This window comes from Corallococcus caeni, assembly GCF_036245865.1.
In the GTDB taxonomy this organism is placed as follows: Bacteria; Myxococcota; Myxococcia; order Myxococcales; family Myxococcaceae; genus Corallococcus; species Corallococcus caeni.
Genome location: NZ_BTTW01000001.1, coordinates 740,840 through 797,097, shown reverse-complemented (window position 1 = coordinate 797,097; position 56,258 = coordinate 740,840). Strand labels below are relative to the sequence as shown.

Genomic DNA, 56,258 nt, shown 5'->3' with positions numbered 1-56,258 from the left:
ACCGCCAGCGCGCCGCCCCGCACCCGGTTGAGGAACAACACCGACGAGCGCACCGGGTGCACCAGCTTCCCCGTCGCCAACGCCAGACGCTCATCCCGGTCCTGGTGGAAGTCCACCCGCACGTCCGTGGCCCGCATCCGAGACAGCCACCACTCCACACCGGCAATCTTCCACCCCTTTGTCACCCGGGGCCGCAGCGCGTGGATGACCTCCTCCACCACGTTCTCCGGTGGCCCGAAGGCGTACCAGAACGTCGTCTGGTACGTGTGACGCAGGCGCTCGCCCTTCAGGCCCCCCACGCGGCGCGACAGCCGGCGGAAGAGGGGGAGGGGCAGGGCGGGCTCGGTGAGCTGGACGAGGGATTCCACGATGGATCCGGAGCTTTCCCCTGAACGCGAGGTGGGCGCCACCTCCTTTCACCGGTAGGCTTCGCCCCCTCATGAAGGCCCATCAGAAGATGCTCCTCGGCATTTCCGTCGGCGCGGTGGCCGGGCTCGTCTGCAACGCCGTGTTCGGGAGCGCGGACTGGCTCACCTGGACCGTCGAGCACGTCACCAACCCCCTGGGGCAGCTCTTCATCCGCCTGCTCCTGATGCTCGTCGTGCCGCTCCTGTTCTCCGCGCTCGTCGTCGGCGTGGCGGAGCTGGACCTGAAGCAGGTGGGACGGCTGGGCGCCCGCACGCTGGGCTACACCGTCGTCTTCTCCGTCATCTCCGTGCTCATCGGCCTGTTGCTCGTCAACACGCTGAGGCCCGGGGACGGCCTGAGCGACGAGGCCCGCGCCCTGGCCCGCACGGGCACGACCATCAAAGCAGCGCCGCCTCCCGGGGACACCTCCGCGGGCGCGCTCTTCATGTCCATGGTGCCCACCAACCCGGTGAAGGCCGCGGCGGACGGGGACATGATCGGCCTCATCGTCTTCTCGCTCATCTTCGGCCTGGGCCTGGCGCTCACCCCGGGCGAGCCCGCGCAGCGGCTCAAGGACGTCGTCCAGGGGCTCTACGACGTGATGATGAAGCTCATCGACGGGGTGCTGAAGCTGGCCCCCGTGGGCGTGGGCGCGTTGCTGTTCTCCATGACGGCGCGGCTGGGCTTCCACATCCTGGGACAGCTGGCGTCGTACGTGGGCGTGGTGCTGCTGGCGCTGGGCATCCACATGTTCGTCGTGTACTCGCTGTCCGTGCGCTTCCTGGGCGGACGCAACCCGGTGGAGTTCTTCCGCTCCTGCCGGCTGGCCATCGTCACCGCCTTCTCCACGTCCTCCTCCAGCGCCACGCTGCCCACCGCGCTCAAGGTCGCGGAGGAGAACCTCCAACTGCCGCGCAACGTGTCGCGCTTCGTGCTGACCGCCGGCTCCGCGATGAACCAGAACGGCACCGCGCTCTTCGAGGGCGTCACCGTCCTCTTCCTCGCGCAGGTGTACGGCGTGCAGCTGGGCCTGGGGCAGCAGGCGACCATCATGTTCATCTGCGTGCTGGCGGGCATCGGCACCGCGGGCGTGCCGGCGGGCTCCATCCCCGTCATCGCGATGATCCTCGGCATGTTCCACATCCCCGTGGAGGGGCTGGGCCTCATCCTCGGCGTGGACCGCTTCCTGGACATGTGCCGGACCGTGCTCAACGTGACAGGGGACCTGGCCGCCGCGGTGTACGTGTCGCGCGGAGAACCCCCCGACCGTCCGGTCGGTGAGGAGGCGGCGGAGTCGCCCGCGGCCTGACGTGGCGTCGCACCGGTTCCACCTTTTGACCGAAGTCCCACCGTCGTTCCCGAAGCCAAGGAGCTTCCGCCGCATGAAGATCGCCAACGGTCGCGTCGTCGCGCTCGAGTACCGCCTCCACCTGGGGGACGGGCAGGTCATCGACCAGAGCGCCCCGGGCCAGCCGCTCGCCTATCTGCACGGGCACAAGCAGATCGTCCCCGGCCTGGAGGGCGCGCTGGATGGCCTGGGGGCAGGGGAGAGCAAGCAGGTGGTGGTGAGCCCGGATCAGGGCTACGGCAACCACAACCCGGAGGGCGTGCGCACCGTCCCCCGCAGCATGCTGCCGCCGGGCTTCACGCCCCAGGTGGGCCAGACGCTGATGGCGCAGACGGAGGACGGCAACATCCCCCTGCGCATCGAGACCGTGAACCCGGACTCCGTCGTGGTGGACTTGAACCACCCGCTCGCCGGCAAGACGCTCCACTTCGACGTCACCGTGCGCGAAGTGCGTGACGCGACGCAGGAAGAACTCACGCACGGTCACGTGCACGGGCCGGGCGGCGCGCACGAGTAACGCCGCCGGACGGCACGGAGCGTTTCGTTCCTTCGGGGGGCGTGCACTATCTTGCGCCCCCCATGGCTCCTCCCGTCCCGAACCCCAGCCAGCTCCGCGTCCCCGCGCCTGACCCCGCCGCCGTTCCGGAACGGCCTGGCGCCTCCGCGGCGATGGATCCAGAGCTGTACTGGCGGGAGCACGTCTACCAGGGCGGCGCGCGGCAGCTCACCGTGCGCGCCATCATCGCCGGGATGCTCATTGGCGCGGTGATGTGCCTGTCCAACCTCTACGTCATCCTCAAGACGGGCTGGAGCCTGGGCGTCACCATCACCGCGTGCATCCTGGCCTTCGCGGTGTTCGGCACGCTGCGCTCGCTGAAGGTGCTGCGCACCGAGTTCACCGACCTGGAGAACAACGCCATGGGCTCCGTGGCGTCCGCCGCGGGCTACATGACGGGCGGCGGCAACATGGCCGCGGTGCCCGCGCTGCTGATGCTCACCGGCACGCTGCCGTCCTCGGGCTGGCTGATGGTGTGGTTCGCCGTCATCTCCGCGCTGGGCGTCTTCGCCGCCATCCCCATCAAGCGCCAGCTCATCAACATCGAAGCGCTCCCGTTCCCCACGGGCACCGCCACCGCGGAGACCATCCGCGCGCTGCACGGCCACGGAGAAGTGGCCCGCCGCAAGTCGCGCCTGCTGGGCGTGGCGGGGCTCGTGGGCGCGCTGCTGGTGCTGGTGCGCGACGCGCGCTTCTCCTGGCTGAAGAACCTGCCGGAGAAGGTGAGCCTGCCGTTCAGCATCCTCGGGCGCGAGGCGGGCAAGTGGTCCCTGTCCTTCGACTTCAGCCTGCTGCTCATCGGCGCGGGCGCGCTGGTGAACTTCCGCACCGGCTGGTCCATGTTGCTGGGTGCCATCCTCAACTACGGCTTCCTCGCACCCGCCATGGTCGCCGAGGGCGTCATCCCGGAGGTCACGTACAAGGCCATCAACAGCTGGTCGCTGTGGACGGGCTCCGCGGTGCTGGTGTCCTCCGGCCTGCTGTCGTTCGCTTTCCAGTGGAGGAGCGTGGTGCGCTCGTTCTCCGCCCTGGGCGGCCTGGTGGGGCTGAAGCCCAAGGAGGGCGCGCGGGAGGATCCGCTGGCGGACATCGAGTGTCCCCCGGCCTGGTTCCCCCTGGGCTTCGCGCTCCTGGGCCCGGTGGCCGTGTTCCTCATGGCCTACCTCTTCCAGATTCCCTGGTGGGCCGGCGTGCTCGCGCTCCCGCTGGCGGTGGTGATGGGCGTCATCGCGTCGCGCGTGACGGGGGAGACGGACACCACGCCCACCAAGGCGCTGGGCCCCGTCACCCAGCTCATCTTCGGAGGACTCGCGCCGGGCAACATCCCCGCCAACGTGATGAGCGCCAACGCCACGGGCGGCGTGGGGTTGCACTCGGCGGACCTGCTCACGGACCTCAAGTCCGGGTGGCTGCTGGGCGCGTCGCCGCGGCAGCAGTTCTTCGCGCAGCTGTTCGGCGTGGCCGCGGGCGCCATGGTGGTGGTGCCCATCTTCAAGCTGCTGGTGCCGACCGCGGACGTGCTGGGCACCGAGCAGTTCCCCGCGCCCGCCTCCATGGTGTGGGCCGGCGTGTCGAAGATGCTCGCCTCGGGCGTGTCCGCGCTGCACCCCACCGCGCGCATGGGCGCCCTGTGCGGCGCGCTCCTGGGCATCGCGCTGGTGCTGCTGGAGCGCTGGGCCCCGTCGAAGCTGAAGGCCTTCATCCCCTCCGCGTCCGGCCTGGGGCTGGCCATCGTCATCCCCGGCTCCAGCTCCATCAGCCTCTTCGTGGGCGCGGCGTTGGCGGCGTTCCTCCGGCGCGTGAAGCCGAAGCTCGCGGAGGACGCGGTGCTGCCCGTCAGCTCCGGCTTCATCGCGGGCGAAAGCCTCCTGGGCATCGCCATCGCGATGGTGAAGGCCTTCGGCTTCATGCCGAAGTAGCGGCGCCCTTCAGTCCACCTTGCTGGTGGCCCAGGACACGCCCGCGACGAAGCGGAACGTGGGCGTGTCCAACCCCGCGCCCACGCCGGGGCCGCCCATGACGTACAGGTCCAGGCTGGACAGGGCGTGGCGGCGGATGGCGATGAGCAGCTCCGCCCCCACGCGCCCGCCGTCCAGCGGGATGCCCGTGAGCACGCTCACCTCGCCGCGCGTCGTCTCCCCCTGCAGCGACGTCACAGTGGCGCCCAATCGCAGCTCATTGCCCACGACGTCGCGCGGGTCGTAGGACACGGGCCCCAGGTCCCGGCGCTTGCGCAGGAACACGCCGGCCTCGCCGCCCACCTGGAAGCCGTCGCCCACGTAGCCCAATTGCAGACGCGGCTCCCACGCGGAGTCCTCGTGCGCCAGGGCCTCGCGGCTGCCCACGGGCAGTCCCGCCGTCAGCGCCACCGCCACGTTGAGGGGGGCGCCCTTCGTCTGCCGGAGCAGCGCCGCCCGGGCGGTCAGCCACGGCGTGGCGAGGCCCCCGGAGTCCGGCCCGAAGTACTCCAGCGTCGGCTTTCCCCCCTGCGACAGGATGAAGGGCACGTCCGCCCCCACGTCCATCCACGACAGCACGCCGAGGCCCACCGTCAGGTGGGCCGTCATCTTGTTCTCGACCAGACCCGTGCCATCCCCGGGCTCCCAGCGTGTCTGGAAGTGCAGAGGCAGATGCTCGTAGTGGTAGTTCAAACTCACCCGCAGCTGCCCGGCCGCCAACGTCCGGCCCGTGGCCACCACCAACGACCCCAGGGCCGCCGGGTCCAGGTGCAGCCGTTGCAGGTCGAATACGGGCAGCGGGCTCTTGGGGCCGCTCTCCAGGGCGTGGGCGGAGAAGGGGAGGGACAGGAGGGCAGCGGCGAGGACCGAGGCCGGACGGAACACGTGACGACTCCCGAGGCGGAGGGACGCGGACTCTAGCCAGAGTCCCCCTGCCCGAAAATCATGCACGGGTGTCGCCGGATGTTGGTTGTCCCGCGAAAGTACCCGCGCGTCAGGCGTTGCCGGCCGCCAGGTCCTGCAATTCCTGCCATCGCGTATAGAGCCGGTCCACCTCGGCGGTGGTGGCCTCCAGGGCCTGGTTGACCTCCGCCACCTTGGAGCCCTGGCTGTAGACTGCGGGGTCGGCCAGCTTCGCCTCCAGCTCCGCCTTGCGCTTCTCCGCGGCCTCGATGGTGGCCTCCATGCCGTCCAGCTCGCGCTGGTCCTTGTAGGAGAGCTTCCCGGGCTTCTTCTGCGCGGGCTTCGCGGCGGCCTCCTCGCGGGGCGGGGGCTCGTCCTTCTTCGGCGCGGCGGCCTTGAGCGCGGCGGCCTGCGACTGCTCGCGCAGCCGCTTGTACATGTCGTAGTTGCCCTCGTAGCGGGTGACCTTGCCCTGGCCGTCGAAGGAGAGGATGGCGGTGGCCACCTTGTCCAGGAAGTACCGGTCGTGCGTCACCAGCAGCGTGCTGCCCGCGAAGTCCAGCAGCAGGCGCTCCAGGATGTTGAGCGTGACGATGTCCAGGTCGTTGGTGGGCTCGTCCAGCACCAGCACGTTGGCGCCCTCCAGGAACAGCCGCGCCAGCAGCAGCCGGTTGCGCTCACCGCCGGACAGCGCGCCCACCTTCATGCGCTGCATGGGCACCGGGAAGAGCAGGTCCTCCAGGTAGTCGCGCAGGGCCACCTTGCGGTCCGCCAGCTCCACGTGGTCCTCGCCGTTGGAGGCCGCGTCGTACACCGTCTGGTCCGGGTCCAGCTGCGCGCGCTGCTGGTCGTAGTAGGCGACCTTGGTGTTCTTCCCGATGACGAGCTTGCCGCTGTCCGCGGGGATCTCCCCCAGCATCACGCGCAGGAAGGTCGTCTTGCCCACGCCGTTGGGCCCCAGGAAGCCCACGCGCTCGCCGCGCTGGAGGCGGAAGTCCACGCCGTCCAGCACCTTGCGGTCGCCGAAGGACTTCTTCAGCCCCTCCGCCTCGATGACGGTGTGGCCCAGGCGGGGCGCCGCCACCACCTTCAGGTCCGCCACCTTGGGGCGCTGGAAGCCCTTCTCCGCCAGCAGCTTCTGCGCCCGCTCGATGCGCGCCTTGCTCTTGGTGCGTCGCGCCTCCGGGCCCTTGCGCAGCCACGCCACCTCCTGCGCAATCCAGCGTCCGCGCTTGTGCTCCGCCGTCTCCGCGTTCTCCTGGGCGACGAGCTTCTGCTCCACGTAGGCCGCGTAGTTGCCGGGATAGGAGATGAGCCCGCCACCGGGCTGGATCTCCACGATGCGGTCCACCAGGTCGTCCAGGAAGTAGCGGTCGTGCGTCACGAGCAGGAGCGCCCCGGGCAGCTTGTCCAGCTCGTCCTCCAGCCAGTCCACGGTGTCCGCGTCCAGGTGGTTGGTGGGCTCGTCCAGAAGCAGCAGGTCCGGGCGCGTGAGCAGGGCGCGGGCAATGGCCACGCGCTTGCGCAGGCCTCCGGACAGCTGCGCCACCGGCCGGTCCCAGTCCTTCACGCCCAGCCTGTCCAGCAGCGTCTTCGCGTGGTGCTCCGTGTCCCAGCCGCCCGCCTGTTCAATCCGGTCGCTGAGGGCGGACAGCTGCTCCAGCATCTTCGGGGTGGCGTTGGCGGGGTCCGCCTCCAGCTTCCGCGACAGCTCCGCGTGCGCCGCCAGCGCCTCCTTGAGCGGCGCCTGGGACACGGCCAGCTCGCTCTGCACGGTGGCGCCCTCGGGGAACTCCGGCTCCTGGGGCAGGTAGGTGACGCGCGCGCCCCGGCGCAGCTGCAGTTCACCCAGGTCCGGCTTCGCCGCGCCGGCCAATATCTTCATCAGCGACGACTTGCCGGAGCCGTTGACGCCGACAAGCCCCACGCGCTCGCCCTCCTCGATGGTGAAGGTGAGGCCCTCGAAGACGGTGCGGCTGCCGAAGGCGAGCTGGACGTTGGCGGCGCGGAGCAGCGTCACGGGAAGAGACCTCCTCGAAGGGGGAAAGCGAAAGGGCGCCCCCCATTGAAGCGGGGAGCGCCCTTCCTACTGCCAGAGCGGCGTCTGGGACACCCGGACTACTTGCGGGCGGCCTGCTCCGCGGCCTGCTTCTCCTTGTACTGCGCCATCAGGGCCTCCGCCTCGTTGCGGGGGACCGGCATGTACTTGGCGAACTCCATCGTGAACTCGCCCTTGCCCTGGGTGGCGGAGCGCAGGTCGGTGGAGTAGCCGAACATCGTGTTCAGCGGCACTTCCGCCACGGCCGTGACGTAGCCCTCGGCGGTGCCCGTCTCCAGGATGGTGCCGCGGCGCTGGTTCAGCTGGCCGACGACGGAACCCTGGAAGTCTTCCGGAGCCGTGACTTCGACCTTCATGATCGGCTCGAGGATGACCGGCTTGGCGGCGGCGTAGCCTTCACGGAAGCCCATGATGGCGGCCGTCTTGAACGCCATTTCGGACGAGTCCACCGCGTGGAACGCGCCGTCGTTGATGACCACGCGCAGGCCCACCACGGGGAAGCCGATGAGGCTGCCCTTCTTCACGGCCTCCTGGAAGCCCTTGTCGCACGCGGGGATGAACTCGCGCGGGATGGAGCCACCGACGATGTCGTCCACGAACTCGTACTGCTGCACGGCGTCCGAGGGCAGGGGCTCCACGTAGCCGCACACGCGCGCGAACTGACCGGAACCACCGGTCTGCTTCTTGTGCGTGTAGGCGAACTCGCCCTTCTGGGAGATGGTCTCGCGGTACGCCACCTGCGGCTTACCGGCGACCACCTCGCAGTTGTACTCGCGCTTCATGCGCTCGATGTAGATCTCCAGGTGGAGCTCGCCCATGCCGCTGATGATGGTCTGCGCGGACTCTTCGTCACGGCGCACGCGGAAGGTGGGGTCTTCCTTGTGGAAGCGGTTGAGCGCCTTGGAGAAGTTCGCCAGCGTGTCGCGGTTCTTCGGCGTCACCGCCAGCGAGATCACCGCGTCCGGCACGAACATGGACGTCATCGTGTAGTTCACGGTGCCGTCGGTGAACGTGTCGCCGGAGGCGCACTCGATGCCGAACAGCGCGACGATGTCGCCGGCCGTGGCGTCGTTGACGTCGTGCATTTCCGACGCGTGCATGCGGACGATGCGCGGAACCTTGACCTTCTTCTGGTTCACCTGGTTGATGATGAAGTCACCCTTGCTCACCTTGCCCTGGTAGATGCGCATGTAGGTGAGCTGGCCGTAGCGGCCGTCTTCCAGCTTGAACGCAAGGCCCACGAAGGGCTTGGCCGGATCCGACTCCAGGATGACCTTGGCCTCGTTGTTCTTCTGGTCGAGGGCCTCGTTGGTCGCTTCCTTGGGGTTCGGCAGGTAGCTGCACACCGCGTTCAGGAGCAGCTGCACGCCCTTGTTCTTGTACGCGGAGCCGCACATCACCGGCGTCATCTTCAGCGCGATGGTGGCGCGGCGCACGGCGGCGCGGAGCTGCGCCTCGGTGATGGAGGCCGGGTCCATGAGGAAGGCCTCGCCCAACTCGTCGTCGACGTTGGCGATGCCCTCGATCATCTCGTCACGGCGCAGCTTGGCCTCGTCCAGCATGTCCGCCGGAATGGCCTCCTCACGGATGTTCTCGCCGTTCTCGCCGTCGAAGTAGAACGCCTTCATCGACAGCAGGTCGATGAGGCCCTGGAAGCGGTCCTCGGCGCCGATGGGGTACTGGAGCTTCACCGCGTGGTGGCCCAGCTTCTCCTTCAGCTGCGCGGCGACGCGATCGTAGTTCGCGCCAGAGCGGTCCATCTTGTTGATGAACGCGATGCGCGGAACCTTGTAGCGCTTCATCTGGCGGTCCACCGTGATGGACTGCGACTGCACGCCCGACACGGAGCAGAGCACCAGGATGGCGCCATCGAGCACGCGGAGCGCACGCTCCACCTCGATGGTGAAGTCCACGTGTCCCGGGGTGTCGATGAGGTTGATGTTGTAGTCGCCCCACATCGCGTACGTGGCGGCGGACTGGATGGTGATGCCCTTCTCACGCTCCAAGTCCATCGAGTCCATGACCGCGCCCACGCCGTCCTTGCCGCGGACCTCGTGGATCTCGTGGATCTTGCCCGTGTAGAACAGGATGCGCTCGGACAGCGTCGTCTTGCCCGAGTCGATGTGGGCGGAGATACCGATGTTACGAATCTTCTCGATGGGTACGTTGGAGGCCACGATCCGGTCCTTCTTCGATTGAAAAAATTGCCTGAGGGAACAGAGCAGGCGGGGCCCTTACTTCCCACAGGACCCAGTTACCAGACAAATCCGCATGACGTTGGGCGTACATCCGCCTACGTTGCACCGCCCTGTTCCGACTGAGGTCTCATAACAATGAGCGCGAGCGAAAACTTCTCCCTGGCCCGGGCATGGCTCAAGGCCTTCAACGCCCACGACGTCACCGCGCTGGTTGCCCTGTACGCGGAGGATGCAACACACACCTCGCCCAAGATTCGCGTCCTGCACCCGGAGACGGGTGGGCGCCTGGTGGGCCGGCCGGCCCTGGAGCGGTGGTGGAGGGATGCCATCGCCCGGCTGCCGGGCCTGCGCTACGAGGAGACGGCCCTCACGGCGGACGAGGACCGGGTGTTCATGGAGTACCTGCGCCACGCGCCCAACGAGGCCCCCCTGCCGGTGGCGGAGGTGCTGGAGGTGAAGGGCGGGCGCATCGTCGCGTCGCGCGTCTACCACGGCTAAGGTGCCCGCCATGGCGAACCCTCCCAACAGCTTCGACCGGGACTTCGGATACCTGCTGCCCTTCATGGACAAGGTGGCGGCGGCCGCCTCGAGCCTGCCGGACGCGTCCGCCCGCGAGGAGCTGGTGGGGCTGATGGCGGAGGAGAAGGTCCGCTGGGAGCGCATCCGCTCGCTGCTCCAGGGCGCCCCGGGACGGGGCGGCGCCTCCACGGGGACCGCCCCCAAGCCGTCGGCCTCGAAGGCCGCGGCGCCCGCCGCCGCGCCCCCGCTGGCCCGGGTGTCCGGGGACGGGGTGAACCGGGTGGCCCGGCTGGAGTCGGGCCTCACCGTGGGCAGCCTCAAGGACTCGCGCTAGCGCGGGGGCCCTAGGCGCTGCTGACGCGGACCTGATCCAGCGCGTCGTAGGTGGCGGCCTTGTAGGCCTCCGACAGCGTCGGGTAGTTGAAGCAGGTCTCCACGAAGAGCTGCGCGGTGGCGCCGGTGAGCAGCGCGGTGAGCCCCACGTGCACCAGCTCCGAGGCCTGCTCACCCAGCACGTGCACGCCCAGCAGCTTCAGGTCGTCGCGGTGGAAGAGCAGCTTCAGCATGCCCTGCCGCTCGCCGATGATCTGCCCGCGCGGGTTGGTGTCGAAGGTGGCCCGGCCGACGACGTAGGGGATGCTGCGCGAGCGCAGGGACTCCTCCGTGTCGCCGGCCATGGACACCTCCGGGATGGTGTAGATGCCGTAGGGCAGGATGGGCGTGAGCGTGCGCTTGCCCGGGCCGAACGCGTGCTCCACGGCGATGCGGGCCTGCTCCATGGACGTGGAGGCCAGCGCGGGGAAGCCGATGACGTCCCCCACCGCGTAGATGTGCGGCACGGCCGTCTGGTACGCGAGCCCCACTTCAATCTGCCCGCGCTTGCCCTGCTTGATGCCCAGCGCCTCGATGCCCAGGCCCGCGGTGTTGGACGTGCGGCCGGAGGCGACCAGCACCTGGTCCGCCTCCAGCACCTCGCCGGTGGACAGCTTCAGGCGGATGGGCTCCTCGTGCGACTCCGGGACGTGCGCGGACTCCACCACCTGGCCCAGGCGCAGCCGCACGCCCAGCGCCTCCATGCAGTCGCGCAGCAGCTGGTTGATCTCCGCGTCCAGGAAGGACAGCAGGTCGTTCTTCACCTCCACCAGCGTCACCGGGATGCCGAGCGCGGCGAACATGCACGCGTACTCGCAGCCGATGACGCCGCCGCCCACCACCACCAGCGTGCGGGGCAGGGTGGTGATGTCCAAAATCTCATCCGAGTCGTGCACGCGCGGGTCCCCGAAGGGGTACAGCGGCGGGCGGTACGGCGTGGAGCCGGTGGCGATGAGGACGGTGCCGGCGGAGAGCTTCGCGACCTCCGCGCCGTCGCGCTTCACGACGACGGTGTGCGCGTCCTGGAAGGCGCCGGAGCCCTGGAACACGGTCACGCCGTGGCGCTGGAGGTTCTTGTGGATGCGCTCGCGCTCCATCTGCTTCACGCGGCGCTCGCGGAAGAGGAAGTCGGAGACGGTGGCTTCGTGGCGCAGCGTCGCGTCCACGCTGTAGAGACCGCGCGCCTTGAAGCCGGACAGGTGCAGCGCCGTCTCGCGCAGCGTCTTGGAGGGAAGGGTGCCGGTGTTGGCCGCGGTGCCGCCGAGCACCGGCTCCCGCTCCACCACCGCCACCCGCTTGCCCGCGAGCGAGGCCTGTACCGCGCCCCATTCTCCCGCGGGGCCAGAGCCGATGACCACCAGGTCGAAGTCCGCCATGGGCCCACCCTAACCCCACCGTGGGGAGCAGGGCACCGGGAAGTCACCGCCCCGGCCGCGTTCCTCGCGCCTTGCACGCGGGTCTGGCGCTCAGGCGTCCTCGGACTCGCTGACAGGGCCCGCGGGAGCACGGCCGGTGTAGTGCAGCTTCTCGCGGACCTCCGCGTCGGTGAGGAGCCGGAAGCCGCCCTCGGGGATGTCGGCCAGGGTGATGTCGCCCACCGCCTCCCGGTGGAGCGCGCGGGCGGGCAGCCCCACGGCGCCCAGCATGCGCTTCACCTGGTGGTGGCGGCCTTCGGTGAGCGTCACCTCCACCGTGTGCTCGTCGCGCACGCGCACCACGGCGGGGCGGGCGGGGCCGTCATCCAGAGTCATCCCCTGGCGCAGGGGCTCCACCTTCGCGTCGTCCGCGACGCTGAACACCGTGGCCACGTAGCGCTTGGGGAGGTTCGTCTCCGGGGACGTGCAGTGGGCCACCAGCTTGTCGTCGTTGGTGAAGAGCAAGAGGCCCGTGGTGTCCACGTCCAGCCGGCCCACTGCGTGCCAGGTGAAGCGGTTCAGCTCCAGGGGCAGCTGGGGCAGCAGGAGTTCGAACACCGTGCCCGTGCGGTGCTGGCGCGCGGTGGAGGTCAGCACCCCCGCGGGCTTGTGGAAGGCCAGCGCGTGCGTGGGCGCCACCTTGCGCACCGGCAGCCCGTCCACCTTGATGACGGCATCGGGCGGCACGGGGGTGAGGGGCGTGGTCGCCACGCGGCCGTTGACGCTCACGCGGCCCGCCTTGATGGCGGCCTCCGCCTCGTCCTGGGGCATGGCGCCCGCGCGGGCGAGCGCGCGGGAGAGCCAGTCCGGCTTCTCCTTGCCCTCCCAGCGGTTGGGGCGGGGCGGGGACTTGGGGGGCCGTTCGGGCTTGCGAGGCATGGGCGCGGCACCATAGCCGCGCTCGGGCGGCGGCGTGCTGGGAGTTAGCGCCGGACCGGTTCGTCCGGGTCCTCGCCCTCGGCGGAGCCCGGCGTCCTGCCTGGCTCGTCGCCGTTCGCCATGCGGTGGGGTTCCTCCTCCAGCCCGCCGTCCTCGGCCGTCTCGGGCGTGCGGCCGGGCTCCTCCAGCGCGTCCTCGTGGGGCGGCGCCTGCCGGCCAGGACCGGGCTCGGTGCCTCCCACGATCATCGACTCATAGGGCATGTGGTTCACGCGGTGCTCCTTCCCAAACGGGGCCGGTGGTTCCGGGAAAGGTAGCGACGCGTGGGCATCCCGCCGCGCGGGGGAGGGGCGTTCCCCTGCCTGCTCAGGTGTCGTCCCTGGGAGGCCCGCCCTCCTGGGGGAAGTGCTTGCGCACGGTGTGCAGCGCGGCCAGCCAGAGCCGGGCCTCATTGCGCGTGAGCCGCGAGCGACGCAGGGGCGCGACCAGGTCCCTCACCGCCGTGCGCCCGGGCTGCGCGTCCACGAGGAAGCCCCCCGTGCTCAGCAGCGCCTCCAGCGTGGCCTCCACGCGGGCCAGCTCCGCGTCCGTGGCGGCCAGGGGCAGGGGGCCCGGTGGCGGCGCGGTGTCCGCGAGATGGGCCATGCGGACCTCGTAGGCGTAGAGCAGCACCGCCTGCGCCAGGTTGATGGAGGGCTGCTCCGGCGCGGTGGGCACCGCGGACAAATCATGGCAGCGCTCCACCTCCGCGTTGGTCAGCCCGCTGCGCTCGTCCCCGAAGACGAGCGCCACCGGCCCCTGCTTCGCCCGCGCCACCAGCTCCTCGCCCACGGCCCGGGGCGACAGCCGGCGCTTGCCCTCCACCTTGCGGGAGCTGGTCCCCACCACCCAGACGCAGTCGGACACCGCCGCGTCCAGCGTGTCCGGGCGCTTCACCCCACCCAGCACGTCCTCCGCGTGCACCGCCAGCCGGTGGGCCGGGCCCAGGTCCTCCACCTCCGGCGTCACCCAGGCCCAGTCGGACAGGCCGCAGTTCTTCAGGGCGCGGGCGGCGGCGCCCAGGTTCTCCGCGTTGCGCGGGCGCATGAGGACGAATCGGACGGGCAGCACCATGGCCGCGCACCCTAAGCCCTCGGGCACGCGTCCTGTCCACCTGGATGAGAAGGTGAGAACGGTGGGGTCCCCCTGGCGGCGGCGCCAGGCCTGAACTGGTCCGACAGTCGGACCAGTTGGGACCGCACCGGGCGGGAGGGGGACACCCTTGGCGTTCCGAGGATGGGGGCTCCGTGTCGCGACAAGGGCCCCAGTTGACCGCCGAGCCGTCTCGCCTCCAGTCTGCGCGGCGAAATCCCGCGTCCCGTGCGCGTCCGGAGGCCACCCGCGAGTGTGGCTGCCCGGACACCCTGTGGGCCCGCGGACGCGCAGGGGGGAGCGCCGGCACGTGGTCGCCGGGCCGCACTTTCCGTGCGCCTCCGAGGCGTCCCACGCACGGCACGCGGCATGAAATCGGTTCCGCCGCCACCCCCTGGAGGAAACATGTCCCCGCAGTCCGCTGTCCCGCCGAAAGCCGCGCGCGCACCCCGTGCCCGCTGGCTGCTGCCGGCGTTGCTCGTGGGCGCGCTCGTCGCCGGCTGCAAGCAGGAACCCGCGAAGACGCCGCCCGCCACCCCCGCGTCCACCGCGACGCCCGCGGCCAGCACGCCGTCCCCGTCCACGCCCGCGCCGGAGCAGGCCTCGAAGCTCACGCCCGTCATCCACGAGCTGGCCAGCGAGAACGCCCTGCCCACGGGCGTCGTCATCGAGTTCGCGCTGCCGGTGCGCCCGCGCTACGAGAGCGTCGACGGCAGCGTCGTCACGGTGTCGCCGGAGGTCGGGGGCAGCCTGCGGTGGACGGGCCCCTCGTCGCTGCTCTTCACGCCGTCGACGGGCTTCGCGGCCGGCACGACGTACACCGTGTCCGTGGACGCGGTGAACACCGACGCGGGCGTCGTGAAGCCGCCGTCGGCGCGGGAGTGGCGCTACAACTTCACGACCTACGCCTTCAAGTTCGCCCAGCTCTACCCCACGCGCATGGACCTGCCGAAGGGCCGCGTGGAGGCGAACGTGGACTTCTCCGGTCCGGTGGACCTGGCCGCCGTGCGCTCCCGCACCAGCTTCCGCGTGGGCGACACCGCCATCAGCGACGTGAAGTGGAGCACCCGCGCGGACACGCGCAACTCCCTCTCCGTGGTGCTCACCCATCCGAAGCTCAAGCCCGGCGCGACGCTGCAGTTCTCCCTGCGCGAGGGACTGACGGCCGCGGGGGGCGCCTCCACCGTTCAGGCGCCCGCGGCCACGGCCAGCGTCCCGCTCAACGGCGGCAAGCGCATGGACATCACCTACGTGAACCTCCAGGAGGGGACCAACGGCTACTTCTTCGAGGTGAGCTGCCGTGACGTGGAGTCGGACGCCCCGGCGAGCCCCACCGACGAGCAGTGGGATTCGTACTACTACGACGACGACAACAAGGGCTGCTCGCTCAACGACGCGGTGGCGCTGGACGCCATCCGCTTCAAGCCGAAGGTGAAGTTCACCGTGGCCCCGTCGCGGCGCGGCTTCCGCATCTTCGGTGACTTCAAGCGCGGCCCGCACACGCTCTCCATCGCGGAGGGCACGCTGTCCGTGGGCGGCGGCACGCTCATGGGCGCATGGTCCCGCGGCTTCTCCGTCCCCGCGCGCCAGGCCCAGGTGCGCTTCAACGCCAACGGCCGCTACCTGCCGCGCAGCGCGTGGCGCAACCTGCCCCTGCAGCACCTCAACGTGGAGGAGGTGACGCTCACGGTGCGCAACGTGCCGCCGGAGAACCTCGTCTTCTGGATGGGCAGCGACTACTCGGAGACCGCCGACGAGCGGACGAGCAACGTGCTGGTGCGCAAGACGGTGCCGCTCAAGTCGACGCCGGACTCGCTGCTCACCACGTACGTCGACGTGGCGTCGCTGGTGCCCGCCAACACGCGCGGCCTGGTCGAAATCCTGGCGGAGCGCGGCGACTACAAGGCCGCCGCCCGCATCCTGCTCACCGACCTGAGCCTCGTGGCCAAGCGCGGCGGTCCCGCCGTGGGCTCCACGGACTCCGGCGAGGTGTGGGTCTGGGCCCTGGGCCTGGAGAGCACGGAGCCCCTGTCCGGCGTGGAGGTGTCGCTGGTGAAGAAGAGCGGGCAGACCGTGGCCCGCTGCACCACGCAGGGCGAGGCGGGCTGCAACCTCAAGGTGCCCGCGCCCGGCGTGGACGACAGCGCGCCGTTCGCGCTGGTGGCGCGCAAGGGCGACGAGCTGACGTACCTCAAGTACGACGAGCTGAAGACGGAGATCGCCAACTCGGACGTGCAGGGCGAGCCGTACCGCGCCGAGCAGCCCTACCGCGCCTCCGTCTGGTCCGACCGCGGCGTGTACCGCCCCGGTGACACCGCGCACGTGGCCGCGGTGCTGCGCGGCCAGGACAACCTGGCGCCGCCCGCGGGCATGCCGGTGGAGGTGCGCGTCATCGACCCGCACGAGCGGGAGATCCGCAAGGTGACGCTGAAGACGAACGCGGCGGGCCTCGTGTCGTTCGACCAGGCCTTCGCGGCGTTCCAGGACACGGGCCACTACTGGGTGCGCCTCAAGGTGGCGGACCGCGACGTGGCCTCCTACGCGGTGAACGTGGAGGAGTTCGTCCCGGAGCGCATGAAGGTGACGGCCAGCACCACCGCGCCGGGCTACGTGCAGGGCAAGGAGATCCCCGTGGGCGTGGAGGCCGCGTACCTCTTCGGCGGCTCCGCGGAGGGCAGCCCGGTGGAGATGACGTGCCGCCTGGAGTCCGTGCCCTTCAAGCCGAAGCAGAACGCCCAGTACACCTACGGCATCTGGCGCCAGGACGGCAGCGCGCCCCGGCCCGTCACGCTGGGGCAGGTGAAGGGCACGCTCGACGCGAAGGGGCAGGCGCTCCTCAACTGCCCTGCCCAGGCGGCGTCGGGTCCCATCAAGGGCGCCGCGCGGCTGTCCGCGGTGGCCAGCGTCTTCGAGTCCGGCAGCGGCCGCTCCACCATCGGCGAGGCCAACGTGCCGGTGCACCCGGAGGCCTACTACCTGGGCCTGCAGGCCAACACGCAGAAGGTGAAGGCGGCCACGCCCTTCACGGTGTCGGGCGTGGTGGTGGACTGGGACGGCCAGCTCGTCACCGACGGCAAGGCGCCGAAGACGGTGGTGCTGGAGTACCAGTTGCTCGAGGAGAACTACGGCTACTACTACGACGAGGAGTCCGGCTACGAGCGCTACCAGCGCTACCTGCGCCCGCAGCGTGAGGGCGAGGCGACGGTGAAGGTGGAGAACGGCCGCTTCACCGCCACGGTGCTGCCGGGCCGTGACGGCGCGGGCTACCTCGTGCGCGCTCGCGCGGGCAGCACCCAGACGGACCTCTCCATCGAGGGCGAGGGCCGCTACTACTGGTGGGGCGAGGGCTCGCGCGTGGACCAGACGCCGCGGCCCCAGAAGCCCACGGCGCTGGAGCTGGCGCTGCCCGCGAAGGGCAAGGTGGGCGAGGCCCTGACGGTGAAGATGAAGGCGCCCTACCGGGGCCGCGTCCTCTTCACGGTGGAGACCGACCGCGTGCTCACCACCGCGTGGAAGCAGGTGGAGCCCGGCGAGGTCACCTGGCAGTTCACGCCCAAGGAGTACGCGCCCAACGTGTACGTGAGCGCGTTCCTGGTGAAGGACCCGCACCTGGAATCCGCCCAGGCGTTCATGCCCGACCGCGCCTTCGGCGTGGGCAGCATCGCGCTGGAGCCGGTGGACTTCACGCAGGCCGTCACGGTGACGGTGCCCAAGGAGGTCAGGAGCAACGACACGCTCACCGTGGACGTCGCGGTGGAGGGCGTGGAGGGCCCCACCTTCGCCACCGTCGCGGTGGTGGACGAGGGCATCCTCTCCCTCACGCGTTTCCAGAGCCCGGATCCGTTGAAGGAGATCTTCACGCGGCGCGCGCTGGGCATCCAGACCTTCGAGACGGTGGGCTGGGCGCTCCTGGTGCCGCCCGGCGGCAACTCCAGCTCCACCGGCGGTGACGAGGGCGGCGCCGAGGGCCGCGTGCAGCCGGTGAAGCCCGTGGCCCTGTGGAGCGGCGTCGTGGAGGTGCCCGCCAACGGCAAGCTGCGCGTGCCCTTCAAGCTGCCGCAGTACCGGGGCGCGGTGCGGGTGATGGTGGTGACGGCGGGCAACAAGCGCATCGGCCGGGCCAGCGCGCAGGTGCTGGTGCGCGACCCGCTGGTGCTCCAGACGACGCTGCCGCGCTTCCTCACCCAGAACGACGAGATTCAGATTCCGGTCTTCGTCACCAACCTGTCCGGCAAGGCGCAGGACGTGAAGGTGTCACTGGCCTCGGAGGCGCTGGCGGTGCCGGGGCTCGCGATGCCGGAGGCGCTGGGCTCGCCCCTGGAGCTCAAGGGCAAGAGCGAGGGCCGCGCGCGGGTGGAGGACGGCAAGTCCCGCACCTTCGTGTTCCAGGGCCGCGCGGTGCAGTCGGTGGGCGCCGCCCGGCTGGTGGTGACGGTGGAGGGCGGTGGCTACACGTCGCGCGAGCAGCTGGACGTGCCGCTGTCCCCGGCCGGCCCCCGGGAGCGGAAGCTCCAGCAGGTGGAGCTGGCGCAGGGCACCACGGACGTGAAGGCGCTGCTCCAGGGCTGGGTGCCCACGACGGAGCGCACCACCGTCTGGGTGACCAACAACCCCTACGCGAAGTCGCTCCAGCACCTCTCGTACCTGGTGCGCTACCCGTATGGCTGCATCGAGCAGACGACGTCCTCCACGCGCCCGCTGCTGTTCGTGAGCCAGCTGGTGGAGCGCGTGGATCCGACGCTGGTCTCCACGGCGAAGGTGGAGGACATGGTGCAGGCGGGCATCAACCGGGTGCTGTCCATGCAGACGGCCTCCGGTGGCTTCGCGTACTGGCCGGGCCAGACGGAGCCCCTGGCCTGGGGCACGGCGTACGCGACGCACATGCTGCTGGACGCTCGCAAGCTGAAGTACCCGGTGCCGGAGGACCGGGTGGACAGCGCGCTCGCGTGGATGGGCGACGAGCTGACGCGCAAGGAAGGGCGCGTGAATGACGACCACTACGGCCAGCACTCGGAGGCGTACATGCACTACGTGCTCGCGGTGGCGGGCAAGGGGCGCAAGGCGCGGGCGCAGGCGATGGTGAGCGCGCTGGAGACGGCGGCGAAGAAGGCGGCGCTCAGCGGCGAGGACCAGGAGGACCTGTACATGCTCAAGGCCGCGCTGTGGCTGTCCGGAGACCGCCGCTACGAGAAGGAGCTGCGCAACCCGGACGTGTCCTCGCTCCGCGAGGAGCGCCACAACGGCTGGTCGTTCTATTCGGACCGGCGCCGGCGCGGGATGATGCTCAGCACCTTCCAGGACCTCTTCGGCACCGCGCCGGAAGGGGAGCCCCTGGCGCGCATGGTGGCGACGGCGCTGGAGGCGCGCACGTCGGAGTACTACACGACGCAGGAGCTGGTCTGGGGCATCACCGGCCTGGGCAAGCGGCTGCAGGGCAGCGCGACGACCTTCACGCCGCCCACGCTCACGGTGGCGGGCAAGGCGGTGGCGTCCGTCGCGGAGAAGGACGCGCGCGTGTCGGACCGCACGTGGGCCCTGGCCCGTGCCAGCGAGCGCGCCAGCGTGTCGCTGGACCTCAAGGACAAGGGCGCGGGCAGCGTGTACCTCCTGCTCAACAGCGAGGGTGTGCGCACCACGCCCGAGGTGAAGGTGGGCGGGCAGGGGCTGACGCTCAAGCGCACCTGGCGCTCGCTGGACGGCACCGCGCTGGACCTCAAGGCCCAGCCGGTGAAGCTGGCGGACCTCATCTACGTGGAGCTGGAGGTCACCAACACCACGGGCGAGCGCGTGCAGAACATCGCGCTGGTGGACCGGCTGCCGGCGGGCTGGGAGATTGAGAACGCCCGGCTGGGGCGCGGGGGCAGCGTGGACTGGGTGGACGCGGATTCGCTGTGGACCGCGGACTACGTGAACGTGCGCGATGACCGGATGGAAGCCTTCGGCGCGCTGCAGGCCCGCGAGACGAAGAAGCTCGTCTACGCGGTGCGTGCGGTGACGGCGGGCAGCTTCACCCTGCCGTCCGCGGAGGCCGAGGCGATGTACGACTCCTCCGTCTGGGCCCGTGAAGCCGCGGGCACGGTGCAGGTGGCGGGTCCCTGGAAGGACGACCTGCTCTAGGCCCATGCGTCGCGTGCGTCTCAATGGAAGGAAGTGGGCGGGGGTGGCGCTGGCGGGGCTCGTGCTGTTGGGCACGGGCCTGCTGGCGGCCTGGTGGGTGCCGCTGCCGGAGCGGTTGGCGGCGCCCCCCTCGGTGGTGATGGCGTACCGGGACGGGTCGCCCGCGTACGTCTTCCTCGCCCCGGACGAGCGGTGGCGCATCCCCGCGCCGAAGGACCGCATCGACCGGGCCTATGTCCGCGCCCTGGTGGCCCTGGAGGACAAGCGGTTCTTCCAGCACCCGGGCGTGGATCCGCTCGCGGCCCTGCGCGCCCTGGGGCTCAACCTGAGCCGGGGGCGGCGGGTGTCGGGGGCGTCCACGTTGACGATGCAGCTGGTGCGCGTGCTGGAGCCACGTCCCCGCACGTTCACCTCGAAGGTCATCGAATCGTTCCGCGCCGCCCAGTTGGAGGCGCGGCTGTCCAAGCAGGAGGTGCTGGAGGCGTATCTCCAGTTCGTGCCCTACGGGCGCAACGTGGAGGGCGTGGAGGCGGCGGCGCTCGCTTACTTCGGGCACACCGCGCAGCACCTGAGTCCGGCGGAGATCGCCACGCTGCTGGCGGTGCCGCAGAACCCGAACCGGCGCTTCCCGTCGCCGGAGAACCGGGACCGGCTGCGCTCGGCGCGGGACGACATCGCCCGCCGGCTGCTGGAGTCCGAGGGGCTGGTCGTGGACGGTGTGGGGGCCGACGCGGTGCTGGCGGAGGTGCGTGCGACGCCGGTGCCGGACGTGCTCACGCCCTTTCCCCGGGAAGCGCCGCACGCGGCGTCGTGGCTCAAGGCGCGGCGGCCGGGAGCGACGTGGCTGGCGACGACGCTGGACGCGGGCACGCAGCGCTTCGTGGAGCGCACGATGGGGGAGGCGGCCCGGCGGCTGGAGCGGCAGGGCATCCACAACGGCGCGGTGGTGGTGGCGGACCGGGAGTCCGGAGAGCTGCGCGCGCTGGTGGGCAACTTCGACTTCTTCGACGAGAAGCACGGCGGGCAGATCATCGGCTTCGCCACGCCGCGCTCGCCGGGCTCGGCGCTCAAGCCGCTGCTGTACGCGCTGGGGATTGATCAGGGGCTGGTGGGGCCGGAGACGCTGGTGCCAGACATCCCGGTGGCGTACGGCGGCTATCAGCCGCGCAACTTCGACGGGCGGTTCCTGGGGCTGGTCCGGATGGAGTCCGCGCTGTCGCAGTCGCTCAACCTGCCGTTCGTGCGGCTCCTGGAGCGGCTGGGCGTGGAGGGCTTCCTCGGATCACTGCGGCAGGCGGGCGTCACCAGCCTGGATCCACGGCCGGGGCACTACGGCCTGTCCGCGGCGGTGGGCGGGCTGGAGCTGACGCCGCTGGAGTTGACGGGCGTGTACCTGGCGCTGGCGGGGGATGGGCAGGCGCGGCCGCTGCGGGTGCTGGAGGAGGACGCGGCGCCCGGGAAGGCCCAGGCGCTGGTGTCACCGGGGGCGGCGTGGCTGACGCGGCAGGCGTTGGCGTTGAGGGACCGGCCGGACTTCCCGGAGCGCCGTCGGCTCACGGGGCTGCCCGCGCGCGTGCACTGGAAGACGGGGACGAGCTTCGGCAACCGGGACGCCTGGGCGGCGGGCTCCGGCCCGAAGCACACGGCGGTGGTGTGGCTGGGCAACTTCGACCACGCGTCGAGCGTGCACCTGGTCGGCGCGGAGAACGCGGCCCCGCTGCTGTTCGACATCCTGGAAGGCGTGGGGCCGCGAGGCACGGCATTGCAGGCGGAGGACGCCGCGCCGCCCAGGGACCTGGTGAGCGTGGAGGTGTGCGCGTACTCGGGGCACCTGCCCACGGACGCGTGCACGCAGCGCAAGCGGGTGGACGCGGTGCGCACGGCGGTGCCGACGACGCCGTGTCCGTACCACCACCGGGTGGAGGTGGACGTGGCGTCGGGCCTGGCGGTGGGGCCGGGCTGCCGGGACGGGCGCAAGACGGAGTCGCGCGTGTACCTCACGTGGCCGTCCAGCCTGCGCCGGTGGCTCGCGGAACAGCAGCGGCAGTTGCCCGAGCCGCCGCCCCTGGCGCCCGGCTGCGTCGCGGGAGGCGAGCGGGACACGCCGACCATCCTCTCGCCGCCAGAAGGGCTGGTGGCGCTGCTCATCCCCGGCATGAACACGGAGGAGCAGAAGATCCCGCTGGAGGCGGAGGCCGCGCACGACCGCGAGCTGACGTGGTTCGTGGACGGAGCCGTCCTGGGAACCGCGAAGGCCGCCGAGCGCCTGTGGTGGAAGCCGAGCGTGGGCACGCACGACATCCTCGTCACCGACGACCGCGGCCTCACCGCGCGGCGCACGTTGGTGGTGCGCGAGCGGCAGTAGGGTTCAGCGTTCGGCGATCCGCCGGGCCAGGGCGACGCCGCTAAGGAACGCGCCTTCCACACGCGGCCCCGCGCACCAGTCGCCACAGGCGCCCAGCCCGAGCGCTGGGTCGAACAACGCGGGCGTCTCCAGTGGCGGGGAGGGCATCGCGAAGCGCCACCGGTGCGCCACGGCCTCCACCGCGCGCACATCCCTGCCCAGCGCCTTCCCGAACGCCTCCACGAGCTTCGGCGCTATCTCCTCCGCCGTCTCCTCGAGGTGCGCCGCGCTGTACTCCGCCGACCCGTGAAGCACCCAGCGCTCCCCCTGAGCCCGCCCCGGCTTGCTCGTGTCGCGCGCCACCCACGACAGCGGCGAGTCCTCCACGAACGCGCCATCCAGCTCCACCGCCACCGTCTCCTCGAACCGCGCCATCACGGCCCAGCACGGCGACAGCCGCGCGGTCCCCGCCTGAGCCGCCAGCGCGGGCGCCCCCGCCAGCAATGGCACCGCCTGCGGCGCGGGCACCGCGGCCACCACCACGTCCGCCAATCCCAGGTCCTCGCCCGTCTCCGAGGTCAGCCGCCACGCCCGGCCGTCGCGCTCCACCCGCTCCACCCGCACCCCGAAGCGCACGTCCAACCCGTCCGCGAGCGCCTTCGCCACCGCGTTCATGCCCGGCACGCCCACGTACCGCTCGGACTCCTTCGCGGGACTCACCGCCCCACGCGTCAGCGTCCCGATGCGCCCGTGCCACTCCGCCACGACGCCCTCCGCCACCCACGCCTCCACCAGCGTCCGGAAGAGCGGATCCCTTGCCGTGAAGTACTGCGCGCCATGATCGAACGTGCCCCCGTCCGCGCTCCTCCGCGTGGACAGCCGTCCTCCCGGCCCGCGCCCCTTGTCCAGCACGCGCACGCCGAAGCCCGCGCCCGTCAGCACCCGCGCGAGCGCCAGCCCCGACATGCCCGCGCCAATCACGGCCACGCGGGGCAGGGGACCGGAACGACGCGGCAGCAGGTCATCCAGAATGCGAGAGGCGGGCATGGTCCGGGTAACTAACCCGGCCCCGCCCGCCTCGCACGCCCCGCCATCGAGCCGTGTCCGCGCGACGACTCAGCGCACCTCCCAGCCCTCCGCGCCACGGGCGTAGTGCTTGCCCGCGGGCAGCTCGCCGTAGAACAGCGCGTCCTTCACGCCCACCACCGTCTTTCCGTCGAACAGGCCCACCTCGCCGCTGGCGGGGAAGGTGATGCCCAGCGAGGCGGCGGTGAGCCGCACCGTCTGGCCCGGCGCCACCGTCGTGTTGCCCAGCACCGCGCCCGTCGGGGCCTTCACGACCGTGGGCGCGTAGTCGCCGCCCGCCAGGCTCACCCGCAGGTTCGTGGTCAGCGTCATGCCCTGGAGCGACACCGCCTGCGTGCCGTGGTTGCCCACCTCCACCCAGCCCGCGCGCGGGTCGAAAGCCTCCAGCACCAGCGTGGACTGCTGCGCCTTCAGCCGCTTCACCTCCGCCACCACGAAGTCGCGGCGCACCTTCACGAAGCGCTTCATGTACGCCTTGCCGGCGCTGAACTTCGCGTAGTCCATGTACGGGTCGGTCTTCATGGACGCGTCAATCAGCGAGTGGAGCTGGTCGATGTACGGGTCCATCACCTCCGGCGTGAAGAACTCGTCCAGCGCCTTGTCCAGCCGCGCCTCCAGCCGGGCGCGCAGCACCGGGTTCATCACCACGCGCGTGCCCAGGTTGGAGAAGACCGGCAGGTAGCCCGGGTAGCTCCCCTGCTCCAGCTTGCGCTGCTGGTACATCTTCTCCACCCAGCCATCCAGCAGCGTGAAGTTGAACAGCGGGTGCTTCATGTTGCTCGTGGAGGCGGACTGGTCCTCCACCGTGTTCGTGTACCACCAACGCGCATCCACGTTGTTCAGGTCCCAGGGCACGTAGCGCCAGCGGCCGGTGATCTGGTCGTGCATGAAGTAGCTCTCGGAGTCCTCCACGAAGTTGTTGGACATCAGCGCGTCCAGCACCATGGAGCGCACGTAGGACTCCACCTCCAGGTTCTTCTCCAGCGCGGTGACCAGCTGCGGCTCCGGCGTATGGTTGATGACGTCCAGCACCGCCCACAGCGCGTCGTCGGGCTCCTTCTCGTTCGTCTTCTTCACCCAGTCGCCCTGGTAGGGCACCTTCCACGTCTTGAACTCCGTGTCCTTCCAGCCCGTGCGGTAGATGGTCGCGTCGTCATCCGGGAACTGCCTGGCCTTGAGGAAGGCCTTGTTGACCTGCTCCACCTCCAGGAACACACCCTCGTAGTGGCCATTCACGTTGAGTCGCACGAAGGTCGCCTTCGACGCCGGCACGCGCATGGCGGCGAGCAGGTCATAGGAGATCTTCTCCGCGATCATCGACGCGTCGGCGTACTCGGCCACGAGGTTGAGCGACGTGCGGCCTTCGAACTTGTCCTTGTCCGCGAAGCTGACGTTCCAGCTCTTCTTGGCGAAGAAGCGCGCGGAGGCGCCGCGCAGCCGCACCTTCACCGGGAACGTCTTGCCGTTCGCCTGGAACGTCGCGTCCTGCTCCTCCGTCCACGGGTCCGCGTTGAACTTCTCCATCGCCTCCGGAGGGATGATCAGCGCGTACTCCGGCAGCGCGGTCTGGACCTTCGGCAGCGTGAACGGCCGCTGCTCCTCCGGCACCGGCTGCGGACCGCCATCCGTGCTCCCGCCATCCCCGGGGTCCGTCGTCCCCGCGTCCGCGGAGCCCGCGTCGGGCACTCCCGAGTCCGGCGTCCCGGCGTCCACGGAGCCCGCGTCAGGCACCCCTGCATCGGTCGTGTCGGGAACCGTGATGCCGGGATCCGTCACGGAGGGGTCATCGGGATTCGACGTGCCGCCGCCACAGGCGGCCAGCAGCATCGAGAGGCTGATCAGGAGTCGTAGGCGCATCATCGACCCGGGCTTGAGCAAGCCCCATGCCTCCCTGCCACGGCGCCGGGGGGAACCCTCCCTGCCAGGGAAGGACGGTCGTGCAGGTGTCAGCAGGGCATGCGGGCACCCCGCGGAAGGAAAACTCTTTCCCTCCCTGGAATGCTCGCCTGCCCTCACCCGGGGGCAGCGACGGAGCGCGTCGGGAGTCGTCACGTCTGCCCGCCTGCTCCCCGGGACGGCGAGGCAGGCGTCATCCCCCCCGAGGCGGCCAACCGGGCGACGGCCGCTGGACGCGGTCCTGTGCACGGACGCGACCAGCAACCCTAGCTTCCTGGGAGCAGGCTGGAGGACGGCCCGAGTCCGTCAAGGGAGTGATGATGGAGTCCTGGAACCAGACCTCGACCGATGCCGTGCGCACCCACGCGCCCTCCACGATGAACCGGCGCATCGACGCCCACGTGGAGTCGTGTGTCCGCTACATGGCGGAGCAGGCGGACCGCTCGGAGATGAGCCGGTACCTCGACAAGCTGGAGCACGAGTGGGACGTGCACCGCACCCTGGTCGTGGGCGTCCCCGTGGTGGCGCTGGCCGGTCTGCTGGTGGGTCGCAGGTCCGGCCAGGGCCTTCGCCTGCTCGGCGGCGTCACCCTGGGCCTGCTCCTCCAGCACGGCCTCACCGGCTTCGGACCCTTGTCCGTGCTCGTGCGCGCGCTGGGCGTGCGCACCCGCCGGGAGATTGATCTGGAGAAGTTCGCCATCAAGGCCCTGCGCGGGGACTTCGAGCGCATCCCCAGTGACGGAGGGCCGCTGGCTCGCGCCAACGCCGCCCTCGTCGCCGCGCAGTCCTGAAGGAGCGCGCCTCCCCACGAAGAGGGAAGCGCGCCCCTGATCCTCAGTGCACCAGGGGCGTCGTGTAACCGCCGCCCAGCGCCGGCATCAGCGCCGGCCCCGGCGTGGACGACCCCGGCCTGCGGTCGCCCTTGGTGTCGAAGAAGCCGTTGAGGCCGGCGACGCCGATGGAGAAGTTCGTCACCCAGCCTTCGTCGGGCTTGCCCGCGGCGGCGTTGATGTCGAAGGGCCGCGCGAAGTGCAGGCGCAGCAGCAGGGGCCCCAGCGACAGGTTGAAGCCGACGACGGCGTTGAGCACGCGGTGGTCCCACAGGTCCCTCGCGCCGTCGCCCACGCCACCCATGTCCACCGCGGCGATGGCCTCCAGGTCGCTGAGGAAGGCCACCCGGATGATGTCGTTGAGGGGCAACTGCGCCTCCAGCGTGGAGTAGACGAAGTGCTGGCCCAGCAGCCACCGCTCGTCGCCGAAGTTCACGCCGCGCAGGGTGTCGAAGCTGGACAGGTAGTAGGAGCGCGCGTAGCGGCCGCCCACCGTGGTGCCCGCACCCAGGCGCGCGAAGAAGTTGGTGCGGCCGTAGATGGGGAAGTACCGCTCCGCGTCCAGGCGCAGGTTGCCGTACGCCTGCCCGTCGAAGGGCTGCACGCCGGCGGTGGCCTCCAGCAGCACGGAGCTGCCCGAGAGCGGCCCCGTCGCGTAGTGGTACTTGATGCTGTCGTAGCCGATGCGCCCGCTCAGCTCCGTCTGGAAGCGGATGTGCTGGTTGTCCGCGCGCCACACGGACAGGAGATCCTGGTTCGCCTCGTTGCGCTCCGGGAACGCCAGGTAGAACTCGCTGAAGTCATCCAGGAAGTACTTCGTGCCGCCGATGCTCAGGTCGCCCTGGAGGTAGAAGAACGTGCTGAGCGGGTAGCGCAGGCTGCCCAACGCGCCGAAGTAGCGCTCCGACGAGATGAAGAACGGCCGCTGGTTCGCCGGCAGGTAGTCGAACGTCTTGTCGATGCGGAAGCGCAGCGACTGGAACAGACCGCCACCCCACGTCGCGCGCTTCTCGTCGTTGACGTACAGCAGGAGGCCGTCCGTCAACTCGAAGGAGCCGTACACCGCCAGCGTGAGGACCATCTGGTGGTCGCGCAGCCGGTCCGACGCGGACGCGAACACCTGGCCCACGAAGCCTCCGCCGCCCGCGCCCGCGAAGCCGAAGATGGGCCCCAGCTCGATGTTCTCCCGGGTGAAGGGCTTGTAGTCCAGCGCGTCGGTGAGCGGCTTGAGGGCCATGGGGGAGGGCGGATCCGCCGGCGGCTCCTTCGCGCTCTCCAGCGACAGCATGCGCGGCGGGCGCAGCAGGGACGGCTTCCGCTCACCGCTCATGTGGAAGAGCATCCACAGGCCGCCGTCGGGGCCGGGGCCCGGCTCGAAGACGCCCGTCGTCAGGTCGGTGCGCCGCACGATGCGGCCGTCCGCCAGCCGCTCGTGCAGGTCGGAGCTGCTCTTGTTGTAGGCCACGAAGAACAGGCGGCCGTCGGGCAGCGCCAGCGGATCCGCCTCGTCGCGCTCCTCGCTGGTGAGGCGCTCGGCCTGTCCCGCCGGCGCGTCCGGCTTCACGCGGAAGAGGTTGTACTTGCGGTGCGACGTCGCGTCGGACGTGTAGATGATGCCCGACGGGCCCCAGGTGAGCTGCCGCTCGGCGAAGACGTCGTCGGTGAGCTTGCGGACCTTCGCGTCCTCGCCCTGCGTCAGGTCCACCAGGTACACGTCGCGCAGGCCCGCGTCGTTGATGCCGATGAACGCGACGTAGCGCCCGTCCGGGGAGAAGGCCGGCGAGTAGATGGCCAGCACGCCCTGCTTGTCGATGCGGTACTGGCGCCGGTCACCCGTGTCCAGTTGCACGTTGAGGCCCACCTCCGTGCCGATGCCGGTGCGGACGGCCGAGCGCCTCACGAGCACGTCCGTGGCCCGCTTCTCGGAGATGTGCACGTAGTCCTGCACGTACAGCACGTCGCGCCCGGTGCGCTCCGCCACGAACGCGATCTTGTCCTTGGTCAGCGCGAAGTTGCGGCCGGACACCGGGTGCAGGGACTCCACGCCCGGCACGCCGTCGCCCGCCACCTTCACCGTCTTGCCCGGCGTGCGCGGATCCGTCAGGTACAGCCGGCTCTCGCCCGTCTCCGGCACGATGGTGCGCAGCGCCAGCACGTTGCCGTCCGGCCCGCTGGCCATCGCGGTCACGATTCCGGGCGTCTCGCCCAGCGAGTCCAGCGCGGGCGCCGTCTGCGACGAGTCCAGGTACGTCTTGAACGCGCGGCGCTTGAGCCAGTTCTCGAACCGCGCGGAGATGCGCTTCGGGTCATCCCCCGTCAGCCGCTCCAGCAGCTCCTCGAACTTGAGCGACGGCGAGTCGCGCGAGCCGCCCACCAGCCGGGGCGCCTCCTCCAAGAGCCGCTGGGTGATGCCCGCGCCGTACTCGTCCTCCAGGAACGCCACGCGCGCCTGGCCGACCTTGTAGATCCACAGGTAGCCGTACGGCCCGGGGGAGAAGAAGTCGAGGAACGCGTAGCCCTTCATCAGGTCCGGGTTCACCAGCAGGTCCCGCACCATCATCTCCGCCTCGGGGTCCAGCCCGCGCTTGGCGTAGAACTCCGCGAGGCCTTCGATGAACCACAGCGGATAGCCGCCCAGCGGATCCCCGAAGGTCTTGGCCTGCTCGGCCACGGTGCGCACCTTCTGGATGGTGAACTGGTGCGCCATCTCGTGCGTGCTGATCTCCTCGAAGAGGTGGTGGTCGCCCAGGTACGGCAGCGACAGCTTCAGGTCCTCCGTGGAGGTGACGCCCAGCGTGCCCTCGGAGACCGCGAACACGTTCGTCTGGAGGAACTCCGCGTAGCTGCTGTAGAGGATGTACGGGAACGTCTCCGTGGGGACGTACTTGAACTGATCCACCAGGTACCGGTACGCCTCCTCGATGATGGGGGCGGCCCGCTCGGCCACGTCGCGCTCGCGCTCGTAGAAGTAGAAGCGCACGCCGCCCGTCTTCGCGCCCAGGTCCTTCGCGTAGGTGTAGTTGAAGCCGCCGTCCGTTCCGCCCAGCAGCAGCGGCGCGCCGGAGAACACCGTGCCGCCATCCCCATTGGCCGCGCCCGCGAGCGTGCCCGCGTCGCCCGTCGTGCCGCCGTCCGCCAGGGCCACCACGCCCGGGGGCGGGATGCCGCCGTCGGGAAGGCCCAGGACGGCCGGCGGGGCGCCCGCGTCCGACGCGCCCATGTCCAGCGAGATGCCGTCCGTCGCGGGCATCCGATCCCCCGGGACCTGGGTGGGCACGTTGCCCGAAGGCGTGACCTCCGGCCCGCCCGGCGGAGACTGCGGATCGCCCGTCCGCGGCGACGTGGTGGGCGCGTTCGGATTGGCGCCGCCCTGCGTGCCGGGCGGCTGCCCATGCGCGGTGTTGTCGGTGGGCTTCGCCAGGCCGGTCGCGGCGGGGCCCACGAGGATGTCGATGTGCCGCCACTCGAATTCGTAGCTGTTCACGGGCGTCTTCCCCGCGCGGCGGGGAACGACGAAGACCTGGGCCAGCGCGAGCTCCGGCAGGAGCAGGGCCAGCAGCACGGCGATGACGTGCGGACGGGGGTTCAAAAAGCACCTCGGTAAGGCGAGGAGACAGGCTGTCAGGGGCCCGGAGGAAGGCTCCCTCTCCCACTGGAAACGCACAAGCGGTCGTTTTGTTTCTTTGCGTTGCGGTGGACGTCCCGGGCCATCCCCCTCTGCGCGTGCCTGGGGACTTGGCGTCGGTCGGGATCGCCCGGTATGGAGGAGGGAATGAATCGTTTCGCTCTCGTGGCCGCTACCGCGTTCCTCGCCTTCGGTTGTGGCAAGGACAGTTCCGACAACAAGGCCGAGTGTCAGGTTGAAGCCATCGACCTGGCCGGATGTGACCGGTCGACGTTGAGTGCCGTCCAGGCCGAAGGCATCTGGAACACCAACATCAACTTCGAGGACGGCTACACGGGCCCCGCCGCGATCCGCTTCTCACCCGGGGACCCGCTGCTCATCGGCCTGGGGATGACGACGAAGCAGATCACCCCGGACACGTTCTTCCTGGCCAGCGACGTGACCGGGTCGGACGGGTCGGCGGTGCGCTACGCGTTCGCGGGCTGCAAGGCCTCCGGCCCCGGCACGGTGCTGGGCGTGGCCCGCGTCTGCCGCAACGGGGAAACGGTGCGGCAGGGCACCTTCACCGCCACGCGCGTGACGCGGCGCGATGGCGAGTCCGAGTCCGACCGCGTGACGCTCGTGGGGCAGACGGCGCTGCCCCGCGGCGTGCCCTCCAGCGTGGTGACGGCGGGCGGCTACGCCTACGTGACCGCGGGAGACCAGGGCCTGTTCGTCTACGACGTGAAGGACCCCGCGCACCCCACGCTGGTGTCCGAGCAGAAGTTCCCCTCGGAGACGTACACCACCTCCCTCATCAGCGGCACGACGCTCTACCTGGGCACCTACGCCACGGGCCTGCGCATCTGCGACCTGTCCGCGAACCCCGTGGTCCCGCTCTGCGACAAGACGTTCCTCGCGGACCTGAAGGTGCGGGTGGACTCGCTGGCGAAGGACGGCAACCTGCTCTACGTCGCGTCGCCGCAGCCCAAGTCGGACGTTGTCGTGCTGGACGTGACCCAGCCGGCCGCGCCGACGCTCGTGGTGCGCTACACGGTGGAGGGCTCGTCCACTACCCTGGGCGAGTTCCCCTACGCCCTGGCCGTGCAGGACGGCCGCCTGTACGTGAGCAACTGGAGCTACGGCGTGACGGTGACGGACCTCGCGAACGTGGCGACGACGAAGGCCCCCAAGCTGCTGGGCCGCTTCGGTGGTCCGGCCACCAGCGCCCTGGCGGTGGGCAAGCTGGGTGACGCCACCGTCGTCTTCCAGGGGTCGGACGCGTGGGGCTCCTCGCTGCTCACGCTGGACGCCACGCACCCGGAGGCCATCGTGCAGCGCGGGGAGCTGGCGCTGCGTCCGGAGGCCTCCCTGGGGGGCATGGTCCTGTCCGGAACGACGCTCTACGTGGCCAACTACCAGGACGGCCTGCGCGTCTATGACGTGTCCACGCTGGGCACGCCGAAGGCCGCCGGGTACTTCAACACCTGGAGCGAATCTGACACGGGCCGGGGCCAGGGCTTCTTCGAAGGGCTCCAGGGCGTTCACGTCGCGGACGGGCTGGTGTATGGGTGGGACACGTCGCGCGGACTGCTCATCTTCCGCCACACCCCGTGACGCCAAGGCTGTTTCATGACCCTGTTGAACGGATGTGGCCGCTGCCAGACCCTGCCGGAGGCGCCTGACACTCCGGGGCGCCTCTTCCTGTGGCCGCCGCTGGGACACAGCCTGGGCAAGCTGGTGGCGCACCTGCGTGACTCGGGCGGCCGCTTCCAGCTGCGCACCGAAGCGCAGTGCGTGGTGGTGGAGATGGGGGAGGGTGGCCTGCGGCAGCTCTCCTCGCACCTGCCCAACGTGCTGACGGCGGAGGAGGTGCGGGGCACGCGCGCCCTCTTCATCGTGGGCGACGGCGAGCCGGGCATGGCGGACTTCCCGCGCGTGGACTCACTGCAGCGCCTCACCACGTTGCATCAGTCCGGGTGGCTGATGGACATGCTGGCGGAGTCGCGGCTCACCACGTTCTTCCAGCCCATCGTCCACGCGCAGGACACCTCCCGCATCTTCGCGCACGAGGGGCTGCTGCGAGGGCGCGACCGCGATGGGGCGCTGGTGCCGCCGAACCGGATGTTCGACACGGCGCGCGAAGCGGACCTGCTGTTCCAACTGGACCTGGCCGCGCGCACCACCGCCATCCGCGAGGCGGTGCGGCACCAGCTGAGCACGCACCTGTTCATCAACTTCACGCCCACGGCCATCTACGACCCGGCCTTCTGCCTGCGCTCCACGGTGGCGGCCATCCGCGAGTCGGGCATCCCGGAGTCGCACGTCGTCTTCGAGATCATCGAATCCGACCGGGCCGCGAACGCCGCGCACCTGCGCTCCATCGTGGACTTCTACCGGGCGGCGGGCTTCAAGGTGGCGCTGGACGACCTGGGGGCGGGCTATTCGTCGCTGAACCTCATCCACCAGCTCCGGCCGGAGTTCATGAAGCTGGACATGGAGCTGGTCCGGGGCGTCCACGCGGACCCCTACAAGGCGTCCATCGTGGAGAAGCTGCTGGAGATCGCCCGGCAGCTGGGCATCCAGACCGTGGCCGAGGGCATCGAGACGCCCGAGGAGCTGTCCTGGGTGCGCCGGCACGGCGTGGACTTCGTGCAGGGCTACCTCATCGCGAGGCCCGCGGACGCGCCGGCCCGCGCCACCCCACGCATCACGGATTGAGCAGGGAGTTGGACGTGCCCGAGCGCTCCAGGTTCGCGGCGCGCGCCAACTGCAGCATGTAGCCCGCGTTCTGAAGGGCGATGCGCGCGGCGTAGATGTCCCGGCGGCCGGCGGCGTCCCGCGCGAGGGCGATCTGCGCGCGGATGCGCTCGGCCTGGACCACGACAGAGCCCTGCCCATCGGTCGAGGCGCTCTGGCGCACGGCGGAGAAGTCCTGGTCGGCGATGCCCAGCGCGTTGTCCACGCCCAGCTCGCCCTGCTCCAGCGCCTGATCCGCCGCGAGCATCCACTGGCCGCCGGACTGGATGCGCGCCAGTCGCTGCTGCCGGCTGCGCTCGGTCTGGTAGGCGCGCTGTTCGTGCGTATCCACCTGGGACTGCACGGCCTGGGTGCGCTCCGTGGCGCGCGTGTCGCGGGCCTCCAGGTCCTGCTCCAGATCCGCGATGCGTTGGCGCAGGGCCTTCAGTTCCTCGTTGGCCGCGTTGGCGTTCGGGGCGGCAGCCCCTTGCGCCTGCGGCTGAGTGGACGTCGTCTGGCCCGAAGGCGTCACGGCCGAGGTTCCACCCTGAACCGGTGCCGTCGTTCCCGTCGGAGGCACGGCGGTGGAGCCTGACGGAGCGGCGGTCCCCGTACCCGAGCCACCCGTCGCGGCCTCCGGAGTGGTCGGAGCCTCGGCCCCCGGAGCGGTAGTGCCCGTCGTCCCGGCGCCACCCGCGCCACCCGTGGCGGCCTCGGGCGTAGCGGTTCCGGCACCCCCCGTGCCACCCGTAGCGGTCTCGGGGGTAGCGGTCCCGGTCCCCGTCGTCCCGGCGGCACCTGAGCCACCCGTCGCGGTGCCCGGCTCCTGCACCGTCACGCTTGATGAATCCAGCGGGGGCGCGCCCGAGCTGCCCGACGCGACATTGCCCGGAGCCGCCGAGGACGACGCGCCCGTGTCGTAGGTGCCACCGAAGCCCGGGGCGTTCGCGCTCGTGGGCCCGGCGGCCGGCGACGTCCCAGCCGCGCCCGCGCCGGTATCGGACTGTCCCGCGGTGGTTCCTCCCTCGGTCGAAGAAGTGCCCGCCGCGCCCGCGCCACCCGTGCCCGATTGGGGCTGGGATTCAGCCGTTGCCGCCGGTTCATTGGCTGCGGCCTGCTGGTCGAAGACCGTGGGAACGGGAGGAGCCACGTACTTCTGTGACTCCTGGACCGCGACCTCGCCCGAAGTGACCGGCGCGTTGCCATCGGGCAGCACCGGCGTCAGCGTGCGGTAGTTGCTCTCGGTCGGGTCCGACGGGTTCTGGACGACATAGCCCTGTGGAGGACGCGCACCGTCCAGGTCGTCCGCGGCCTGCTCGTAGGCATCCTGCAGCGCGGCGGCGGCAGGGTCCCTCACGGACGGGTCTTTCGGAGGCAACGGCTCCACCTCCACCGTCTGTCCAAGGCTCAATCCCGCGACGAGGGCAATCCAGAGGCGCATGCCGTGAACATGTCCACGCGCGAACGCTGCCACATCGCGGCCACCGCCCCTCCGCCCGCTGGCCCGCCTGGAGGGCGACGGGGGCTCAAGCCTACGAGCGCCGGGCCAACAGCTCGTCCGCCGCGCGCCGGCCCGTCTCAAGCGCCCCATGCACGGTGCCCTCATCACCGCCGACGTGCGTGGCCTCGCCCGCGAAGAAGAGCGTGCTCCCAACGGGCCTGGCGAGCGCCTCGACCGCGTCCATCGCGCCCGAGGGAATGACCGCGTAGCCCCCGCGCGTGTACGGCTCGCCCTGCCAGTCCTGCACGTGCCACGCCTCCAACTGTTCGTTCAGCTCCTGCACGGAGCGATGGAAGAGCTGGGACAGCCCCTGGAGCGCGCGCCTCAGCACCACCGTGTCGCTCGAGCCGGACAACGCCGCCGCGGAGGGGCCTCCACTCCAGCCCACCAGGTGCCGCGTGCGCCGGTGAGGCGCCAGCGTCCACCACGTGGAGAACGGGGCGGCGGGCGCATGGAAGAAGCCGAAGCGAGCGGTGGCCTCCTGCTCCCGCCAGAACGGCGTGCGGAAGCGCAGGAGGATCTTCACCAGGGCGCCCATCGCCAACCGGTTCCATGCGCGCTCGTGCGCACGCACGCGCGGCACGAAGCGCACGGCGCCAGGGGCGGGGGGCTTCGCCTGCAACACGCCCACGGGCAGCGTCACCACCACGTGCCCACCCTGGAACGTCCCGAGCGGAGTGCCCTGCCGCGTCCGGGCCCGCACGCGGACCGAGCCCGGCTTCCAGCGCACCTCCTCGGCCACCGCGTTGAGGAACAGCGTGCCCGGCTTCGCGAGCAGCTTCGCGGCCATCGCGTGCAGCACGCGGTCGTATCCCTCCAGCACGCGTGACGGCGTCGTGCCCCCGGAGGCCTCCGCGGTCCGTTCCATCCGGGAGATGGCGAGCGTGCTCGCGACGTCCGGATCCGCCGCGTAGAACCCCCGGACGTACGAGCGCGCCATCGCGCTCACGACGGGCGGCCACTGGTGGAGACGCGCCTGCTCCGCCACCCACTCCGCCATGGGACGGTCGGGTGCCTTCGCGGACCTCAAGGGCTCCTGGAACGCGAAGGACTCCTCCCCGTCGTCCAGCTTCCCCCGCCACAGGAGCGCATGCGTGTCGTTGCAAGGGCTCACTGTCAGCCCGGCCCGGCGGATGCGCCGCAGCAGCGCGGCGGGCTTGCCGTGGACGAACTCGGCCCCCAGCTCCAGGGGCACGTCCGCCACCGTGTCGCGTATCGTCGCCACGCGGCCGCCCACGCGGTCGCGCGCCTCCAGCACGATGACCCGCAGGCCCTTGCCCATCAATCGTTCGGCCGCGGCGAGCCCCGCGGCGCCCGCGCCCAGGATGATGACGTCGGCCTCGTGAACCATGCCGCTCCTGCTCCGCCCAAGCGGAGCTCCCATCACGAAAAAGACGCCCGCGGCCCACCTGAGGAACGGAGGGCCGCGCGCCGGCCGTCCCCCTCCCAGGCGGGAGGAGGACAGGGGAGGGGAGAGGCGGGACTAGTACGTCTTCGGCGAGCTGCTGGAGCCCGTGCTGGAGCCGGTGTCCGGGTTCATCGTGGAGCCGTTGCCCTTGCCCATGTCCTGGTTCTTGTCATCCATGCCCGAGCCGCCCGTGCCCTCGTTGATGGACGAGTCCGGCGACATCACGTCGGACCCCGAGCCGCCCGTGCCCTGGCTCGGCGAGATGCTGGTCGCCATGTTCTTCTCGTCCTTCACCTGGAAGCTGGCGCGGATCTCCTGGCCCTCCTTCAGGCTCTTGGCGTTCTTCAGGCTCGGGTCGGTGAACTGCGTGTTTTTGTCGATGTCCAGGGGCACCACCGCGCCGCCGGTGCTGCTGATGTAGACCTTCTTGCTCTCGCTCTTGACGACCTTGCCCGTCAGCTCGTTGGCGCCCGTCATGCTCGACGAGGACGAACCCGTCGAGTGCGCGGCGGACGACCCCGAGCCGCCCATGGCGTCCGAGCTGCCGCTGGACGAGCCTTGCATGCTGCCCGAGGACGTCGACGGCTGCTGCGAACCCTGCGTCGCGCTGTCCTGGGCAAAGGCCACGCCCGAACCCAACAGCGCCACGGACGCGAAAACCCCGATGAGCTTCTTCATGGAATCTCTCCCGGATGATGTGAGTGGGACGGGGTGTCACCTGCGCGGCCCCCCGCTGGGAAAAAGCTAGGGGTGATGGGAGCGGGGGACAGGTCGGGGGGAGAAGACCGCGTGCGTGCCCGTTCGCTCCCCGGCCCGTGGGACGTGGTCCAGACCCGACAACCGGCACTCCAGCCGCCGGGTGGGGTGCTTGAAGCCGATTCCGGATTCACCTAGCGTGCTGGGGAAAGAGCGGAGGCTGGCCGCATGGCCTGCTCCCCGCCAGGAGATCGTGACCTCGATGCCCCCGCCCGCCAGGCCCTCCGCGCCGCAGCCCCAGCCCCAGGAACTGCCTGTCCCGTCCTATCCCGCCGTCGAGACCTTCATCGAGAAGGCCTCCGCCAGCGACGTCCAGGCGCTCTTCGCGCCCGTGAAGCAGGGACTCGCCGAACTCAAGGGGCCGCGCGCGGAAGTCGGCAAGAAGGCCCAGGCTGCGATCGCGCGGTCCGAGGAGCTCCTGGCCCTGCTCGTGGACGTCCGCGAGAAGCTCGTCGCGGAGTCGAAGCAGCCCAAGGGCCGGAAATGACGGGCTTTTCGGGAGCCATGACGATTTCTCGTCACCAGCAGGCAACCGGCGGCTGGCTCTCCCGATAATCCATTGAAAGAGCCACGGGATGATCCCCGGCTCCCCTTTTGAATCAACGCTGGCACCAGCGCGGAGGCTGAAATGAGCAAGATCGACAGCGGCATGATGGGCCCGAACCTGCGCATGAACACCCAGATGACCACGGCTCGGCAGACGCCGAACACGAGCTTTGGCGCGCGCGTGCAGAACGGCCTGAACAGCACCGTCGGCGCCGTGGGCGCGGGCGTGGGCGCGGTGGCGGGCTTCGTTCCCGGTGCCGGCATCGTCTCCGCCGCGGTCTCCTCCGCGCAGACCTTCTCCGGCGCCTCCGGCTCCGGCATGGCGGGCGGCCCCTACGTCGGCGTGATGAACACCGGCTCCGGCGCGGTGCCCTCCACCAACCTGCCCGGTGCGGGCACGGGCCTGCCCTCCACGGGCGGCTCCGCCTCCACCATCGGCACCAGCGTCGGCTCCGCCTCGGGCGGCGGCAGCGTGGGCGACCAGCTCAACATGAACGGCTCGCTCAAGTCGATGATGGACGACAACGTCAAGCTGCTGAACATGCAGTCCGCCATGCAGCACGAGTCGCAGCTCTTCACGGCTGTTTCCAACGTGATGAAGTCGCGGCACGATACGACCAAGAACTCCATCGGCAACATCCGCTAGTCTTCACCGACAGCGGAATCTGACCGGTGCAAGGAAGGCGGCCCTCGACGGCCGCCTTCCGTGCTTCCGGCGACCAGAAAGGCAGCGCGACGTCCATGGCGGAGACCCCCTCGGAGATTGCCAACAGCCTCGTGCCCCTGGCGCGCCAGCCGGCCATGGTCCTGCTGGAGTCCGGCTACCTGTGGCTGGACATGGGTCACTTCGACAAGGCCAAGGAGGTCTTCGTCGGTGCCGCCGCGCTGATGCCCAAGAGCGAAGTGCCGCAGATCGGCCTGGGCGCCGTGGAGTTCGCGCAGGGCAAGCACGACAAGGCCCTGGCGGCCTACCGGGTGGCCCAGCGCCTGGCGCCCCTGTCGTCGCTGCCCCGGGCACACGCCGGGGAGGCCCTGCTGTTCATGGGCAAGGTGCCGGAGGCCCTCAAGGAACTGAAGGCCGCCATCGACCTGGAGCCGGAAAGCGACGGCGCGAAGCTGGCCCAGGCGCTCATCCAGGCGAAGGAAGCGGGGGCCCTGCCTCCGCCGAAGAAGTAGCAGGCAGGAAAAGGAGGTACGTCGATGGCTGTCGGTGGAGTCGGACGTGGGGGTGGGAAGGGCCGCGCGGGCGGCGTGAAGGGGGCGTCCGGTCCGTCGGGTGCCTCTGGCGCGTCCTTTGGCGGCAAGGTGGACCGCACGGAGTCTCTCGTTGGGCCCTCGGGTCTGGTAGGCTCCAGCAACGTCCAGGGCCCCCAGGCCACGGATCCGATCGCGGCGCAGGCACTCGCCATCGCCAAGCGGCTGAAGAACGGGGGCTTCAAGAGCAAGGAGGAGGCGACGAAGGCGCTCGTCTCAGAGGTGCTCCAGGAGAAGTTGAACATGAAGTCCGCTGCCCTCACGGGCCGCATCGCCGGGGCGCTGCAGGATGATCCCCGGCTGAACCAGGTTCTCGAGCGGCTGTGGTCCAAGGCCGAGTGAGCGCGCCGCTTGCCTCTGGGTGAAGACAGGAAGGTCATCCTGGAGAAGTACGGCCCGTACGTGCGGTCGCTCGCGGCCACCGTGCGCAAGCAGTTCAATGCCCAGCTGGAGCTGGATGAACTGCTGGCCTATGGGCAGATCGGCCTCCTGGAAGCCGCGGAGCGCTTCGATCCCAAGGTGGGTGCCAACTTCCTCACCTTCGCCCACTACCGCATCAAGGGCGCCATCTTCGACGGTCTGAGGAAGATGGGCGTCCTGCGCGGCGCCGACGCCCGCACGGCCTATCAAGGCGAGCGCGCGACGGCGTATCTGGGAAATCTGGCGGACCGCGAGCAGGGCGCAAGCAACCGCGGGGCGTCATTCGACGATGATATTGGAGACATCTCGGATGCCGTGGCGGGCCTCGCGGCGGTTTTCGCGGCGGGGGCGGAAGGGGCGGAGGCGGCGGGCTACGTGGATGAATCGCTCCCGGCGGATCAGCGCCTGGAGATGGAGCAGTTGAAGAACCGGGTGCGCTCGGCCATCGAGAAGCTTCCGGAGAAAGAGCGCAAGCTCCTGCAGGGCTATTACTTCCAGGGCCGCACGCTGGAAGAGGCAGGGGCTGAAATCGGGCAGTCGAAGAGCTGGGCGTCGCGGCTTCACGCGCGCGCCATTGACCGGCTCAAGGAACTCTTGAACGAGGAGGAGGAACTCCCTCCCCCCTCGACGGATGCAAGGAGGGTGTCACATGGCGGCTCCGATGAGCGGCATCTCCGCGGGACAGGTAGCGCAGCAAAAGCTGCAGGACCAGGGCGCGCAGCAGACGCAGAAGACGGGCGCGTCGAAGTTCGACGGAGTTCTCGCTGACAAGGCGCAGGGCGCGGGCCAGGCGGACGCCGCCCAGAACGTGAACAAGGCCCAGGCCGCGCAGGCCACCCAGAAGGTGGACTCCGTCCGCCAGGTGGAGACCGTCAACAAGGCGGAGAAGGCCAACCTGAACAAGGTGAGCGGCGCTGCCCAGCAGCCCGCCACGGCCAAGGGCGCGGAGCCCGTGGACGCGAAGGCCGAAGCCTCGAAGACGACCAAGTCGGGCGGCATGGTCTCCGACCTCGTCTCCGGCCTTGAGAAGGGCCAGGTCAGCATGGACAAGCTCATCAAGGAGGCCTCCTCCGGCAAGAACATGTCCAACGCGGAGCTGCTCGGTCTCCAGGCGTCCATGTACAAGTACTCGCAGGAGCTGGACCTCACCTCGAAGGTCGTCGAGAAGGCCACCAGCGGCCTGAAGGACGTCGTCAAGACGCAGGTCTGAAGTCCCCACCCCGCCGGGCCATGGCGGCATGCGAAGGGCGGTCCCTCCCGGGGTTCGGGAGGGGGCGCCCTTCCGCGTTTTGCAAGGGCCCTGTTAAGCTACGCGCGCCCATGACTCGCCGAACGTCCGTCTACGCCGCCCCGCTCCTCGCCCTGCTGTTCCTCACCGGCTGCTCCATCGAGCTGCAGCACGAGCTGACGGAGGCGGACGCGAATGAAATCTACGTCCTGCTCAGCAAGAACGGCATCAACGCCAAGAAGGAGAAGGCGGAGGGCGGCAACGAAGTGCGCTTCACCATCGTCGTCCCCAAGGGCGACGCCGCCCAGGCCGCGGAGCTGTTGAAGCGCAACTCGCTGCCGCGCCCGGTGGAGAAGGGCCTGTCCCACTTCGCCAAGGGCAGCATGGTGCCCACCGCCACGGAGGAGCGCGCCATGCTCCTCAAGGCCATGGCGGGTGAGGTCTCCAACGCGCTCAACCAGATCGACGGCGTGCTGGAGGCGCGCGCCATCGTGATGGTGCCGGAGAACAACGACCTGTCGCAGCCGGAGAACAAGCCGATGCCGTCGGCCTCCGTGTTCATCAAGTACCGCACCGTGGAGGGCGGCAAGCCCCCCGTCACGGTGGACGCGGTGAAGCAGTTCGTCGCCAGCTCCGTGTCGGAGCTCAAGCCGGAGGCCGTCACCGTGCTGATGACGGAGGCCATGGCCCCCACGGCGGAGACCACGGAGACCAACCGCCTCCAGGACGTGCTGGGCGTTCGCATGACGGCCGCCAGCGCGAGCACGTTCAAGATGATCCTCGGCGGCGCGTTCGCGCTCATCCTGGCGATGATGGGCGTCACCGCGTGGACCTTCATGCGCGGCGGCTCCGGTGGCGGTGCCCCCGCCGCGGCGGCGCGCCCCGCCCGTGCGCGCGGCGGCCGCACCGAGTAGTCCCGAACGTCGCTTCCCGCGGCCCTCCTGGGGCGGACCGCGGGACGTGTCCTCCAGGCCGGGGACACGTCTTCTATCTTCAGCGGGCCACCTGGGGGCCCGCGAGGTGACCGTTGGATTCCTTCTTCACCTCGCTCAGCAAGCGCCAGACCATGATGCTGCTCACCGCGGTCACCTTCGGGGGCCAGGAGAGCATGGCGGCGCTGGAGCACCTGCCGGACGAGGAGGGCGCGCTCTTGCGCCACCGCGCGCAGGAGATCCTCCAGATTCCGCGCGAGAAGCGCCTGCCCGCGGTGGTGCAGGAGCTCAAGCGCCTGATGAAGGACCGGCGCGGCCAGCTGTGGACCGCGGATCCGGAGCGGCTGGCGGCGCTGCTCCAGCGCGAGCGCGGGGCCCTGGTGGAGGTCACCCTGCGCGCGCTGCCCGGCAACATGGCGGAGGCCGTGCGCGGCCACCTGCCGCCCTCGCGCGTGAAGCTCACCCGCGAGGTGCGGCCCCAGGTCCTGGACATCATCCGCTGGAAGCTGGAGGAGGCGCTGGCGCGCGAGGTCGCCGGCCAATCCGCGGGCTTCAAGTTCGCGGACGTGCTCAACCTCCAGACGCGCGAACTGCTCACGGTGAGTGATCGCCTGGGGGCGCGCGTGCTCGGCCCGGCGCTGGCGGGGCTCCCCGAAGGCGAGCTGAACGGCCTGATGGAGTCGCTGCCTCCGGACCTGTTGCAGCTCGCCAGCAAGTCCGTGGCGGCCAATGCGCCGCGCAAGCTCCCGGAGGAGGACGCGCGCGCGCAGATCAACCTGCACGAAGGCTTCAGCCGCCTGGCCGGGGCCATCCGCAGCGCGGGCGTGCAGCGGCTGGCGCGCGCGTGCGTGGCGCAGTCCCCGGAGTTCGCCGCGCGCATGCTGGAGAAGCACCGTGGCGAGTTCGGCCACCTGCTGGCGAAGTGGGTGCGCGAGGAGCGCTCGCGGCCGACGGCCCGGGGCGATGGCGGCCGCACCGACATCGTCATGGACCTGGAGCGGCTGGCCGTGCGCGGCCTCATCGAGCGGCCCGTCCGCCTGACGGCGCCGCCGCCGCGCCCCTCCGCCGTGCTGCCTCCACCGCCGGGAGCGCGCAAGGCCGCCCCGGCCCCGGGAGCCCGTCCCGCCGCCGCGGCACCCCCGGCACCGCGCGAGGCCCAGCGTCCCACCGCCGCGGATCCGTCGCGTGCGCCCGCGCTCCGGCCTCCCAGGCCCATGCGGGACGCGGGTCCCGCCGACGACGAGGCCGCGGGAGATGCCGGCGCCAGGCGCGACTTCATGGCCGAGCGCGCCGCCCGTCGCGCGGGTGCGGCGTCCAGCCGTGACGCGGGGCCGGGCGCTGCCCCCGGTGGACGTCCGCGTCCGCCCCCGGGAGAGGAGCGGGGCTCGTCGGTGGGCCCCGCGCCCCGTGCGTCCATGGCCTCGCCGGAAGGAGACGCGAACGGCTCGCGGATGCGCCGGATGCCGGTGGAGCGCGAGCGTGGCCCCGCGCCCCGTGCGTCCACGGGGGCGCCAGAGGGGGAGTCCGGGGGCTCGCAGATCCGCCGGATGCCGCTGGAGCGCGGCCCCGCGCCCCGCGCGTCCACGGGGGCGCCGGAAGGAGAGGCCGGGGGCTCGCAGATCCGCCGGATGCCGGTGGATCGAGGCTCGTCGGTGGGCCCCGCGCCCCGCGCGTCGACCGGGGCTGTTCCCAGCCGCCGTGAGCCGGACGCATCCCGGCCCTCGCGTCCGGCCCGCCCGGATCCGCAGGGCGCCCGCATTGGCCCGCCGCCCTCGAGGTTGGGCGCACGCGGTGCGTCACGCCCGCCGGAGCCGGACGCGCCCGAGGGCCGCTCCGTCCGGGCCGAGCGCCCCGCGCGGCCTCCCGCCGACGCGGAGGAGCGCGCGCCCCGGCGCCCGGAGTCTTCCGGGGAGTCCACCGACGGGGCCCGGGTGCTGCGCTCGCGCACCGGTGCCCGTCCCGCGGCGCGTCCCGAACCGGGGGATGCTCCGGAGCGTCCCCCGCGCGTGCTCTCCAGCCAGGCGTCCTCCTCCTCCCGGTCCTCGGAGGGAACCCAGGTGGGCCGCAGGCGCCCCCCTCCCACCGACCGGCCGGCCCCGGATGACGCGGGCGGTCCGGGAGGGCGTGGACCGCGCGGCGGAACGCGCTAGCATCCGGTCTGCAAGGAGCGGCCCATGGCGATCGGGAAGGTAATCAAGGGGGACGGGTTGGCGGAGTCGGTGGTCGTCGCCACGTCCGAGCGGCCGGCGCTGCGTCCGCCGCGCGCGGGCGTGATGAACGCCGAGGTCTTCGAGGCGCGCCAGGGCGCCCAGGGCATCATCGAGGAGGCCCAGCGCGAGCGTGAGCGCATCCTCGCCGAGGCCCAGCGCGAGAAGGAGGAGCTCTTCGCCAAGGCGAAGGACCTGGGCCGGCAGGAAGGCATTGCCCAGGCGACGGAGCTGCTGCTGCGCGCGAAGATGCAGGCCGGGGAGATGCTCCAGTCCCAGGAGCAGGACATCATCGCGCTGGCGCTGAAGATGACGGAGAAGATCCTCGGCCGCGACCTGGAGCGCGAGCCGGAGCTGCTGGTGGACATGTGCGCCGCGGCCATCGACAACCTGCGCAACGCGCGCGCCATGGTCTTGCGCGTGCACCCGAAGACGGCCGCGGTGCTTCGCGCCAAGCGCCCGGTGCTGATGGAGCTCATCGGCCGCACGGTGGACCTGGCCATCAAGGAGGACCCGGAGGTCGCTCCCGTGGGCTGCATCGTCCAGACGGAGTTCGGCACCGTGGACGCGCAGCTGCCCACGCAGCTGGAGATGCTCCAGAACCTCCTGCAGCCGGACACCGCGCGCAAGCCCGGCCCTCCCTGAGCCTTCCTGCTCGCGCCGCGCCCTAGAGCCTCCAGGACTCCGCCATGGCCATCGACCTTTCGCGCTACTACGACCTCATCAAGGAAGCGTCCCTCGTCCGGGTGCGCGGCCGCGTGACCGAAATGACGGGCCTCGTCATCAAGGCGAGCGTGCCCAACGTGCGCATCGGCGAGGTGGTGCTCGTCAAGAGCCGCCAGCGCGGCCTGATGAAGTCGGAGGTCGTGGGCTTCGTGGGCGACGAGGTGATGCTCATGCCCCTGGGCGAGCTGTACGGCATCGGTCCGGACAGCGAGTGCATCCCCACGGGCCGTCCGCTCACCATCAAGTGCGGCGACGCGCTCCTGGGCCGCGTGCTCAGCGGCATCGGCGAGCCCATGGACGGCATGCCCCTGGAGGGGGAGGGCCTGGTCGACTGGCCCGTGGACCGCGACTGCCCGGACCCGTTCACCCGCCAGCGCATCGAGCGGCCGCTGCCCCTGGGAGTCCGCTGCATCGACGGGCTGCTCACCGTGGGCGAGGGTCAGCGCGTGGGCCTCTTCGCGGGCTCCGGCGTCGGCAAGTCCACGCTGATGGGGCAGATTGCCCGCAACACGCAAGCGGACCTGAGCGTCGTGGCGCTCATCGGCGAGCGTGGTCGCGAGGTGCGCGAGTTCATCGAGGACGCCATGGGCGAGGAGGGCATGAAGCGCGCCGTGCTGGTGTGCGCCACGTCCGACCAGCCCGCCCTCGTGCGTCTGCGTGCCGCGTACGTCGCCACGGCCATCGCGGAGTACTTCCGTGAGCGCGGCGGCAACGTGCTGTTCATGCTCGACACGGTGACGCGTCTGGCGCGCTCCCAGCGCGACATCGGCCTCGCCATCGGTGAGCCCCCGGCGCGTCAGGGCTACCCGCCCAGCGTCTTCTCCATGCTGCCGCGCATCCTGGAGCGCACGGGCAACTCGGCGAAGGGCAAGTGCACCGCCATCTACACCTGCCTCGTGGCCGGCGGTGACATGGAGGACCCCATCGCGGACGAGGTCCGAGGTATTCTGGACGGCCACTTCATCCTCAACCGTGAACTGGGCGCGCGAAACCAGTGGCCCGCCATGGACGTGCTCCAGAGCCTCAGCCGTGTGATGAGCGGCATCGTCAGCAAGGAGCACAAGAAGGCCGCTGGCAAGCTGCGCGAGACGCTCGCCACCTACGAGAAGCAGCGCGACCTCATCCTGCTGGGCGCCTACCAGGCCGGCGCGGACCCCCGGACGGACTACGCCATCGAGAAGTACGACGCCATCATCGACTTCCTCAAGCAGGACACCCACTCCAACTCTCCGTATGAGGAGACCGTGGAGCAGCTCATCAACCTGTTCGCGGACTGACGCGGGCCGCCTTCCGGCCGGCCTGCATGGACGGGGCGGTTTTTGGGTAGGATGCCCCCACCATGCCCCCGTACCGGTTGCAGTCGTTGCTGGACATGCGTGAGAAGGCGAAGGAGGAGGCCGAGCAGGCCTTCTCCGACGCCGTCAAGGCGCTGGCGAAGGAAGAGGCGGAGCAGAAGCGCCTGGAGGCGGAGCTGGAGCGCCGCCGCAAGGAGCGCAAGGCCAAGGTCGCCGAGTACTTCCAGCAGATCATGGCCAAGGGCGCCGGCATCAACGGCATGAACATGATGGGCCGCTTCGAGGAGCGTCTGAAGGACGACGAAGCCCAGGTCGCCCTCCAGATTGAACACCAGAAGGAGGTCGTCCGGACGGCCGGCCGCCTGGTGGAGCAGCGCCGCATGCTGATGGCCGAGGCCGCCAAGGAGCTCAAGGCCATCGAGAAGAACAAGGAGAAGTTCATCAAGCAGGTGAAAAAGGAGCGCCAGGACCGGGAGGAGTTGCAGCAGGAGGAGATCGGCAGCGCCTTGTTCCTGGCCCGCCAGCGCAAGTAACCTCCCGCCGCCTTCCGCCGAGTCTGGAGAGACGCCATGAGCCGAGTTGATGACGATCGCGATGCCGCGCGCTTGGCGGAGCGGATGATCCAGGAGCGCAAGCTCGCGGAGGCGAAGACCCAGAAGCGCCTGCAGGGCGACTCCGTCTTCTCCAAGCTGGTCCAACAGGGGCAGGCGGAACAGGCCCAGCCCAAGCAGGCGCAGGAGCTGAAGCAGCCCCTGGGCAAGCAGGTGCTGGCGCGCCTCGCGCAGGGCCAGGGCAAGACGTTCGACGAGAAGCTGGCCCAGAAGGAGACCCCCTTCGCGAAGCCCGGGGAGACCACCCAGGGCGCCCAGCAGTCGCAGCAGTCCCAGCGCAGCGCCCAGACGCAGAACCTGTCCAAGGGCGGGGAGGCCCGCAAGTCAGAGGTCGTGGAGGAGAAGCGCTCCACGGACGTCCGCGAGGGCGACATGACCAAGGCCGAGGGACAGGCCGGCCGGCTGAGCCAGGAGAAGGGCGAGCTGAAGATCGACGTCAACGCCGGAGGTGGCAAGGGCGCGGGCGGCGGAGCCGGCAAGGAGAAGGACGACAAGGGCGGGCAGATGGCCGCCGCCGCGGGCTTCCGCTTCAACCCCGCGCTGATGGCGCCGGTGCCGGTGGCCAAGCCCAAGGACACGGCGGGCTCCGAGCGGCTGCGCGCCATGGCGAACGAGATCGCCCAGAAGATCGTCGAGCGCGTGCGCGTGGGCACCAACGCCGCGGGCAACGCGGAGTTCCAGATCGACCTGCGCGGCGACGTGCTCAACGGCCTGTCCATCAAGGTCAGCGCGAAGAACGGCAAGATCTCCGCCGTCTTCAGCGGCAACGACCGCGACACGCTGAAGATGCTGGAGGAGCAGAGCGACGGCCTGCGCAGCGCCCTGGGCGGCCGGGGACTGGCGCTTGAAAATCTGAGGTTCGAGGCGAAGACATGAGCCTGGAGCCGGACGACGAGCCCGGAGTCTTCGAGCGCACCATGTTGGTCGACACCCGGAAGCTGGGACCGCCCCCGAAGCCCGCGCAGGCTCCCGCGCCGGTCATGCCGTGGCGGCCGTTCGCCTTCTCCCACCTGGAGAAGGTGTCGCGCACGCAGGGCCAGCTGGCGGAGCGGCTGCGCTGGCTCACGCCCAACGCGGGCACGCTGGAGACAGTCTGCGCGCGCCTCAAGGCCCTGTTCGACGTGGACGTGCGCCTGTCGGTGGAGTCCGCCCAGGCGCGCCCCATGACGGAGCTGCGCCGCTTCCTGGGCGACCCGTCCTTCCTGGCGGTGCTGGCCCCTGGCGCGCTCAAGGGCCGGGTCATCCTCGAAATCGAGCTGTCGCTGGCGCACTCGGCGGTGGACCTGCTGCTGGGCGGCGCCGGTGAGACGGTGGGCCTGCGGCCCCTGACGGACATCGAGGAGGGCGTGATGGGCTACGTCGTCCTGGAGGCCCTGAAGGAGCTGGTGCCCGGGCTGCAGCCCGGCGTCCCCCGGCCCCGGCTGGACGGCGTCGCGCGCGGCGTGGACGAGGTCTCCGCGCGCCTGGGCGAGGACGGCCCGATGCTGGCGGTGCACCTGAACGCGGTGCTGGGCACGCACCGCGGCATCGTGCGGCTGGTGGTGCCGTCGGCGGTGCTGGAGGCCGCCGAGCCCGCGGTGGAGAGCGCCCAGCGGCGCGACCAGCGCCGGCAGGACATGAAGGCCAACGGGCGGCGCCTGTCCGCGCTGCGCGACTGGCTGCGCGCGGAGATTGGCGTGGCGGAGCTGTCCGCCCAGGACCTGGCGTCGCTGCGCATCAAGGACGTGCTGCTCCTGGACCTGCTGTCGGCGCGGCCGGACAGGGGCGAGGCCGGCACGGCGCAGCTGCGGCTGGGCCTGGGGCGCACCGGCCACTTCGCGGCGGACGTGTTCGTGGAGAACGGCCGCTACCGGGCGCGCATCACGGACATCATCCCCGGCGAGCCGGGCAACCCCCAGGGTGGGGAGTCCGGCGGGTCGGAAGAGAACGAGGACTTCACCAACCCGGAGCTGGGCGTTCCTCCGGAACTCGAAGGGGCGGCATTGGACGACAAGGACGGAAGCGATCTGCTCAGCGACCTGCCCCTGCAGGTGGCGGTGGAGCTGGCGCGCGTGCCCATCACGGCCGAACAGGTGGTGGGCCTGCGCACGGGCCAGGTCATCGACCTGCGCCGTGGGGCAGGGGAGCCCGTGGACCTGTCGGTGAACGGCAAGGTCGTGGCTCGGGGCGAGCTCGTGGAGCTGGAGGGCCAGCTCGGTGTGCGCATCATCCACCTGAGCTGAAGCGCCTGTGCCCGTGCGTCAGAGGGCAGGCGGGCAGGGAGGCGTGCTCGTGCCCGGGCCCGTGGCGGTCCTGACTCGGGTGAACTAGGCTCGCGCCCATCCATGGCGGTCCTCGGTCTCTCCTCCTCGCGCCTGTTGCTCGGCGCCGCGCTCCTCTTCGCGTCGCCCGCCGTCCTGGCGCAGGCGCCCGCGGCCTCCACGCCGGATGCCTCCGTCGCGGCGCCGGCCCCGGAGGCGGCCGCGCCCGAAGCCGTGAAGCAAGCGGCTCCCGCGGTGGCTCCCGCCGCCAGCGATGGCGCGACCCGCGCGAAGCGCCACGCGGACGAACTGGACCGCGAGCTGGGCGTCGGTGAGCCGGACCCCCTCGAGGAGCAGGAGAGCCTGGGCTGGGTGGTGGTGCGCACGGTGGCGCTGCTGGGCGCGGTGCTCGCGGCCATCTACCTCACGCTCAACGTGGGCCTGCGCAGGCTGATGGGGTTGCAGGGCGTGCCCATGGGCAAGGCGGCGGTCGTGTCGGTGATGGAGCGCATCCCGTTGGATCAACGGCGCACGCTCTTCGTCCTGAAGGCCGCGGACGAGTACCTGCTGGTGGGTGGCGGCGAGGGTGGCGTGCAACTGGTTTCGAAGCTGGACCGTGACGCCGTGGAGCGCATCCGAGCCGCGCGTCCGCCGTCGTCGCCGGTCTCCCTGAGTCCTTTCCTCCAGAAGCTCCTCTCCCGCCGGACCGGTGGCACCACGCCGCCGCCGGGCGTCTGAAGGCCGTCCCGTGAACCGTTCGTCTCCCGCCGCCCGTCCGCTGTTGTTCCGCGCTCCGCCCTGGCTCTTCGCGGCCCTCGTGTCCCTGCACCCCTTCGTCGCGTCCGCGGCGAAGAAGGGCGGGGACGCACTGCCGGATTCACTGGTGAAGGAGGCGGCGGCCACCGACTCGTTCACCTCCAAGCCGCTCATCCTCATCCTCGCGCTCGCGGCCATGTCCCTGGTCCCGTTCGCGCTGATGATGGTGACCAGCTTCGTGAAGATCTCCGTGGTGCTCTCCATCGTCCGCTCGGCGCTGGGCACCCAGCAGATTCCCCCCACGCAGGTCATCACCGGCCTGGCCATCATCCTCACCGTCTACATCATGGCCCCCGTGGGTCAGGACATGTACCGGGCGACCGGCATGGACATCATCAACCGGGGCACGTCCGTCTTCTCCTCGGAGACGGTGGGCACGATGCTGACGGCCGCGGACAAGTCCAAGGAGCCGTTGCGCGACTTCCTGATGAAGAAGGTCACCAACAAGGACCGCACGCTCTTCTACAGCCTGGCGAAGAAGATGCGGAAGGAGGAGGACCGCAAGGACATCGGCCCGAACGACTTCATGGTCATCGTGCCGGCCTTCGTCGTGTCCGAACTGAAGGAGGCCTTCCAGATCGGCTTCCTGCTCTTCGTACCTTTCATCGTCATCGACATGGTGGTGGCCAACATCCTGCTGGCGCTGGGCATGCACATGCTGTCGCCCACGACCATCTCCATGCCCTTCAAGCTGCTGTTGTTCGTGCTCGTGGACGGCTGGTACCTCATCGCCAAGGGCCTGGTCATCGGCTACCTGTAAGGAGCCCCGTACTCCCATGAATCAGCTCACGTTCATCACCCAGGAGGCGCTGTTCCTGGTGCTCGTGGTCTCCGCGCCGCCGGTGCTCATGAGCCTCCTGGTGGGCTTCATCATCGCCCTGTTCCAGGCCACCACGCAGATCCAGGAGCAGACGCTCACGTTCGCCCCCAAGGTCGTCCTCGTCTTCGGCGTGCTGGCCATGACGGGCCCGTGGATTGGCGGACAGCTGCTGCGCTTCACCTTCCACGTCTTCGACCGCTTCCCGGCGCTCATCGGCAGATGAACATCGGCGAAGCGATGGCCGAGCTGGGTGCTCGGGTCAACCTGTCGGTCACCATCTTCACGGTGGCGCTCATCATGTGCCGCGTGATGCCCATCCTCATCTTCAGCCCGTTCCTGGGCGGCGAGGTCGTTCCCTCGGAGATGAAGCTGGGCCTGGGCCTGATGGTGTCCGTGGTGTTGTTCCCGTCCGTCGCGGACCGGATGGACAAGATTCCCCTGAGCGCGCTCCCCTATATCGGGCTGCTGCTCAAGGAGGTCTTCATCGGGCTGTCGCTGTCGTACATCGTCAACATCGTCTTCGACGCGGCCCGTGTCGCGGGCAACTTGATGGACACCATGGCGGGCAGCAACAACGCCCAGCTCTACGTGCCGCAGCTGGGGCAGCAGGTGTCGCTCTTCTCCAGCCTCAAGGTGCAGCTGTGCGTGGTGCTGTTCCTGTCGCTGGACGGACACCACATCATCATCCAGGCGCTCGCGGAAAGCCTGGCCGTGGTGCCGCTGGAGGGCTTCCCGCACTTCAGCCGTGGCGTGTGGCCCTTCTTCGACCTGATGATCCGCTCCTTCGCGAACCTGCTGAAGATCAGCCTGGCGCTGGCGGGGCCCGGCATGGTGGCCGCCTTCGCCACCGACCTGGCCATGGGCGCCATCAACCGCGTGGCCCCGCAGATCCAGGTCTTCTTCATCGCGATGTCGCTCAAACCGCTGATGAGCGTGCTCATCATCTTCGTCTCCATCCACGTCATCATCGGCCGCATGCAGGGCGAAATGGTCTCCATGCTGCGCATGGTGCGGCAGGCCATCCAGCTGCTGGGCTGAGGACTCCCGGGACCGCACCATGTCGGACGAGAGTGGCGACAAAACAGAGGAACCGTCTCAGAAGAAGCTCGACGACTCCCGCAAGAAGGGGCAGGTCTGGAAGAGCAAGGACCTGACGGGCGTCGCCGTGCTCGTCGCCGGCCTGGGCATCGCCCGGGGCACCTGGGGCACGGTCGAGGCGGAGATCTCCTCGCTCTTCCTCTTCACCTTCGACGTCATCGCGCATCCGGACCGCCTGGACCTGGCGATGTCGCAGATCCTCTACATGGCGTTGAAGTCGCTGGCCGTCCTCACGATTCCGGTGGCGGCCGGGGCCGCGGCGATGGGCGGGCTGATGGAGTTCCTGCAGGTCGGGTCGCTCTTCACCATCGACCCGGTCATGCCAAAGTTCGACAAGCTCAACCCCATCGCGGGCTTGAAGAACATGTTCACGAAGAAGGCCTTCGTCGAACTGCTCAAGAACCTCATCAAGATTTCCGTCGCCGCCTATGTCGTCTACGGCGTGGTGCGCGACTCGATGCCCCTGGTCATCGAGACGGTCCGGCAGGACACGCACGGCATCATGGCCATCCTGGGGGAGATCATCTACCGGGTGGGCGCGCGCATCGTGCTGCTCTTCGTCATCTTCGGCGTGTTCGACGTGTGGTGGCAGCGCAAGTCGTACATGAAGGACATGATGATGACGAAGGAGGAGGTCAAGAAGGAGTACAAGCAGAGCGAAGGCGACCCGCACCACAAGGCCAAGCGCAAGGAACTCCACCACGAGATCATGGAGGGCGCCCAGATGGAGGCGGTGAAGGACGCGAGCGTCATCGTCACCAACCCGGACCACGTGGCTGTCGCGTTGATGTACGACCAGAACAAGGACGGGGCCCCCCGCGTGCTGGTGAAGGGCATGGACGCCAAGGCGGAGCGCATCAAGGCGCTGGCGAGGGAAGCCGACGTGCCCCTGCTGCGCAACGTGCCGCTGGCGCACGCGCTGTTGCGAGTGGAGGTGGGCGAGGAGGTCCCCGAGGAGCTCTACGACGCGGTCGCGGAGGTCCTCAACTTCGTCTACGGGCTGAAGCAACAGCAGAACGCGGCGCCCCCGGCGCGCGCCTGAGGAGGAGGCCATGGCCAGCGACGAAGAGGCGGACATCGCCATCGCCATCAAGTACGACAACAAGGCGGACGGCGCCCCGCGCGTGGTGGCCAAGGGGATGCGCCTCAAGGCGGAGAAGATCCGGGAGATTGCCAGGCAGTACGGCATCCCGGTGATGCGCAACGTCTCCCTGGCGCACGCCCTGTACCGGGTGGACGTGGGCCAGGAGGTCCCCGAGGAGCTCTACGACGCCGTCGCGGAGGTGCTCAACTTCGTCTACGCGCTCCAGCGTGAGCACCAGGGGGGCGGGCGCTGAAGGGGGGCTGGACGCGGGCCCCCCACCTGTATTGAAGTCGGCCCACCATGGCCAGAATCAACAATCAGCCCCCCAGCACCGCGCTTTGGCCCTGGGGCGGCCCCCGGAGTGTCCGCGAGCGGCTGGTGGACCCCTCCCAGCTCGACCGGGCGAAGAAGGCGCGCAAGGCCGGCAACATCAAGAACCCGTCGCTGCCGTCGGCGGCGCTGCTGGACTTCATCGGGCCCGCGCATTCCTCGGAAGAGCTTCGGCTGCCGCTGCCGCCGCACCCGGGTGGGCACGACGCGGACCTGGAGGGCTTCAGCGACCGGCCCCACCTGGCCAGCGTCGCCGGCCGCGGGGACGACGGGCAGCGCCGCATGCTGGAGCGGGGCCTGTCCAAGGTGAATGCGCCGCCGGAGCGCCTGGAGCGCCTCAAGGCCCTGCTGCAGCGCGAGTCCGCGATGCTCGGCCTGGTGGACCAGGTGAGCGCCGAGTCGCAGGAGATCATCCGCCGCATGTGGGAAGAGCAGAAGGACGAGGGTTACTGACGCATGGCGGCGCTGGACCCCGAAGATCCGCAGGACGAGGCGAAGCTCACCGCGCTCCTGCAGCGCTGGGCGGAAGGGAAGGCCACGCTCCGCGAGGTGCGCGGCTATTCCAACGACGAGCTCTACGCCATCGCCAAGACGGCCTACTTCTTCTTCTACCAGGGGCGGGTGGCGGAGGCGCGCACGCTCTTCCAGGGGCTCTACGCCGTCAACCCCACGGACGTGTACTTCGCCAAGGCGCTGGGCGTGGTGGAGATGGCCGCGGGCAACGGACAGGGGGCGCTCGCCGCCTTCGACGTGGCCGCGAAGCTGGCCCCGCAGGACCCGGCCGTCTACGTGGGCCGCGCCGAGGTGAAGCTGGCCATGGGCCAGAAGCCGCAGGCGCTGGAGGACCTTCGCCGCGCCGCGGCGATGACGCCGGTGGATGATCCCGTGGTGCGCAAGGCCGGAGCCATGGTCAGCGCGCTCACCCGCCGTTAGCGGTCGCGCGCCGCGGCTCGGGATTCCGGGGCTTGAGGACCTTCAGGTGTTTTTAGGCACCCCGGATCTTCTGCTAGGGTGTTTCATGTCATCCATTTCTCTCCTACCCAAAGGACAGCACAATGACGACCCCGAACCCTGATCCGCGAGTCCCCGCCACGATGCCGCCGGCGGCGCCCGAAGAGGTGACCAAGAAGCGCGACGGCCTCATCTCGGGTCTGGACGCGGCCGCGAAGACCGCGACGGGGACCCTGCAGGCGGTGCTTCGGAAGATGTCCGAGCTGCTCGCGAACACGAAGGACGGCGCGCAGCTGAACATGAACCTCTACGAGGACGTGAAGACGGCCTTCAACCGTCACCTCAAGGAGGCGGAGAAGAACCCGAAGCTGGCGGCGGACATGCCCGCGGTGCTCATCAACGCCGTCGAGTGGATGCAGGAGTACATCTCCTCGCGTGGCTTCGACAGCCCCCCGGCCGCCGCCGCCGCGCCGGCCGCCACGGCTCCGGCCGCCGGAGCGCCGGCCCAGGGGAAGGTGAAGGACGCCTTCGAGAGCTCCAGCGCCGCGAAGAAGCGCGCCGTCCTCACCGGCGACGTGCCGCCGCCGCCCTCGGTCGCCGCCGCCAAGCCCCCGGACGCGCAGGAAGTTCAGAAGGACATGGAGTCCTTCAAGGCGTGGATGAAGAACCCGGCCCTGGGCAAGCTCAAGGGCTAGCCGGCCCTCCGCGGCGGGGGGCTCGCTTTCGGGCTGCCCCCTGTTCCGCGCACGCAACTTCTCGTCCCGTCGGCGGATAATCACCTCAAGATTCAACTTCCTTCCTACGGAGTTCCCCCATGGCTGGTGGAGTGAATGGTGTCGGCGCGGGCAGCGGCGCGCAGCGCAAGCAGTCGACCAACACGGAAGCCCAGAAGCAGCAGGCCGTCCAGGACGCCATCAACGCGTCCGTTGCCCGCATGAAGGAGGACGAGGGCAAGACGAGCTACCTGGGCGAGGGCCGCATCGACAAGGTGAAGGAGAAGGTCGCCGAGGAGATGGAGACGTTCATGAAGGAGAACCCCAACGCCACGCCCGAGGAGATCAAGGCGAAGGCGGAGGAGAGCGCCTCCAAGAACGAGACCAACGCCGGCTTCGAGAAGATGCGCGACGACAACTTCTTCAAGAAGCTGATGTCCCGCCGCAAGGAGCTCATCCGGGACATGTGGGGCTGAGTCGTCCCCTGTATGTGCCGTAGCCCGCGCTGCCGTCCGGTCCACCCAGGGGTGGCGGGCGGCAGTCGTGCTTTGCGGGGCAGGCTAGCGGGCGGGCGCTGGCCTCCGGCTTGAAAGGGGGACTGGCGCCCCGGTTTCTCCGGTAGAACCTAGGCGGGGCGACCGGCTCTTCAGGGACTGGCGCCGGAACGGAGCGGAAACCCAAGGAGGACGCGGATGCGCTGGACGCGAAACGCAGTGGCCTGGAGCCTGGTGGGGTTGATGGGCGTGGTGGGTGGCTGCAGCAAGGACAGTGGTGGCGGCAAGGACGACGGTGGGGGAGGGACGCCGCAGACGGGCTATCTGTCCGGCAAGGTGCTGGACACGCAGGGCCAACCGCTCGCGGGCGCGATCATCACCGCGGACAACACCCAGTTCTACGACTCCAACGTCCAGACGACCTCGGGCTCGGATGGGACGTACCGCGTGGACACGAGCCGTCCGACCGGCACCTGGCACGCCAGCGCCGTCGTGAAGCGGCAGTACAACGGGAAGGAGTACACCTTCGACCTGGATCCGAACGACGACAACGTCTTCGCCGGAAACGAAGGGGCGGTGCGCAACTTCACGTGGAAGCTCACGGGGAAGCGCCCGGATGACCAGGGCTACTACGGTGGGCGGGTGACGGTGTACGTGGATCAGTTCACGGACCCGGCGGATCCGAGCTCGCCCATCACCAGCGAGGACATCGAGCTGACGCTGACCCCCAGCGGAAAGCTGGTGGACGGCACCGACGGGCAGCCCATCACCCAGAAGCTGGTGCGCACGGCGGACGGGGATTCCGTGACGGATGTGCCGGTGGGCCGGTACACGATGTCCGCGCGCTACGTGCAGACCGGGAAGTCGCCTCGTCCGATGCAGGTGCGCATCCGGGACACCGGCCAGTACGCCAGCTCCGTGACGGCGGACTTCGAGAGCGTCCTCATCGGCCGGCACTCGATCGAGCTGAACGCCGAGCTGCCGGAACCCTGAGTCCGCTGCCGTGGACGCCTGGCGGGAGGGATGGAGCCAGCGTCCCTCCGGCCAGGCGGCGCGGTGACCGCGGCCCGCAAAGGCGAAGAGCCGGCCTCCCGTGAAGGAGGACCGGCTCTCGTACGCCCGGGAAAGCGGCGGAATTACTTGGTGTTGCCGATGATCGACATGGCGATGTCGCTCAGCTTCTTCATGATGTTGGAGGCGAAGGCGGCGGCCTCCTGCTGCTTCTGGAGCATCAGCTGCGCCTTGGCGCGGGTCAGGTCGTCACCCTTGAGGCCCTTCAGGGTGGCGGACTCGGTCTCGTTCAGACCCTGCGAGGCGTTGAAAGCGGAGCGAACTGCAGAGCCGGCGACGTCAGCGTTCATGGGAGACTCCGAAGGTTGGAAGCGGGTGGGTACCGCGAAGCTGCTTACAAAAGGATTATCCGGGCGAGCATTCCGGAGTTTCCTCCGGCCTTTTCTTCCTGATTTTTCCCTGCCCTGGTGGGGCGCGGTGGCCGCGGGGCGCACGAGCCCGCAAAAGCGAAGAGCCGGCCTCCCGCGAAGGAGGACCGGCTCTCGTGCGCCCGGAAAAAGCGGCGGAATTACTTGGTGTTGCCGATGATCGACATGGCGATGTCGCTCAGCTTCTTCATGATGTTGGAGGCGAAGGCAGCGGCCTCCTGCTGCTTCTGGAGCATCAGCTGCGCCTTGGCGCGGGTCAGGTCGTCACCCTTGAGGCCCTTCAGGGTGGCGGACTCGGTCTCGTTCAGCTCCTGCGAGGCGTTGAAGGCGGAACGAACTGCAGAGCCGGCGACGTCAGCGTTCATGGGAGACTCCGAGGGTTGGTGCGGGTGGGTACCGCGAAGCTGCTTACAAAGAGGATTATCCGGGGCAGGGCCGAAGAGTTTCCTCACCCCTATTTTCTCCCGAATTTTCCCCGGGGATCCAGGGGGGGCCTCCGAGAAAGCCCGCAAAAGCGAAGAGCCGGCCTCCCGCGAAGGAGGACCGGCTCTCGTGCGCCCGGAAAAAGCGGCGGAATTACTTGGTGTTGCCGATGATCGACATGGCGATGTCGCTCAGCTTCTTCATGATGTTGGAGGCGAACGCGGCGGCCTCCTGCTGCTTCTGGAGCATCAGCTGCGCCTTGGCGCGGGTCAGGTCGTCACCCTTGAGGCCCTTCAGGGTGGCGGACTCGGTCTCGTTCAGCTCCTGGGAGGCGTTGAAGGCGGAACGAACTGCAGAGCCGGCGACGTCAGCGTTCATGGGAGACTCCGAAGGTTGGAAGCGGGTGGGTACCGCGAAGCTGCTTACAAAAGGATTATCCGGGTGAGCATTCCGGAGTTTCCTCCGGCCTTTTCTTCCTGATTTTTCCCCGCCCTGGTGGGGCGCGGTGGCCGCGGGGCGCACGAGCCCGCAAAAGCGAAGAGCCGGCCTCCCGCGAAGGAGGACCGGCTCTCGTACGCCCGGGAAAGCGGCGGAATTACTTGGT

The 56,258-nt window shown here is 70.1% G+C and carries 52 protein-coding genes (2 of these 52 running past the window's edge); 34 read left to right on the top strand and 18 right to left on the bottom strand.

What is annotated here, in order from left to right:
* Window positions 1–368 carry the 5' portion of a 2OG-Fe(II) oxygenase gene (locus AABA78_RS03315; RefSeq protein ID WP_338261576.1) on the bottom strand. 271 nt of this gene lie to the left of the window's left edge, so only the first 368 of its 639 coding nucleotides appear in the window; its start codon is at window positions 366–368; its stop codon lies beyond the left edge, outside the window.
* A 71-nt stretch (window positions 369–439) separates the two neighbouring features.
* On the opposite strand from AABA78_RS03315, the gene AABA78_RS03310 reads away from it, so the two are divergent.
* The 3 genes from AABA78_RS03310 (at window position 440) to AABA78_RS03300 (ending at window position 4,231) form a co-directional block, all read left to right on the top strand.
* Complete coding sequence (locus tag AABA78_RS03310; protein WP_338261575.1) at window positions 440–1,717, top strand: dicarboxylate/amino acid:cation symporter; 1,278 nt, start codon at window positions 440–442, stop codon at window positions 1,715–1,717.
* 73 nt (window positions 1,718–1,790) lie between these two features.
* Complete coding sequence (locus AABA78_RS03305; protein ID WP_171412462.1) at window positions 1,791–2,273, top strand: FKBP-type peptidyl-prolyl cis-trans isomerase; 483 nt, start codon at window positions 1,791–1,793, stop codon at window positions 2,271–2,273.
* 62 nt (window positions 2,274–2,335) lie between these two features.
* Window positions 2,336–4,231 (top strand): OPT family oligopeptide transporter, encoded by a 1,896-nt coding sequence (locus tag AABA78_RS03300; protein ID WP_338261574.1) that lies wholly within the window; start codon window positions 2,336–2,338, stop codon window positions 4,229–4,231.
* A gap of 9 nt (window positions 4,232–4,240) precedes the next feature.
* On the opposite strand, the gene AABA78_RS03295 is transcribed toward AABA78_RS03300, so the two are convergent.
* From AABA78_RS03295 to fusA, 3 genes are all read right to left on the bottom strand, one after another.
* Window positions 4,241–5,155: a flagellar motor protein MotB gene (locus AABA78_RS03295; RefSeq protein WP_338261573.1), complete on the bottom strand. Its 915-nt coding sequence runs from the start codon at window positions 5,153–5,155 to the stop codon at window positions 4,241–4,243.
* Window positions 5,156–5,264: 109 nt separating this feature from the next.
* Window positions 5,265–7,193, bottom strand: a complete 1,929-nt coding sequence (locus AABA78_RS03290; RefSeq protein ID WP_338261572.1) for an ABC-F family ATP-binding cassette domain-containing protein — start codon at window positions 7,191–7,193, stop codon at window positions 5,265–5,267.
* Window positions 7,194–7,291: 98 nt separating this feature from the next.
* Complete coding sequence (gene fusA / locus AABA78_RS03285) at window positions 7,292–9,409, bottom strand: elongation factor G (RefSeq protein WP_338261571.1); 2,118 nt, start codon at window positions 9,407–9,409, stop codon at window positions 7,292–7,294.
* A gap of 156 nt (window positions 9,410–9,565) precedes the next feature.
* Here fusA and AABA78_RS03280 point away from each other — a divergent pair, with 156 nt between their 5' ends.
* Together AABA78_RS03280 and encD are read left to right on the top strand one after the other, a co-directional pair.
* On the top strand, window positions 9,566–9,928 hold the full coding sequence (locus AABA78_RS03280; RefSeq protein ID WP_338261570.1) for a nuclear transport factor 2 family protein: 363 nt from the start codon (window positions 9,566–9,568) through the stop codon (window positions 9,926–9,928).
* Window positions 9,929–9,938: 10 nt separating this feature from the next.
* Entirely contained in the window at window positions 9,939–10,283 is a 345-nt protein-coding gene (gene encD / locus AABA78_RS03275; RefSeq protein WP_338261569.1) for an encapsulin nanocompartment cargo ferric reductase EncD, read from the top strand.
* Between the two features lie 10 nt (window positions 10,284–10,293).
* On the opposite strand, the gene sthA is transcribed toward encD, so the two are convergent.
* The 4 genes from sthA to AABA78_RS03255 form a co-directional block, all read right to left on the bottom strand.
* Entirely contained in the window at window positions 10,294–11,697 is a 1,404-nt protein-coding gene (gene sthA / locus AABA78_RS03270) for a Si-specific NAD(P)(+) transhydrogenase (RefSeq protein ID WP_338261568.1), read from the bottom strand.
* A gap of 90 nt (window positions 11,698–11,787) precedes the next feature.
* On the bottom strand, window positions 11,788–12,615 hold the full coding sequence (locus tag AABA78_RS03265; protein WP_338261567.1) for a pseudouridine synthase: 828 nt from the start codon (window positions 12,613–12,615) through the stop codon (window positions 11,788–11,790).
* A 44-nt stretch (window positions 12,616–12,659) separates the two neighbouring features.
* Window positions 12,660–12,878 (bottom strand): hypothetical protein, encoded by a 219-nt coding sequence (locus tag AABA78_RS03260; RefSeq protein ID WP_338262368.1) that lies wholly within the window; start codon window positions 12,876–12,878, stop codon window positions 12,660–12,662.
* A 103-nt stretch (window positions 12,879–12,981) separates the two neighbouring features.
* On the bottom strand, window positions 12,982–13,728 hold the full coding sequence (locus AABA78_RS03255) for an RNA methyltransferase (RefSeq protein ID WP_338261566.1): 747 nt from the start codon (window positions 13,726–13,728) through the stop codon (window positions 12,982–12,984).
* A gap of 423 nt (window positions 13,729–14,151) precedes the next feature.
* On the opposite strand from AABA78_RS03255, the gene AABA78_RS03250 reads away from it, so the two are divergent.
* Together AABA78_RS03250 and pbpC are read left to right on the top strand one after the other, a co-directional pair.
* Window positions 14,152–19,863 carry an alpha-2-macroglobulin family protein gene (locus AABA78_RS03250; RefSeq protein ID WP_338261565.1) on the top strand — a complete coding sequence of 1,904 codons (5,712 nt, stop codon included), beginning with the start codon at window positions 14,152–14,154 and terminating at the stop codon, window positions 19,861–19,863.
* A 4-nt stretch (window positions 19,864–19,867) separates the two neighbouring features.
* Entirely contained in the window at window positions 19,868–22,228 is a 2,361-nt protein-coding gene (pbpC, locus tag AABA78_RS03245; RefSeq protein ID WP_338261564.1) for a penicillin-binding protein 1C, read from the top strand.
* A gap of 3 nt (window positions 22,229–22,231) precedes the next feature.
* On the opposite strand, the gene AABA78_RS03240 is transcribed toward pbpC, so the two are convergent.
* Together AABA78_RS03240 and AABA78_RS03235 are read right to left on the bottom strand one after the other, a co-directional pair.
* Window positions 22,232–23,254 (bottom strand): NAD(P)/FAD-dependent oxidoreductase, encoded by a 1,023-nt coding sequence (locus AABA78_RS03240; RefSeq protein WP_338261563.1) that lies wholly within the window; start codon window positions 23,252–23,254, stop codon window positions 22,232–22,234.
* Window positions 23,255–23,323: 69 nt separating this feature from the next.
* Window positions 23,324–25,153, bottom strand: a complete 1,830-nt coding sequence (locus AABA78_RS03235) for a CotH kinase family protein (RefSeq protein ID WP_338261562.1) — start codon at window positions 25,151–25,153, stop codon at window positions 23,324–23,326.
* 356 nt (window positions 25,154–25,509) lie between these two features.
* Here AABA78_RS03235 and AABA78_RS03230 point away from each other — a divergent pair, with 356 nt between their 5' ends.
* The gene (locus AABA78_RS03230; RefSeq protein ID WP_171416377.1) at window positions 25,510–25,980 is read left to right on the top strand and encodes a hypothetical protein; all 471 of its coding nucleotides are present in this window, start codon (window positions 25,510–25,512) and stop codon (window positions 25,978–25,980) included.
* Between the two features lie 43 nt (window positions 25,981–26,023).
* Here the strand turns inward: AABA78_RS03230 and AABA78_RS03225 are convergent, their stop codons facing one another.
* A complete protein-coding gene (locus AABA78_RS03225; RefSeq protein WP_338261561.1) occupies window positions 26,024–29,608 on the bottom strand; it encodes a tolB protein precursor protein in 3,585 nt (1,194 codons plus the stop codon).
* Between the two features lie 183 nt (window positions 29,609–29,791).
* Between AABA78_RS03225 and AABA78_RS03220 the strand changes: the two genes are divergently transcribed.
* The gene (locus AABA78_RS03220) at window positions 29,792–31,240 is read left to right on the top strand and encodes an LVIVD repeat-containing protein (protein WP_338261560.1); all 1,449 of its coding nucleotides are present in this window, start codon (window positions 29,792–29,794) and stop codon (window positions 31,238–31,240) included.
* Window positions 31,241–31,255: 15 nt separating this feature from the next.
* Window positions 31,256–32,344 (top strand): EAL domain-containing protein, encoded by a 1,089-nt coding sequence (locus AABA78_RS03215; protein ID WP_338261559.1) that lies wholly within the window; start codon window positions 31,256–31,258, stop codon window positions 32,342–32,344.
* On the opposite strand, the gene AABA78_RS03210 is transcribed toward AABA78_RS03215, so the two are convergent.
* The 3 genes from AABA78_RS03210 to AABA78_RS03200 form a co-directional block, all read right to left on the bottom strand.
* The gene (locus AABA78_RS03210) at window positions 32,334–33,803 is read right to left on the bottom strand and encodes a hypothetical protein (RefSeq protein ID WP_338261558.1); all 1,470 of its coding nucleotides are present in this window, start codon (window positions 33,801–33,803) and stop codon (window positions 32,334–32,336) included. The two genes, AABA78_RS03215 and AABA78_RS03210, sit on opposite strands and share 11 nt — an antisense overlap.
* Window positions 33,804–33,894: 91 nt before the next feature.
* Complete coding sequence (locus tag AABA78_RS03205; protein ID WP_338261557.1) at window positions 33,895–35,214, bottom strand: flavin monoamine oxidase family protein; 1,320 nt, start codon at window positions 35,212–35,214, stop codon at window positions 33,895–33,897.
* Between the two features lie 132 nt (window positions 35,215–35,346).
* Window positions 35,347–35,949: a hypothetical protein gene (locus tag AABA78_RS03200; protein ID WP_338261556.1), complete on the bottom strand. Its 603-nt coding sequence runs from the start codon at window positions 35,947–35,949 to the stop codon at window positions 35,347–35,349.
* Between the two features lie 280 nt (window positions 35,950–36,229).
* On the opposite strand from AABA78_RS03200, the gene AABA78_RS03195 reads away from it, so the two are divergent.
* The 24 genes from AABA78_RS03195 to AABA78_RS03080 all read left to right on the top strand — a co-directional run bounded on the left by AABA78_RS03195 (window position 36,230) and on the right by AABA78_RS03080 (window position 54,785).
* A complete protein-coding gene (locus AABA78_RS03195; protein ID WP_338262367.1) occupies window positions 36,230–36,514 on the top strand; it encodes a hypothetical protein in 285 nt (94 codons plus the stop codon).
* Between the two features lie 141 nt (window positions 36,515–36,655).
* On the top strand, window positions 36,656–37,219 hold the full coding sequence (locus tag AABA78_RS03190; RefSeq protein ID WP_338261555.1) for a hypothetical protein: 564 nt from the start codon (window positions 36,656–36,658) through the stop codon (window positions 37,217–37,219).
* A 95-nt stretch (window positions 37,220–37,314) separates the two neighbouring features.
* Window positions 37,315–37,749: a tetratricopeptide repeat protein gene (locus AABA78_RS03185; RefSeq protein WP_120530743.1), complete on the top strand. Its 435-nt coding sequence runs from the start codon at window positions 37,315–37,317 to the stop codon at window positions 37,747–37,749.
* Between the two features lie 24 nt (window positions 37,750–37,773).
* Complete coding sequence (locus tag AABA78_RS03180) at window positions 37,774–38,169, top strand: hypothetical protein (RefSeq protein WP_014398430.1); 396 nt, start codon at window positions 37,774–37,776, stop codon at window positions 38,167–38,169.
* Between the two features lie 9 nt (window positions 38,170–38,178).
* Window positions 38,179–39,015, top strand: coding sequence for a sigma-70 family RNA polymerase sigma factor (locus tag AABA78_RS03175; RefSeq protein ID WP_171421758.1), 837 nt, complete (start codon window positions 38,179–38,181; stop codon window positions 39,013–39,015).
* Window positions 39,016–39,055: 40 nt separating this feature from the next.
* Complete coding sequence (locus tag AABA78_RS03170) at window positions 39,056–39,457, top strand: EscF/YscF/HrpA family type III secretion system needle major subunit (protein ID WP_171421759.1); 402 nt, start codon at window positions 39,056–39,058, stop codon at window positions 39,455–39,457.
* Window positions 39,458–39,567: 110 nt separating this feature from the next.
* The gene (locus AABA78_RS03165) at window positions 39,568–40,389 is read left to right on the top strand and encodes a type III secretion protein (RefSeq protein ID WP_120528166.1); all 822 of its coding nucleotides are present in this window, start codon (window positions 39,568–39,570) and stop codon (window positions 40,387–40,389) included.
* A gap of 113 nt (window positions 40,390–40,502) precedes the next feature.
* Window positions 40,503–42,557: a hypothetical protein gene (locus AABA78_RS03160; RefSeq protein WP_338261554.1), complete on the top strand. Its 2,055-nt coding sequence runs from the start codon at window positions 40,503–40,505 to the stop codon at window positions 42,555–42,557.
* Window positions 42,558–42,581: 24 nt separating this feature from the next.
* Window positions 42,582–43,259, top strand: a complete 678-nt coding sequence (locus AABA78_RS03155; protein ID WP_171420299.1) for a FliH/SctL family protein — start codon at window positions 42,582–42,584, stop codon at window positions 43,257–43,259.
* A gap of 44 nt (window positions 43,260–43,303) precedes the next feature.
* Complete coding sequence (gene sctN, locus AABA78_RS03150) at window positions 43,304–44,617, top strand: type III secretion system ATPase SctN (protein ID WP_171420300.1); 1,314 nt, start codon at window positions 43,304–43,306, stop codon at window positions 44,615–44,617.
* A gap of 62 nt (window positions 44,618–44,679) precedes the next feature.
* Entirely contained in the window at window positions 44,680–45,168 is a 489-nt protein-coding gene (locus tag AABA78_RS03145; RefSeq protein ID WP_338261553.1) for a flagellar assembly protein FliH, read from the top strand.
* A 36-nt stretch (window positions 45,169–45,204) separates the two neighbouring features.
* Window positions 45,205–46,122, top strand: a complete 918-nt coding sequence (locus tag AABA78_RS03140; protein ID WP_338261552.1) for a flagellar hook-length control protein FliK — start codon at window positions 45,205–45,207, stop codon at window positions 46,120–46,122.
* Window positions 46,119–47,468 (top strand): type III secretion system cytoplasmic ring protein SctQ, encoded by a 1,350-nt coding sequence (gene sctQ / locus AABA78_RS03135; protein WP_338261551.1) that lies wholly within the window; start codon window positions 46,119–46,121, stop codon window positions 47,466–47,468. The genes AABA78_RS03140 and sctQ overlap by 4 nt, the downstream gene beginning before the upstream one ends.
* Window positions 47,469–47,570: 102 nt before the next feature.
* Window positions 47,571–48,224: a flagellar biosynthetic protein FliO gene (locus AABA78_RS03130; RefSeq protein WP_338261550.1), complete on the top strand. Its 654-nt coding sequence runs from the start codon at window positions 47,571–47,573 to the stop codon at window positions 48,222–48,224.
* Between the two features lie 10 nt (window positions 48,225–48,234).
* Window positions 48,235–49,062: a type III secretion system export apparatus subunit SctR gene (gene sctR / locus AABA78_RS03125; RefSeq protein WP_338261549.1), complete on the top strand. Its 828-nt coding sequence runs from the start codon at window positions 48,235–48,237 to the stop codon at window positions 49,060–49,062.
* Between the two features lie 16 nt (window positions 49,063–49,078).
* Window positions 49,079–49,345, top strand: a complete 267-nt coding sequence (gene fliQ / locus AABA78_RS03120; protein ID WP_171420306.1) for a flagellar biosynthesis protein FliQ — start codon at window positions 49,079–49,081, stop codon at window positions 49,343–49,345.
* Window positions 49,342–50,160: a flagellar biosynthetic protein FliR gene (locus AABA78_RS03115; protein WP_338261548.1), complete on the top strand. Its 819-nt coding sequence runs from the start codon at window positions 49,342–49,344 to the stop codon at window positions 50,158–50,160. Before fliQ ends, AABA78_RS03115 begins: the two co-directional genes overlap by 4 nt.
* Window positions 50,161–50,179: 19 nt before the next feature.
* The gene (gene sctU / locus AABA78_RS03110) at window positions 50,180–51,262 is read left to right on the top strand and encodes a type III secretion system export apparatus subunit SctU (RefSeq protein WP_338261547.1); all 1,083 of its coding nucleotides are present in this window, start codon (window positions 50,180–50,182) and stop codon (window positions 51,260–51,262) included.
* Between the two features lie 10 nt (window positions 51,263–51,272).
* Window positions 51,273–51,557, top strand: a complete 285-nt coding sequence (locus AABA78_RS03105; protein WP_171420309.1) for an EscU/YscU/HrcU family type III secretion system export apparatus switch protein — start codon at window positions 51,273–51,275, stop codon at window positions 51,555–51,557.
* A gap of 47 nt (window positions 51,558–51,604) precedes the next feature.
* Window positions 51,605–52,087 carry a hypothetical protein gene (locus tag AABA78_RS03100; protein WP_120558041.1) on the top strand — a complete coding sequence of 161 codons (483 nt, stop codon included), beginning with the start codon at window positions 51,605–51,607 and terminating at the stop codon, window positions 52,085–52,087.
* A gap of 3 nt (window positions 52,088–52,090) precedes the next feature.
* A complete protein-coding gene (locus tag AABA78_RS03095) occupies window positions 52,091–52,567 on the top strand; it encodes a SycD/LcrH family type III secretion system chaperone (protein ID WP_171420310.1) in 477 nt (158 codons plus the stop codon).
* A gap of 122 nt (window positions 52,568–52,689) precedes the next feature.
* Window positions 52,690–53,280: a hypothetical protein gene (locus tag AABA78_RS03090; protein ID WP_171420311.1), complete on the top strand. Its 591-nt coding sequence runs from the start codon at window positions 52,690–52,692 to the stop codon at window positions 53,278–53,280.
* A 119-nt stretch (window positions 53,281–53,399) separates the two neighbouring features.
* The gene (locus AABA78_RS03085; protein ID WP_207055667.1) at window positions 53,400–53,774 is read left to right on the top strand and encodes a hypothetical protein; all 375 of its coding nucleotides are present in this window, start codon (window positions 53,400–53,402) and stop codon (window positions 53,772–53,774) included.
* A 216-nt stretch (window positions 53,775–53,990) separates the two neighbouring features.
* Window positions 53,991–54,785, top strand: a complete 795-nt coding sequence (locus AABA78_RS03080; RefSeq protein ID WP_338261546.1) for a carboxypeptidase-like regulatory domain-containing protein — start codon at window positions 53,991–53,993, stop codon at window positions 54,783–54,785.
* Window positions 54,786–54,928: 143 nt separating this feature from the next.
* Here AABA78_RS03080 and AABA78_RS03075 read toward each other — a convergent pair whose 3' ends face one another.
* From AABA78_RS03075 to AABA78_RS03060, 4 genes are all read right to left on the bottom strand, one after another.
* Window positions 54,929–55,153: a hypothetical protein gene (locus tag AABA78_RS03075; RefSeq protein WP_171421844.1), complete on the bottom strand. Its 225-nt coding sequence runs from the start codon at window positions 55,151–55,153 to the stop codon at window positions 54,929–54,931.
* Between the two features lie 218 nt (window positions 55,154–55,371).
* Window positions 55,372–55,596, bottom strand: coding sequence for a hypothetical protein (locus tag AABA78_RS03070; protein ID WP_171421843.1), 225 nt, complete (start codon window positions 55,594–55,596; stop codon window positions 55,372–55,374).
* A gap of 211 nt (window positions 55,597–55,807) precedes the next feature.
* Window positions 55,808–56,032: a hypothetical protein gene (locus AABA78_RS03065; protein WP_171421843.1), complete on the bottom strand. Its 225-nt coding sequence runs from the start codon at window positions 56,030–56,032 to the stop codon at window positions 55,808–55,810.
* 217 nt (window positions 56,033–56,249) lie between these two features.
* Window positions 56,250–56,258: the 3' end of a hypothetical protein gene (locus AABA78_RS03060; protein ID WP_171421843.1), read on the bottom strand. It continues 216 nt past the right edge of the window; 9 of the gene's 225 nt are visible here — the last part of the coding sequence; its start codon lies off the right edge, out of view; it ends in the stop codon at window positions 56,250–56,252.

Bases quoted from the DNA above. Each gene is read 5' to 3' on its own strand.
- AABA78_RS03130 (WP_338261550.1), top strand. From the start codon at position 47,571: ATGGCGGTCCTCGGTCTCTCCTCCTCGCGCCTGTTGCTCGGCGCCGCG.
- AABA78_RS03065 (WP_171421843.1), bottom strand. From the start codon at position 56,032: ATGAACGCTGACGTCGCCGGCTCTGCAGTTCGTTCCGCCTTCAACGCC.
- AABA78_RS03265 (WP_338261567.1), bottom strand. From the start codon at position 12,615: ATGCCTCGCAAGCCCGAACGGCCCCCCAAGTCCCCGCCCCGCCCCAAC.
- AABA78_RS03210 (WP_338261558.1), bottom strand. From the start codon at position 33,803: ATGCGCCTCTGGATTGCCCTCGTCGCGGGATTGAGCCTTGGACAGACG.
- AABA78_RS03255 (WP_338261566.1), bottom strand. From the start codon at position 13,728: ATGGTGCTGCCCGTCCGATTCGTCCTCATGCGCCCGCGCAACGCGGAG.
- AABA78_RS03260 (WP_338262368.1), bottom strand. From the start codon at position 12,878: ATGCCCTATGAGTCGATGATCGTGGGAGGCACCGAGCCCGGTCCTGGC.
- AABA78_RS03140 (WP_338261552.1), top strand. From the start codon at position 45,205: ATGAGCCGAGTTGATGACGATCGCGATGCCGCGCGCTTGGCGGAGCGG.
- AABA78_RS03305 (WP_171412462.1), top strand. From the start codon at position 1,791: ATGAAGATCGCCAACGGTCGCGTCGTCGCGCTCGAGTACCGCCTCCAC.
- AABA78_RS03190 (WP_338261555.1), top strand. From the start codon at position 36,656: ATGAGCAAGATCGACAGCGGCATGATGGGCCCGAACCTGCGCATGAAC.
- AABA78_RS03075 (WP_171421844.1), bottom strand. From the start codon at position 55,153: ATGAACGCTGACGTCGCCGGCTCTGCAGTTCGCTCCGCTTTCAACGCC.
- sctU (WP_338261547.1), top strand. From the start codon at position 50,180: ATGTCGGACGAGAGTGGCGACAAAACAGAGGAACCGTCTCAGAAGAAG.
- AABA78_RS03220 (WP_338261560.1), top strand. From the start codon at position 29,792: ATGAATCGTTTCGCTCTCGTGGCCGCTACCGCGTTCCTCGCCTTCGGT.
- AABA78_RS03090 (WP_171420311.1), top strand. From the start codon at position 52,690: ATGACGACCCCGAACCCTGATCCGCGAGTCCCCGCCACGATGCCGCCG.
- AABA78_RS03280 (WP_338261570.1), top strand. From the start codon at position 9,566: ATGAGCGCGAGCGAAAACTTCTCCCTGGCCCGGGCATGGCTCAAGGCC.
- AABA78_RS03165 (WP_120528166.1), top strand. From the start codon at position 39,568: ATGACTCGCCGAACGTCCGTCTACGCCGCCCCGCTCCTCGCCCTGCTG.
- fliQ (WP_171420306.1), top strand. From the start codon at position 49,079: ATGAATCAGCTCACGTTCATCACCCAGGAGGCGCTGTTCCTGGTGCTC.
- AABA78_RS03200 (WP_338261556.1), bottom strand. From the start codon at position 35,949: ATGAAGAAGCTCATCGGGGTTTTCGCGTCCGTGGCGCTGTTGGGTTCG.
- sctQ (WP_338261551.1), top strand. From the start codon at position 46,119: ATGAGCCTGGAGCCGGACGACGAGCCCGGAGTCTTCGAGCGCACCATG.
- AABA78_RS03205 (WP_338261557.1), bottom strand. From the start codon at position 35,214: ATGGTTCACGAGGCCGACGTCATCATCCTGGGCGCGGGCGCCGCGGGG.
- pbpC (WP_338261564.1), top strand. From the start codon at position 19,868: ATGCGTCGCGTGCGTCTCAATGGAAGGAAGTGGGCGGGGGTGGCGCTG.
- sctN (WP_171420300.1), top strand. From the start codon at position 43,304: ATGGCCATCGACCTTTCGCGCTACTACGACCTCATCAAGGAAGCGTCC.
- AABA78_RS03080 (WP_338261546.1), top strand. From the start codon at position 53,991: ATGCGCTGGACGCGAAACGCAGTGGCCTGGAGCCTGGTGGGGTTGATG.
- AABA78_RS03100 (WP_120558041.1), top strand. From the start codon at position 51,605: ATGGCCAGAATCAACAATCAGCCCCCCAGCACCGCGCTTTGGCCCTGG.
- AABA78_RS03310 (WP_338261575.1), top strand. From the start codon at position 440: ATGAAGGCCCATCAGAAGATGCTCCTCGGCATTTCCGTCGGCGCGGTG.
- sthA (WP_338261568.1), bottom strand. From the start codon at position 11,697: ATGGCGGACTTCGACCTGGTGGTCATCGGCTCTGGCCCCGCGGGAGAA.
- AABA78_RS03300 (WP_338261574.1), top strand. From the start codon at position 2,336: ATGGCTCCTCCCGTCCCGAACCCCAGCCAGCTCCGCGTCCCCGCGCCT.
- AABA78_RS03180 (WP_014398430.1), top strand. From the start codon at position 37,774: ATGGCTGTCGGTGGAGTCGGACGTGGGGGTGGGAAGGGCCGCGCGGGC.
- AABA78_RS03195 (WP_338262367.1), top strand. From the start codon at position 36,230: ATGCCCCCGCCCGCCAGGCCCTCCGCGCCGCAGCCCCAGCCCCAGGAA.
- AABA78_RS03185 (WP_120530743.1), top strand. From the start codon at position 37,315: ATGGCGGAGACCCCCTCGGAGATTGCCAACAGCCTCGTGCCCCTGGCG.
- AABA78_RS03235 (WP_338261562.1), bottom strand. From the start codon at position 25,153: ATGATGCGCCTACGACTCCTGATCAGCCTCTCGATGCTGCTGGCCGCC.
- AABA78_RS03115 (WP_338261548.1), top strand. From the start codon at position 49,342: ATGAACATCGGCGAAGCGATGGCCGAGCTGGGTGCTCGGGTCAACCTG.
- AABA78_RS03215 (WP_338261559.1), top strand. From the start codon at position 31,256: ATGACCCTGTTGAACGGATGTGGCCGCTGCCAGACCCTGCCGGAGGCG.
- AABA78_RS03145 (WP_338261553.1), top strand. From the start codon at position 44,680: ATGCCCCCGTACCGGTTGCAGTCGTTGCTGGACATGCGTGAGAAGGCG.
- AABA78_RS03240 (WP_338261563.1), bottom strand. From the start codon at position 23,254: ATGCCCGCCTCTCGCATTCTGGATGACCTGCTGCCGCGTCGTTCCGGT.
- AABA78_RS03230 (WP_171416377.1), top strand. From the start codon at position 25,510: ATGGAGTCCTGGAACCAGACCTCGACCGATGCCGTGCGCACCCACGCG.
- AABA78_RS03250 (WP_338261565.1), top strand. From the start codon at position 14,152: ATGTCCCCGCAGTCCGCTGTCCCGCCGAAAGCCGCGCGCGCACCCCGT.
- encD (WP_338261569.1), top strand. From the start codon at position 9,939: ATGGCGAACCCTCCCAACAGCTTCGACCGGGACTTCGGATACCTGCTG.
- AABA78_RS03095 (WP_171420310.1), top strand. From the start codon at position 52,091: ATGGCGGCGCTGGACCCCGAAGATCCGCAGGACGAGGCGAAGCTCACC.
- AABA78_RS03155 (WP_171420299.1), top strand. From the start codon at position 42,582: ATGGCGATCGGGAAGGTAATCAAGGGGGACGGGTTGGCGGAGTCGGTG.
- AABA78_RS03070 (WP_171421843.1), bottom strand. From the start codon at position 55,596: ATGAACGCTGACGTCGCCGGCTCTGCAGTTCGTTCCGCCTTCAACGCC.
- AABA78_RS03085 (WP_207055667.1), top strand. From the start codon at position 53,400: ATGGCTGGTGGAGTGAATGGTGTCGGCGCGGGCAGCGGCGCGCAGCGC.
- AABA78_RS03105 (WP_171420309.1), top strand. From the start codon at position 51,273: ATGGCCAGCGACGAAGAGGCGGACATCGCCATCGCCATCAAGTACGAC.